This window comes from Phaeocystidibacter marisrubri, from assembly GCF_008933165.1.
In the GTDB taxonomy this organism is placed as follows: Bacteria; Bacteroidota; Bacteroidia; order Flavobacteriales; family Schleiferiaceae; genus Phaeocystidibacter; species Phaeocystidibacter marisrubri.
Genome location: NZ_WBVQ01000002.1, coordinates 748,536 through 805,930, shown reverse-complemented (window position 1 = coordinate 805,930; position 57,395 = coordinate 748,536). Strand labels below are relative to the sequence as shown.

The 57,395-nt window shown below is 44.9% G+C and carries 57 protein-coding genes and 1 tRNA gene (2 of these 58 cut by a window edge); 25 read left to right on the top strand and 33 right to left on the bottom strand.

Going from position 1 to position 57,395, the window contains the following annotated elements:
- The 4 genes from typA to polA form a co-directional block, all read right to left on the bottom strand.
- On the bottom strand, positions 1-141 hold the 5' portion of the coding sequence (gene typA, locus F8C82_RS11020) for a translational GTPase TypA (RefSeq protein ID WP_151693641.1). The gene continues 1,659 nt to the left of window position 1, outside the view; 141 of the gene's 1,800 nt are visible here — the first part of the coding sequence; it begins with the start codon at positions 139-141; its stop codon lies beyond the left edge, outside the window.
- A 212-nt stretch (positions 142-353) separates the two neighbouring features.
- Positions 354-1,190, bottom strand: coding sequence for a hypothetical protein (locus tag F8C82_RS11015; RefSeq protein ID WP_151693640.1), 837 nt, complete (start codon positions 1,188-1,190; stop codon positions 354-356).
- Between the two features lie 117 nt (positions 1,191-1,307).
- Positions 1,308-2,249 carry a T9SS type A sorting domain-containing protein gene (locus F8C82_RS11010; protein ID WP_151693639.1) on the bottom strand — a complete coding sequence of 314 codons (942 nt, stop codon included), beginning with the start codon at positions 2,247-2,249 and terminating at the stop codon, positions 1,308-1,310.
- Positions 2,250-2,316: 67 nt separating this feature from the next.
- Positions 2,317-5,115: a DNA polymerase I gene (gene polA, locus F8C82_RS11005; RefSeq protein ID WP_151693638.1), complete on the bottom strand. Its 2,799-nt coding sequence runs from the start codon at positions 5,113-5,115 to the stop codon at positions 2,317-2,319.
- Between the two features lie 119 nt (positions 5,116-5,234).
- On the opposite strand from polA, the gene F8C82_RS11000 reads away from it, so the two are divergent.
- The 3 genes from F8C82_RS11000 to F8C82_RS10990 are packed head-to-tail and all read left to right on the top strand — an operon-like array spanning position 5,235 to position 7,732.
- The gene (locus F8C82_RS11000) at positions 5,235-5,960 is read left to right on the top strand and encodes a polyprenol monophosphomannose synthase (protein WP_151693637.1); all 726 of its coding nucleotides are present in this window, start codon (positions 5,235-5,237) and stop codon (positions 5,958-5,960) included.
- Positions 5,961-6,011: 51 nt separating this feature from the next.
- Positions 6,012-7,358 (top strand): dihydroorotase, encoded by a 1,347-nt coding sequence (locus F8C82_RS10995; protein WP_151693636.1) that lies wholly within the window; start codon positions 6,012-6,014, stop codon positions 7,356-7,358.
- A complete protein-coding gene (locus F8C82_RS10990; RefSeq protein ID WP_151693635.1) occupies positions 7,355-7,732 on the top strand; it encodes a DUF4296 domain-containing protein in 378 nt (125 codons plus the stop codon). Before F8C82_RS10995 ends, F8C82_RS10990 begins: the two co-directional genes overlap by 4 nt.
- Positions 7,733-7,776: 44 nt before the next feature.
- Here the strand turns inward: F8C82_RS10990 and tyrS are convergent, their stop codons facing one another.
- Positions 7,777-9,054 carry a tyrosine--tRNA ligase gene (tyrS, locus tag F8C82_RS10985; RefSeq protein ID WP_151693634.1) on the bottom strand — a complete coding sequence of 426 codons (1,278 nt, stop codon included), beginning with the start codon at positions 9,052-9,054 and terminating at the stop codon, positions 7,777-7,779.
- A 112-nt stretch (positions 9,055-9,166) separates the two neighbouring features.
- On the opposite strand from tyrS, the gene F8C82_RS10980 reads away from it, so the two are divergent.
- On the top strand, positions 9,167-10,195 hold the full coding sequence (locus tag F8C82_RS10980; RefSeq protein WP_151693633.1) for an NAD-dependent epimerase/dehydratase family protein: 1,029 nt from the start codon (positions 9,167-9,169) through the stop codon (positions 10,193-10,195).
- A 52-nt stretch (positions 10,196-10,247) separates the two neighbouring features.
- On the opposite strand, the gene F8C82_RS10975 is transcribed toward F8C82_RS10980, so the two are convergent.
- The 3 genes from F8C82_RS10975 to F8C82_RS10965 are packed head-to-tail and all read right to left on the bottom strand — an operon-like array spanning position 10,248 to position 12,814.
- Positions 10,248-10,937 (bottom strand): PPC domain-containing protein, encoded by a 690-nt coding sequence (locus tag F8C82_RS10975; protein ID WP_151693632.1) that lies wholly within the window; start codon positions 10,935-10,937, stop codon positions 10,248-10,250.
- 37 nt (positions 10,938-10,974) lie between these two features.
- Complete coding sequence (locus F8C82_RS10970; protein ID WP_151693631.1) at positions 10,975-11,769, bottom strand: hypothetical protein; 795 nt, start codon at positions 11,767-11,769, stop codon at positions 10,975-10,977.
- Between the two features lie 52 nt (positions 11,770-11,821).
- Complete coding sequence (locus F8C82_RS10965; RefSeq protein WP_151693630.1) at positions 11,822-12,814, bottom strand: LuxE/PaaK family acyltransferase; 993 nt, start codon at positions 12,812-12,814, stop codon at positions 11,822-11,824.
- A 34-nt stretch (positions 12,815-12,848) separates the two neighbouring features.
- On the opposite strand from F8C82_RS10965, the gene F8C82_RS10960 reads away from it, so the two are divergent.
- A complete protein-coding gene (locus tag F8C82_RS10960; RefSeq protein ID WP_151693629.1) occupies positions 12,849-13,322 on the top strand; it encodes a hypothetical protein in 474 nt (157 codons plus the stop codon).
- A 653-nt stretch (positions 13,323-13,975) separates the two neighbouring features.
- On the opposite strand, the gene hppD is transcribed toward F8C82_RS10960, so the two are convergent.
- The 4 genes from hppD to trhO all read right to left on the bottom strand — a co-directional run bounded on the left by hppD (position 13,976) and on the right by trhO (position 19,662).
- Positions 13,976-15,115 carry a 4-hydroxyphenylpyruvate dioxygenase gene (hppD, locus tag F8C82_RS10955; RefSeq protein WP_151693628.1) on the bottom strand — a complete coding sequence of 380 codons (1,140 nt, stop codon included), beginning with the start codon at positions 15,113-15,115 and terminating at the stop codon, positions 13,976-13,978.
- Between the two features lie 68 nt (positions 15,116-15,183).
- Positions 15,184-16,338 (bottom strand): homogentisate 1,2-dioxygenase, encoded by a 1,155-nt coding sequence (locus tag F8C82_RS10950; protein ID WP_151693627.1) that lies wholly within the window; start codon positions 16,336-16,338, stop codon positions 15,184-15,186.
- Positions 16,339-16,709: 371 nt separating this feature from the next.
- Complete coding sequence (locus F8C82_RS10945; protein ID WP_151693626.1) at positions 16,710-18,371, bottom strand: hypothetical protein; 1,662 nt, start codon at positions 18,369-18,371, stop codon at positions 16,710-16,712.
- A gap of 232 nt (positions 18,372-18,603) precedes the next feature.
- Positions 18,604-19,662, bottom strand: coding sequence for an oxygen-dependent tRNA uridine(34) hydroxylase TrhO (gene trhO, locus F8C82_RS10940; protein WP_151693625.1), 1,059 nt, complete (start codon positions 19,660-19,662; stop codon positions 18,604-18,606).
- A gap of 384 nt (positions 19,663-20,046) precedes the next feature.
- On the opposite strand from trhO, the gene F8C82_RS10935 reads away from it, so the two are divergent.
- Together F8C82_RS10935 and F8C82_RS10930 are read left to right on the top strand one after the other, a co-directional pair.
- Positions 20,047-20,532, top strand: coding sequence for a nucleoside deaminase (locus F8C82_RS10935; RefSeq protein WP_170266235.1), 486 nt, complete (start codon positions 20,047-20,049; stop codon positions 20,530-20,532).
- Between the two features lie 56 nt (positions 20,533-20,588).
- On the top strand, positions 20,589-21,107 hold the full coding sequence (locus tag F8C82_RS10930; RefSeq protein ID WP_151693623.1) for a hypothetical protein: 519 nt from the start codon (positions 20,589-20,591) through the stop codon (positions 21,105-21,107).
- Here the strand turns inward: F8C82_RS10930 and F8C82_RS10925 are convergent, their stop codons facing one another.
- From F8C82_RS10925 to F8C82_RS10885, 9 genes are all read right to left on the bottom strand, one after another.
- Positions 21,108-21,605 carry a hypothetical protein gene (locus F8C82_RS10925; RefSeq protein ID WP_151693622.1) on the bottom strand — a complete coding sequence of 166 codons (498 nt, stop codon included), beginning with the start codon at positions 21,603-21,605 and terminating at the stop codon, positions 21,108-21,110.
- Positions 21,598-22,083, bottom strand: a complete 486-nt coding sequence (locus F8C82_RS10920; RefSeq protein WP_151693621.1) for a nuclear transport factor 2 family protein — start codon at positions 22,081-22,083, stop codon at positions 21,598-21,600. The genes F8C82_RS10925 and F8C82_RS10920 overlap by 8 nt, the downstream gene beginning before the upstream one ends.
- A gap of 76 nt (positions 22,084-22,159) precedes the next feature.
- Positions 22,160-23,482 (bottom strand): Fe-S cluster assembly protein SufD, encoded by a 1,323-nt coding sequence (gene sufD, locus F8C82_RS10915; RefSeq protein WP_223279538.1) that lies wholly within the window; start codon positions 23,480-23,482, stop codon positions 22,160-22,162.
- A gap of 22 nt (positions 23,483-23,504) precedes the next feature.
- A complete protein-coding gene (gene sufC / locus F8C82_RS10910; protein WP_151693620.1) occupies positions 23,505-24,260 on the bottom strand; it encodes a Fe-S cluster assembly ATPase SufC in 756 nt (251 codons plus the stop codon).
- Between the two features lie 43 nt (positions 24,261-24,303).
- Positions 24,304-25,746: a Fe-S cluster assembly protein SufB gene (gene sufB, locus F8C82_RS10905; RefSeq protein WP_151693619.1), complete on the bottom strand. Its 1,443-nt coding sequence runs from the start codon at positions 25,744-25,746 to the stop codon at positions 24,304-24,306.
- 21 nt (positions 25,747-25,767) lie between these two features.
- Positions 25,768-26,100 (bottom strand): HesB/IscA family protein, encoded by a 333-nt coding sequence (locus tag F8C82_RS10900; RefSeq protein ID WP_151693618.1) that lies wholly within the window; start codon positions 26,098-26,100, stop codon positions 25,768-25,770.
- A gap of 158 nt (positions 26,101-26,258) precedes the next feature.
- A complete protein-coding gene (locus F8C82_RS10895) occupies positions 26,259-26,945 on the bottom strand; it encodes an ABC transporter ATP-binding protein (protein WP_151693617.1) in 687 nt (228 codons plus the stop codon).
- A gap of 75 nt (positions 26,946-27,020) precedes the next feature.
- Positions 27,021-27,404: a hypothetical protein gene (locus F8C82_RS10890; RefSeq protein ID WP_151693616.1), complete on the bottom strand. Its 384-nt coding sequence runs from the start codon at positions 27,402-27,404 to the stop codon at positions 27,021-27,023.
- A gap of 471 nt (positions 27,405-27,875) precedes the next feature.
- Entirely contained in the window at positions 27,876-28,337 is a 462-nt protein-coding gene (locus F8C82_RS10885; RefSeq protein WP_151693615.1) for a VOC family protein, read from the bottom strand.
- 76 nt (positions 28,338-28,413) lie between these two features.
- Here F8C82_RS10885 and F8C82_RS10880 point away from each other — a divergent pair, with 76 nt between their 5' ends.
- The gene (locus F8C82_RS10880) at positions 28,414-28,902 is read left to right on the top strand and encodes a GyrI-like domain-containing protein (RefSeq protein ID WP_151693614.1); all 489 of its coding nucleotides are present in this window, start codon (positions 28,414-28,416) and stop codon (positions 28,900-28,902) included.
- Here F8C82_RS10880 and F8C82_RS10875 read toward each other — a convergent pair.
- Positions 28,889-30,763 carry an ABC-F family ATP-binding cassette domain-containing protein gene (locus F8C82_RS10875; protein ID WP_151693613.1) on the bottom strand — a complete coding sequence of 625 codons (1,875 nt, stop codon included), beginning with the start codon at positions 30,761-30,763 and terminating at the stop codon, positions 28,889-28,891. The genes F8C82_RS10880 and F8C82_RS10875 overlap by 14 nt on opposite strands.
- Positions 30,764-30,936: 173 nt before the next feature.
- Between F8C82_RS10875 and F8C82_RS10870 the strand changes: the two genes are divergently transcribed.
- The gene (locus F8C82_RS10870; RefSeq protein WP_151693612.1) at positions 30,937-31,623 is read left to right on the top strand and encodes an SCO family protein; all 687 of its coding nucleotides are present in this window, start codon (positions 30,937-30,939) and stop codon (positions 31,621-31,623) included.
- A 175-nt stretch (positions 31,624-31,798) separates the two neighbouring features.
- Here the strand turns inward: F8C82_RS10870 and F8C82_RS10865 are convergent, their stop codons facing one another.
- Entirely contained in the window at positions 31,799-32,854 is a 1,056-nt protein-coding gene (locus tag F8C82_RS10865) for a tetratricopeptide repeat protein (protein WP_151693611.1), read from the bottom strand.
- A gap of 47 nt (positions 32,855-32,901) precedes the next feature.
- On the opposite strand from F8C82_RS10865, the gene F8C82_RS10860 reads away from it, so the two are divergent.
- Entirely contained in the window at positions 32,902-33,675 is a 774-nt protein-coding gene (locus tag F8C82_RS10860; protein WP_151693610.1) for an amidohydrolase, read from the top strand.
- Here F8C82_RS10860 and F8C82_RS10855 read toward each other — a convergent pair.
- Positions 33,672-35,246 carry an Ig-like domain-containing domain gene (locus tag F8C82_RS10855; RefSeq protein WP_151693609.1) on the bottom strand — a complete coding sequence of 525 codons (1,575 nt, stop codon included), beginning with the start codon at positions 35,244-35,246 and terminating at the stop codon, positions 33,672-33,674. The genes F8C82_RS10860 and F8C82_RS10855 overlap by 4 nt on opposite strands.
- Positions 35,247-35,295: 49 nt before the next feature.
- Entirely contained in the window at positions 35,296-35,967 is a 672-nt protein-coding gene (locus F8C82_RS10850; protein WP_151693608.1) for a ComF family protein, read from the bottom strand.
- Between the two features lie 76 nt (positions 35,968-36,043).
- On the opposite strand from F8C82_RS10850, the gene F8C82_RS10845 reads away from it, so the two are divergent.
- Both F8C82_RS10845 and F8C82_RS10840 read left to right on the top strand, forming a co-directional pair.
- Positions 36,044-36,943, top strand: coding sequence for an ATP-binding protein (locus F8C82_RS10845; RefSeq protein WP_151693607.1), 900 nt, complete (start codon positions 36,044-36,046; stop codon positions 36,941-36,943).
- A 160-nt stretch (positions 36,944-37,103) separates the two neighbouring features.
- Positions 37,104-38,093: an OmpA/MotB family protein gene (locus F8C82_RS10840; RefSeq protein ID WP_151693606.1), complete on the top strand. Its 990-nt coding sequence runs from the start codon at positions 37,104-37,106 to the stop codon at positions 38,091-38,093.
- A gap of 278 nt (positions 38,094-38,371) precedes the next feature.
- Here the strand turns inward: F8C82_RS10840 and glmS are convergent, their stop codons facing one another.
- Genes glmS through F8C82_RS10825 form a run of 3 tightly spaced genes read right to left on the bottom strand, consistent with a single transcriptional unit; the run spans position 38,372 to position 42,373 of the window.
- Positions 38,372-40,216: a glutamine--fructose-6-phosphate transaminase (isomerizing) gene (gene glmS / locus F8C82_RS10835; protein ID WP_151693605.1), complete on the bottom strand. Its 1,845-nt coding sequence runs from the start codon at positions 40,214-40,216 to the stop codon at positions 38,372-38,374.
- A 10-nt stretch (positions 40,217-40,226) separates the two neighbouring features.
- Positions 40,227-41,546 (bottom strand): DUF4270 family protein, encoded by a 1,320-nt coding sequence (locus tag F8C82_RS10830; RefSeq protein ID WP_151693604.1) that lies wholly within the window; start codon positions 41,544-41,546, stop codon positions 40,227-40,229.
- A gap of 14 nt (positions 41,547-41,560) precedes the next feature.
- Positions 41,561-42,373: a glycogen/starch synthase gene (locus F8C82_RS10825; protein ID WP_151693603.1), complete on the bottom strand. Its 813-nt coding sequence runs from the start codon at positions 42,371-42,373 to the stop codon at positions 41,561-41,563.
- 103 nt (positions 42,374-42,476) lie between these two features.
- Between F8C82_RS10825 and panC the strand changes: the two genes are divergently transcribed.
- From panC to radA, 4 genes are read left to right on the top strand one after another with little or no spacing between them, the layout of a single operon-like run.
- The gene (gene panC / locus F8C82_RS10820) at positions 42,477-43,310 is read left to right on the top strand and encodes a pantoate--beta-alanine ligase (protein ID WP_170266234.1); all 834 of its coding nucleotides are present in this window, start codon (positions 42,477-42,479) and stop codon (positions 43,308-43,310) included.
- A 13-nt stretch (positions 43,311-43,323) separates the two neighbouring features.
- Positions 43,324-43,674: an aspartate 1-decarboxylase gene (gene panD / locus F8C82_RS10815; RefSeq protein WP_151693601.1), complete on the top strand. Its 351-nt coding sequence runs from the start codon at positions 43,324-43,326 to the stop codon at positions 43,672-43,674.
- Between the two features lie 9 nt (positions 43,675-43,683).
- Entirely contained in the window at positions 43,684-44,676 is a 993-nt protein-coding gene (locus F8C82_RS10810) for a lysylphosphatidylglycerol synthase transmembrane domain-containing protein (RefSeq protein WP_170266233.1), read from the top strand.
- Between the two features lie 27 nt (positions 44,677-44,703).
- Complete coding sequence (gene radA / locus F8C82_RS10805) at positions 44,704-46,065, top strand: DNA repair protein RadA (protein ID WP_151693599.1); 1,362 nt, start codon at positions 44,704-44,706, stop codon at positions 46,063-46,065.
- Between the two features lie 187 nt (positions 46,066-46,252).
- On the opposite strand, the gene pth is transcribed toward radA, so the two are convergent.
- The 3 genes from pth to F8C82_RS10790 are packed head-to-tail and all read right to left on the bottom strand — an operon-like array spanning position 46,253 to position 48,420.
- Complete coding sequence (gene pth / locus F8C82_RS10800; RefSeq protein WP_151693598.1) at positions 46,253-46,813, bottom strand: aminoacyl-tRNA hydrolase; 561 nt, start codon at positions 46,811-46,813, stop codon at positions 46,253-46,255.
- A 21-nt stretch (positions 46,814-46,834) separates the two neighbouring features.
- Positions 46,835-47,461: a 50S ribosomal protein L25/general stress protein Ctc gene (locus F8C82_RS10795; protein ID WP_151693597.1), complete on the bottom strand. Its 627-nt coding sequence runs from the start codon at positions 47,459-47,461 to the stop codon at positions 46,835-46,837.
- Between the two features lie 26 nt (positions 47,462-47,487).
- Positions 47,488-48,420 carry a ribose-phosphate pyrophosphokinase gene (locus F8C82_RS10790; protein ID WP_151693596.1) on the bottom strand — a complete coding sequence of 311 codons (933 nt, stop codon included), beginning with the start codon at positions 48,418-48,420 and terminating at the stop codon, positions 47,488-47,490.
- Between the two features lie 197 nt (positions 48,421-48,617).
- Here F8C82_RS10790 and F8C82_RS10785 point away from each other — a divergent pair.
- The 3 genes from F8C82_RS10785 (at position 48,618) to F8C82_RS10775 (ending at position 51,129) form a co-directional block, all read left to right on the top strand.
- Positions 48,618-48,698 (top strand) — tRNA-Leu (locus F8C82_RS10785).
- 392 nt (positions 48,699-49,090) lie between these two features.
- Positions 49,091-49,522: a deoxycytidylate deaminase gene (locus F8C82_RS10780; RefSeq protein ID WP_151693595.1), complete on the top strand. Its 432-nt coding sequence runs from the start codon at positions 49,091-49,093 to the stop codon at positions 49,520-49,522.
- Entirely contained in the window at positions 49,519-51,129 is a 1,611-nt protein-coding gene (locus tag F8C82_RS10775; protein WP_151693594.1) for a S41 family peptidase, read from the top strand. The genes F8C82_RS10780 and F8C82_RS10775 overlap by 4 nt, the downstream gene beginning before the upstream one ends.
- 75 nt (positions 51,130-51,204) lie before the next feature.
- Here F8C82_RS10775 and F8C82_RS10770 read toward each other — a convergent pair whose 3' ends face one another.
- Together F8C82_RS10770 and F8C82_RS10765 are read right to left on the bottom strand one after the other, a co-directional pair.
- The gene (locus F8C82_RS10770; RefSeq protein ID WP_151693593.1) at positions 51,205-51,453 is read right to left on the bottom strand and encodes a hypothetical protein; all 249 of its coding nucleotides are present in this window, start codon (positions 51,451-51,453) and stop codon (positions 51,205-51,207) included.
- Between the two features lie 107 nt (positions 51,454-51,560).
- Positions 51,561-53,105: a glycine--tRNA ligase gene (locus tag F8C82_RS10765; RefSeq protein WP_151693592.1), complete on the bottom strand. Its 1,545-nt coding sequence runs from the start codon at positions 53,103-53,105 to the stop codon at positions 51,561-51,563.
- A 140-nt stretch (positions 53,106-53,245) separates the two neighbouring features.
- Between F8C82_RS10765 and trmB the strand changes: the two genes are divergently transcribed.
- The 6 genes from trmB to F8C82_RS10735 all read left to right on the top strand — a co-directional run.
- On the top strand, positions 53,246-53,926 hold the full coding sequence (gene trmB / locus F8C82_RS10760; protein WP_151693591.1) for a tRNA (guanosine(46)-N7)-methyltransferase TrmB: 681 nt from the start codon (positions 53,246-53,248) through the stop codon (positions 53,924-53,926).
- Positions 53,927-54,027: 101 nt separating this feature from the next.
- A complete protein-coding gene (locus F8C82_RS10755; RefSeq protein WP_151693590.1) occupies positions 54,028-54,504 on the top strand; it encodes a hypothetical protein in 477 nt (158 codons plus the stop codon).
- Between the two features lie 24 nt (positions 54,505-54,528).
- Complete coding sequence (locus tag F8C82_RS10750) at positions 54,529-54,879, top strand: MGMT family protein (RefSeq protein ID WP_151693589.1); 351 nt, start codon at positions 54,529-54,531, stop codon at positions 54,877-54,879.
- Positions 54,876-55,232 (top strand): MmcQ/YjbR family DNA-binding protein, encoded by a 357-nt coding sequence (locus F8C82_RS10745; RefSeq protein ID WP_151693588.1) that lies wholly within the window; start codon positions 54,876-54,878, stop codon positions 55,230-55,232. The genes F8C82_RS10750 and F8C82_RS10745 overlap by 4 nt, the downstream gene beginning before the upstream one ends.
- On the top strand, positions 55,229-55,861 hold the full coding sequence (locus F8C82_RS10740) for a DUF502 domain-containing protein (RefSeq protein WP_151693587.1): 633 nt from the start codon (positions 55,229-55,231) through the stop codon (positions 55,859-55,861). The genes F8C82_RS10745 and F8C82_RS10740 overlap by 4 nt, the downstream gene beginning before the upstream one ends.
- A 93-nt stretch (positions 55,862-55,954) precedes the next feature.
- Positions 55,955-57,395, top strand: partial view of a T9SS type A sorting domain-containing protein gene (locus F8C82_RS10735; RefSeq protein WP_170266232.1) — the 5' portion only. 551 nt of this gene lie beyond the right edge of the window; the window shows 1,441 of its 1,992 coding nt (coding positions 1-1,441); its start codon is at positions 55,955-55,957; the stop codon falls past the right edge of the window.

Genomic DNA, 57,395 nt, shown 5'->3' with positions numbered 1-57,395 from the left:
GAGGTCGTTGTTGTCGAGAATAAGTTCTCCCGTCTGTTGGTTCTCACGGAACAATTGACAGAAGTGCAAGATTTTATCAACCAAGGTTGTCTTACCGTGGTCAACGTGTGCGATAATAGCTATGTTGCGAATTGCGGTCATACCCTATAATTAAGGCCGCAAAAGTAGTGGTTTTCAACGAGGTGGAAATGCGTTGCCAGATTAATTTATTTCGAGGTTGTAATCGGTTGTAGAGTTCTAAGTACTAGGCACTATGTAGCTGAAGCATGCGAGGTTAGTTCGGAAGGCTTTGCTAATAACAGTTCACGTCTCTAAATGTCGTCAAAGCTCAACAATCCATCTCCGCATTATCATCAATTTAGGATGAGTATTCTATCCAATGAGTCGTTGTACATGAAAATTACGCCGTAGTATGTGGAGTACACATGCAAAGAGATGTCGAGATTATAGACTGCTGTGTACTCTCTAAAAATGCAGATTTCAACCGGTGAAATGAGAGGACTGGTCTTGATATGAGAATGCATCAACGACTCAATCTCTTTTCCTTCTTGAGGTTCTATGGTTTGCGGTAATAATCTCGTGTGATATTTGATAAAGCGGGTAGGTAGGAGGTCTTCATTCAGCTCTATCATGTAGTCGTTGCCGATAGGGATTATATAATCGCCACTATAACCAGGCATTAGGTATAGTCGCCATCCTTCTTCTATTTCAAAGAAAACTGGATTGAATTGCACTCCTTCAGCAATGGTGATTTGATCTCCGTAAGCTTTAAAAGCTGCCTCAAGTAATTGGTTTTTAGCATCAATGAACTCCAACTCATCATCTGTAAGTTCTCGTTCTTCAATCTTGGTGTCTTTCGGAGTCGATACATCGCTTTTTCGGAAAACGAGTTCGCAAAGTGAATGTTGAACTTCTCTATCGTACCAAATGCAGGTGATATTCCTTCTCGATTCCATGATGACATATCCGCCTGCTTTAGAAGTGATTTCTCGGTCCAATGCCATGAAGATATCGCTGGAATGCCATGCAACTTGATCCAATTGATAGATATGGTTGGCCTCTTCCAGAATGGAATCTAGCTTGGGGCGTAAGAGTTCTTGAATAGAATCGGGAGCGAAAGGAGACTCATCTTCTTGTCCGTACAAAGGCGAAATGACAACAAGGAATAGAGAGAGTAGTAGAGAGCGCATGGATGAAGTTTTTTGGAAGATAGTAATTTATGGCCGGTAGGTCGACTATAAATCGATCACAAAAAAATCCCCACCATCTTGCGACAGTGGGGATTCCATATAAATCAGGGAAACTGATTAGTGACGAACAACAAATTTGCCGCTCATTACATCAGATCCGCTTTGTACACTGTAGAAGTAAGTACCTGCGCTCAATGCAGAAGTGTTCATTTCTACAAACTGACGTCCTTCAACTTGGTTCTCAGTTTGAGTCATGATCACACGACCTTGGATGTCCATAACGCTAATAACAACTTCGCTGTTACCATTGATGTGGTAAGTAATGTTAATGTTGTCGTTTGCTGGGTTAGGGAAGGCACGTGCTGATTGACGATCAAGAATGTTCTCTTCAGTAGAGATGTTGTTGTCAACATCAGCCATCATCCACATCCAAACATCAGCGCCACCCCAACGAGTTGCTGTGTTAGCCCATGAATCATCAGCCAATTTATCAAACATCTGACCACCGCCACAAGCAGCGGCTACGGAAGAAGTTACGATACCAATAGTGTCACCACCATTGTCCACTTGAATGGTCATGATAAAAGCACCTGAAACAATTGGTCCATTCGTGAAGTTGAATGCAGTCCATCCCAAGTTTGCAGTGTCAATAGATGTTACTGCAACTGGAGCTGAAGTACCAGCAACTGCACCAATGGTACCTGCAGCAGTATCAACAGGGTAAATGTAAGCGTGAATGTTACCAGAAACAACATGCTCTTTGGCAGCGATTAATGCATATACGTTCTCAATTTTGTATGCTTGAGAAGGGAAAATGAGCATACCTTTTTCTTTGTCGCCGTAACCGTTAGTACCTGAAAGGTAACCACCAGTAGTCGCTCCGTAAAGTGCCAAATCAGGGCTGGCACACTGAGGAGGTGCGATAAGAGTGTCCGTAATCGTTTCAGTTGCAGTAGGAACCGCAGGAGCTGATTCGTATGTGCGATACAAGTAGGCTTCTTGAGCCATTGCCGTACCAGAAATCGCAACTGCTGCGATAAGCGTGTAAAGCTTCTTCATGGTTGTTGTGTTTAAATTTTATGTGACGAATTTAGTAAGATTAAGTCAAAAATGGTTGCAAATGAATTTAATGTGCCTCAAGCCAATCGTTTCCCTCTCCGGTTTCTACAATTAATGGGACTTCCAGTTCAAAGGCATTCTGCATTTCATCAACAACTAATTCTTTTAGCTTATCCAATTCAGATTTTTCTGCATCAAACACCAATTCATCGTGTACTTGAAGAACCATGGCACTTTTAAATCCTTCTTCTTTCATGCGCTTGTGGATTTTAATCATGGCTAGCTTGATGATATCAGCAGCTGAACCTTGAATAGGAGCATTTACTGCATTTCGTTCTGAATGTCCACGAACTACCGCATTTCGGCTATTGATGTCTTTCAAGTAGCGCCTTCTACCGGTAATGGTTTCAACATAACCCTGTTTTCTAGCGAGTTCTACTTGAGTGTCGATGTAATCGCGAATACCCGGATAAGTTCTGAAATAAGCTTCAATCACTTCTTTTGCTTCGCTTCTACTCAAGTTGGTTTGCTGACTCAATCCAAAGGCAGAAACTCCATAGATAATTCCAAAGTTGACTGTTTTGGCGTGGCTTCGCTGTTCACGTGTAACTTCCTCTAGCGGAATGTCAAAAACCTTGGCTGCCGTTGCTGCGTGGATGTCTTCCCCGTTTATGAAGGCAGAGATCATGGATTGATCTTTGCTGAGCGCTGCTATGATGCGAAGTTCTATCTGACTGTAATCAGCGGCCATGAGAACATGGTTTTCATCTCTAGGGATGAACATGGCTCTGACTTTCTTTCCTCGTTCTGTTCGAATGGGGATGTTTTGCAAATTGGGATTAACACTGCTCAATCGTCCAGTCGCTGCAACGGTTTGATTGTATGTGGTGTGAATCTTCCCGGTAGATTTGCTTACAAGTTGTGGTAGGGCATCCACGTAAGTGCTCTTCAGTTTTCCAATTTGACGATAGTCGAGGATTTTGGAAACAATGGGATGCTTGTCTACAATGCCTTGTAGAATATCTTCTGAAGTGGCGAATTGACCACTCTTGGTTTTCTTCGGCTTTTCGAGCAATTGCATTTTGCCAAAGAGGATGTCGCCCAATTGGCGTGGACTACCGATGTTGAAAGGCTCCCCGGCATCTTCAATAATGCTCTTTTCAAGGTCTGCCAATTCGGTTTCTAGTTGCTTGGAATAGGTGTTTAGCGCTTCAACATCAACCTTAATTCCTTCGTATTCCATGCTGGCGAGAACGGGAACTAATGGAGCCTCAATGGTTTCAAAAACACTGCGAACCCCACCTTCATCAAGAGATGGATTGAATTTTTCATAAAGTTGATAGGTGATGTCGGCGTCTTCACCCGCATATTCCACCACCTTATCAATGTCAACATCGCGCATGTTCCCTTGATTCTTTCCTTTCTTTCCAATCAGTGATTCGATGGAAACCGGGCGATATCCGAGATAGGTTTCGGCCAATAGATCCATGTTGTGACGCATGTCAGGCTGCATCAGGTAATGCGCTAACATAGTGTCGAACATTTTTCCTTTGATCTCAACCCCGTATCCTTGAAGCACGGTCATGTCGTATTTCAAGTTTTGAGCGATTTTCATCACGTTTTCGTCCTCGAAGAACGGCTTGAGAAGATCGACAATGGCTTGAGCTTCTTCTCGGTTCTCCGGTACGGGGATATAATGAGCCTTTCCTCCAGCCCAACTGAAGGCAACGCCCACGAGTTCCGCTTCTAGTGCATTCAGAGATGTAGTTTCCGTATCGAAACAGACTGCCTCGTTTTTGCGCATCTTTTTCACGAGCATTTCAATACCCATCTCATCATCAACTTTTTGATAGTGATGATCGGTGTTTTCGATGGTTTTCATGCCTCCATTGGTGGGTTCAGCTTCTCCTGAATCACCCCCACCAAAGAGATCCATTTGGTCTCCCGTGTGTTTAATGACAGAGGCACCCGATTTTTGTTGGATTTCTACATCGAGTACTCGCTTTGCCAAAGTGCGGAACTCCAGTTCCTCAAATACAGCTTTGAGTTTCTCTTCATCAATAGGATCGCGGGTGATATCCGTTTCAGAAAGTTGGATGGGGGCATCCACTAGGATGGTGGCCAACTCCTTGCTCAGAATTCCCAATTCCTTGTTTGCGCGAACTTTTTCTCCCAGTTTTCCTTTGATTTCATCGGCATGCTCAAGTGTGTTCTCCATGGTGCCATACTGCTTGAGAAGCTTAACGGCGGTTTTTTCACCTACACCTGGAAGTCCTGGGATATTGTCAACTGCATCCCCCATCATTCCCAAGATGTCAATCACCTGACTCACATCTTCAATGTCCCATTTCTCGCAAACTTCTTTTGGCCCCAACACTTCGGCAGGAGCACCGCCTCTTGCTGGTTTGTACATGAAGATTTTGTCGCTTACCAACTGACCAAAGTCTTTGTCGGGCGTCATCATATAGGTTGTATACCCTTCCTTTTCTGCTTGTTTAGCCAAAGTACCAATCACGTCATCTGCTTCATAACCATCAACACCTACGTATGGAATACGGAAAGCGTCAAGGATTTTTTGAATGTAGGGGACGGAGATTTTAATGGCTTCGGGAGTTTCGTCCCTGTTCGCCTTGTAGGCTTCAAATTTCTCGTGTCGAACGGTTTTGGCTTTGGTGTCGAACACCACGGCAATATGAGTGGGATTTTCCTTTTCGAGCACTTCGAGCAAGGTGGTAGTAAAGCCAAAGATGGCTGAAGTGTCCAACCCTTCGCTGGTTACGCGCGGGTTTTTCGCAAAGGCGAAGTAGGCTCTGAAGATGAGCGCGTAGGCGTCAAGAAGGAAGAGTTTGTTGTCTGTCTCACTCATGGGAAATACTTTGCGGGCAAGATACCAATTGTGGAAGATTGGTCCTTCACATTCTTTTAGCTTTGTCACTCTTCGCGAAATGCTATTTTTGCCAAACATCATTTACCTCAAGAACTACTTTGGCTGAATCAGTTGTCATTATCCCCACCTACAACGAGCGCGAGAATATTGAGAATATTCTTCATGCCGTGTTGGACCAGCAGTACGATTTTCACGTGCTGATTGTTGATGATGCTTCGCCAGATGGTACCGCGGATATCGTGAAATCGATTCAAAAGTCCTATCCCGATCGCCTTCACATTGAAGAGCGCTCTGGTAAGCAAGGGTTGGGAACGGCTTATATTCACGGTTTTAGATGGGCACTAGAGAGAGAGTATGAATTCGTGTTCGAAATGGATGCGGATTTTTCTCATGATCCCAACGATTTGATCAACTTGAAAAATGCATGTACAGATGGGGCTGATCTCTCCATTGGTTCAAGATACGTTCGAGGTGTGAACGTGGTAAACTGGCCAATGAGCAGGGTGTTGCTATCCTTCTTCGCCTCCAAGTACGTTCGTTTTGTAACGGGAATTCCGGTGCATGATACCACGGCTGGGTTTATTTGCTACCGACGAAGCGTTTTGGAGAGAATCAAGTTGGACAAAATCAAATTCGTGGGTTACGCCTTCCAGATTGAAATGAAGTTCAAGGCTTGGAAACACGGATTTACCGTTCGAGAGGTACCTGTGATTTTTACAGATCGCACAGCCGGACAATCCAAAATGAGCAATGGTATCATTAAGGAAGCGATTTTTGGCGTTATTCGGTTAAAACTCGACAGCATCTTCAATAGAAACTACTAATTCTAAGTAGTTTTTCTGACCTTTGCATCCCCTAAAAATGGTGCATCTATCATGGCCGATACTATACTCATCAAAAATGCAAGAATCGTCAACGAGGGTATTACTCAAGAAGGCGACTTGCTAATTGAAAACGGGCGCATTGCGCACGTGGATCGTCATATTTCTCCGAAGAACGGTAATGTAAAGATCATCGATGCGCATGGAATGTATCTCATCCCAGGTGTTATCGATGATCAAGTTCACTTCCGCGAGCCTGGTCTCACTCATAAGGCTGATATTGCAACTGAATCTCGTGCTGCGGTAGCCGGAGGAATTACTTCTTTCATAGAGCAGCCCAATACTGTTCCTCAGGCCACAACGGTTGAACTGGTTGAGAAGAAGTACGAGCGAGCAGCAGAAGTAAGTGCTGCAAATTACGCTTTCAACATCGGTGCAACCAACGACAATGTTGAGGAGCTACTCAAAGTAGACAAGACGAGAATTCCAGGTGTAAAGATCTTTATGGGTTCAAGCACTGGTAACATGTTGGTAGACGATTTAAAATCGTTGGAACGCATTTTCTCTGAAGTGGATAATCAGTTGATTACGCACTGTGAGGACGAGGCGACCATCAAGGCTAATCTTGAAAAATACAAGGCGGAATTCGGGGATGATATTCCAATGAAGTATCACCCAATTATTCGTTCTGCAGAAGCGTGTTACTTGAGTTCTTCTACTGCTGTAGACCTCGCCAAGAAGCACGATTCTAGACTACATGTTTACCATATTTCTACTGGAATCGAAACTGAGTTGTTTGACAACAAGCTTCCGTTGGGGGAGAAGAAAATCACCGCAGAGGCCTGTGTCCATCACTTGTGGTTTAATGATGAAGATTACGATGCTAAAGGATCTCTGATCAAGTGGAATCCAGCGGTTAAAACAGAGGAAGATCGCAAGACTATTTGGACGGCACTCTTAGATGATAGGATTGATGTGATTGCCACAGATCACGCTCCTCATACACGCGAGGAAAAGGACAGTCTGTATACATCAGCACCTAGCGGCGGACCTTTGGTTCAACATGCATTGGTGGCCATGATGGAATTTGTGACCGACGAGACCATTACAATGGAAAAACTCGTGGAGAAAATGTGTCACAATCCGGCTATTCTATTTAACATCAAAGAGCGCGGATTTATTCGCGAAGGATACCACGCAGATTTAGTGTTGGTTGAAGCTTCTCGTCCGTGGACAGTAACCGATGAGAATGTTCTTTCCAAATGTGGATGGTCTCCATTTGAAGGAAGTACCTTTAAAGCGAGAGTGTCTCATACGTTTGTGAACGGTAAAGTCGTTTACAAGAACGGTCAGTTTGATGACTCCGTTCGCGGAGAACGTTTGTACTTTGATAGAGATTGAGAATCCTGAACACATATTACGCATTTGCTCTTGCTGGGATCTTTGCAGCGTGTAATCCGACAGATGCAAGTCACCGGCCCGATAAGCCTGACAACCTCATTTCTGAAAAGAAAATGACGAGTATGTTGCTTGATGTGCACCTTATCGAGGGTGCGCGCTCTGGCGTTCGAGTGTTGGGAGATAGTGCAAATGTGGACGTGTATTATCAAGGTCTATTCAAGAAATACGACGTGACTCAAGGACAATTTGATACCAGTTTTCAGTACTACAGCCATTACCCAAGAAAGATGATGGCGATGTACGATGTGGTCATCGATTCATTTAACTTAATGGAAATGAAGATTGCCGAAGAAGAGAAAAGACAACAGAGATAAGTTGGAGTATATAAAGTAAAGGGCCGTCATTGACGGCCCTTTTTTTATTCTACAACTACTAAGAAGTAGTTTTTCTTTCCTTTTTGAACTAGGATCAGAGAGTTGTTGAGAAGGTCGCTTGCTGTGATGGATTTCTCTACATCAACCTTTGATTTGTTGACAGAGAGTCCGTTAGCTTGTACCATCTTTCTTGCTTCGCCTCTCGATGGGAAGATTCCGGTCATGTCGGCGAGGAAGTCAACGATATCAATTCCAGCCTCTACGGCACTCTTCGAAATCACGTGCTGCGGTACTCCTTCAAATACTTGCATCAGTGTTTTGTGGTCGAGTGACTTGAGTTCATCTTCCGTTGCCTTTCCAAAGAGTATTTCGCTTGCACGGATGGCATTTTCCAAATCGGCCTTGCTGTGAACGCGTTCTGTTACTTCTTCAGCTAATGCTTTTTGAAGAGTACGCATGTGCGGAGCTTCGTTGTGCTTTGCTTCGAGAGCCTCTATTTCCTCTCTGCCTTTGGTACTAAAAATGCGTATGTAGTTGCTCACGTCGGCATCGGCAGAATTCAACCAGAATTGGTAGAAAGCGTACGGAGAGGTGCGTTCTGGGTCTAGCCAAATATTTCCGCCTTCCGATTTACCAAACTTAGTTCCATCTGCCTTTTTAATGAGTGGTGTAGTTAGCGCAAAGGCTTCACCACCACCCATACGGCGAATGAGTTCGGTACCCGTTGTGATATTTCCCCATTGGTCAGAACCGCCCATTTGAAGTTTCAAGCCTTCGTTTTTCCAAAGGTGGAAGAAGTCGTAGCCCTGAATCAATTGGTAACTGAATTCGGTGAACGAGATTCCTGTCTCCATTCTCGATTTTACGCTGTCTTTTGCCAGCATGTAGTTCACGGTGATGTGCTTACCTACATCGCGGATAAAATCTAGGAAAGTCCAATCCTTAAACCAGTCATAGTTGTTTACCATAACGGCAGGGTTGTCTTTGCGATCAAAATCTAGAAATTTCTCAAGCTGTTTCTTTTGAGATTCAAGGTTGTGTTGGAGTTGATCGCGATCGAGTAAATTTCTTTCGGCTGCCTTAAAACTTGGATCACCTACCATGCCCGTAGCGCCTCCAACCAATGCAACAGGTTGGTGACCGCATCTCTGAAAGTGCGTAAGCGTCATGACTTGAACGAGGTTACCCACACCTAATGAATCAGCCGTTGGATCAAAGCCAATATAACCACGAACCATTTCTGAATTCAACAGTTCTTCGGTGCCCGGCATGGCATCGTGTAACATGCGTCTCCAGCGGAGTTCTTCGATAAAATTGGTCATGACAGTGATTTGAGTTTCAATACGCGGGCAAAAATAAGTCAACTGATGGAGAACGGCTCGTTTTAATTGAAATCTATCCTAAACAGCCATTTCTATAGTGTATTTTCGTTTTATGATTCTAGTAACTGGAGGCACTGGATTGGTGGGAGCGCATTTGCTTCGTCATCTGGTTGAACATGAGAGTCGGCCGATTCGAGCTACGTATAGGTCGGAGGCGTCTCTTGAAATGACAAGGACGATTTTTGGATACACGTTAAACGACGTGGATGCGCACATGGCGAAAATCGAATGGGTCAAAGCGGATCTGTTTGACCTCTTTGATGTTGAAGCGGTGGTGAAAGGTGTGGACGTTGTGTTTCATTGCGCGGCTTTTGTGAGTTTTCAGCCTAGCGACAAGGATTTGTTGTTGAAGGGAAATCCTCTAATGACCGAGCTTCTAATCAATGCCTCTGTAGAATTTGGAGTTTCCACCTTTATGCATGTGAGTTCTGTAGCGGCATTGGGAAGAGCCGAGAAAGGAACCGATATTGATGAATCAACAGAATGGAAAGAATCTCCCAATAATTCGGTTTACGCCCGAAGTAAGTACACTTCCGAACTCCATGTTTGGCGGGGAATGGAAGAGGGCTTGCAGGTTGGGGTGGTGAACCCGACAATCATTTTAGGTCCTGGACCTTGGAAATCGGGTTCGAGTAAGTTCTTCCACACTTTCCATAAGGGGTTTAAATATTACACGACGGGAAAGACTGGCTTTGTTGATGTTCGAGATGTGGTGGAAATGCTGGTTCGAATTGAACGCAATGGGCACTTTGGGAAGCGATATCTTGCCGTTGGCGAAAACGTCATCTATCGCGATTTATTCCATGCCATCACATCTGCATACGGTGTGCCTGCTCCAAGTATTCAGCCCCCAAGTTGGTTAACTGGAATATTGTGGAGAGTGGAGTGGCTGCGCTCTGTCCTCACCAATGCTACGCCCTTGGTGACCAAAGAGACCACGCGATCGGCGATGAGTACCTATACTTATAGCAACCGCCGAGCAGTGGAAGAATTAGGAATGGAGTTCCACAATATGGATGAGATCATTCCTGAATACTGCGAGTTGTACGAGAGAGATTTGAAGTTGGGAAAGGTGGAATAAAAAAAGGCAGAACCCATAGGCCTGCCCTTTTTTATCTGCGGTGGTGTGAAGATTATTCTTCAGTGATGATTTCTAAATCATAGGCACCTACTTCACCTTCTTCTACAGTTGTTACTTGAATTTTCCATTCACCCGCTTCAGGAGATAGATCGCTTACCAAAGAAACGTGGTAGTCGTCACCTTCATCGTCATTTCTCCAGATCTGTCCAGATGGTGAGGTTACCACTAAGTATCCATCAAAACCATAGCATTTCAGACGAACACTGAACATCTTATCTACGTCGATTGTACGATTGTAAGTGTCCACATATTCTCCTTTCGGAAGTTGTTCGTCGCGAGGGTCAATTCGTCCTTCTGTGCGCTCGATTTCAATTGCACCACTTTTGTTGATGACCAATTCATAGCTTCCTTCAGCGCCTTCATTGTAGGTGCTTGCCCAGATGGTATACGTTCCCGGTTCTTCAGCAAAGATTTCTAGATAGCTATTACTTCCTTCAGAATCATCGTTGTCAAGTTGCGTTCCCGAAGGAGTTTTAACGATGAGGTAGGTGTCAAATTCGTCTGAATTCAGTGCCACCTTAATGATACGCGGCTTCTTTACTTCAATCGTATGAACATCGTAGTAATACGTGTTTTCTCTCTTTAGGTCATCGGATGAGAGTGATCCGTTTTCAGTAGTCACTTGTCCAAACGCCGTCGAAACGCTGAGGAGGGCTAGTGCAGATAAAATCGTGGACTTCATTATGCTAGATTTAGATTAGATATGTGCTTGCAGCCAATTACTGTGCCGAGATTCCAGGTTCATCAAAGTTGATGTAGTCGAAAGCGATGTTTTCGATCTCTTCCAACAACCGTGCATTTGGTCGCTGAAACCAAGTACAGTAAACGGATTCTTCTATGATTCGAGTTTGATCTTTCGACTTATTTCCGTCGATGTAATCTTTTTGGGAAAGTATTGCCATGATGTTCGAACCCCGCCAAATAATGATGATTCTAAATGGAACATTTCGAACGTAGTTGTTCTCATCATAATTTCTCAGGATAGAGGCAGTATACTGTCCATAGGTTTCTTCCTCCCAATCAAATTGGCTCATCACTTCACTGAGCAATTGGGCTTGTTGACCTCTTCCTTCGAGGGCATCTGAAATGGCGCTTTCAGGCAGACTGTTGGTGTAAGTGTCAAAAGTGGAGCAGAATCCCTTAACAATACCAATTCGATATTCATCTTTTCGGAATCCGTCATAAGGTGTAATCTGGATCACTTCTACTTCTGCTTGAACTTCACCAATGGGTTCGAGATCGTCGTTGTACAAAACCGTTCCTTTAGAAAGCGTACTGTCGGCAGTTAAACCAGCTACGTCAAACACAACGCGCTTGCTGATTTCATACCAGAGTGGTTCACTCACTTCAGCGTAGATAAAGGTTTTGTCTTCAAGAGTGAAAAGCGTCTTTCCATCCACAGCATCCTTGATTTCACCAGTGTTTTTAATGAACTGGGCCTGTGCAGTGAAACAGAATGTAGTAAGGAGGAAGAGGAGTGTGTATTTGGAGCTCAACTTGGTGTAGATTGACATTTATGGAAAAGTAATAAAACTCTTCGAGAAGCTTGATAAGACGGGGATAATCTTACTGCACCATAAGGTTACAGCCTCGGATATCACTATCGTCAAAACGACCCATTACATGGAATGTTGTTCCATTTTCCGTCTTGCCAAGGTCTTGCGTGGCGATGAATGCACAACTGTCTACATTGGCCAAGTCGATGACGTTGATTCCCCCAGTTTTACCCGGAGCAGATTTGCTGAGCGGGTCGGCCGGATCGCGTAAACTCACCCTCATCCATGGCGGAGTGGTGTATTCTCCGAGTCCTGTGCTGTATGCCTGACTCATCATCTCTGTCATTCCGTATTCACTATGGACGAATGCTACTCCCAATCGTTTCGACAACTCGTCATGAAGTTCGGAACGTATCATCTCAACTCGTCGCCCTTTCATTCCGCCTGTTTCCATAAGAATGACGCTCTTGGGAAGTTGAAAGCTGCGTTCTTCGGCAAAATCTAGCAATCCAAAACTGACACCTAGAAGTATGGTTGGAATCTCTTCAGCATCCTCTGAACTGAGAATAGTGCGAAGTTCATCATGGTTTCTAAGAAAAAAGTCACTGTCAGAAAACGGGCTTTCATCGATAAAAGTCTTCGCCATTTCAATGAGTGAAGATCCTTCTCTTTCCAAATAAGAAGGGAGTAGGCAAAGCCATCTAAAATCCTTAGCTGGGCCGTAGGTTAGGCGGAATGCCTCCTTAAAAACACGATGGTACCATTGCATCGACTTCACATAGTGTTTGCTCGTTTGCGAGCCCGTAGTTCCGCTGCTTGTAAAGATCACTTCTGGTTCAAAAGATCCCGATTTCACTTCGTGTTTCTTGAAGGCCTCGATTGGCAGGCAGGGGATATCCCTCCAATTTTGAATAGATTTTGGATCGATGTTTAGCGCAGAAAGGAAGGTCGCATAGGGTTCACAATACTTGGCCTGATACGTGAAGAGCTCGAGGGCAGTGCCGTTAAAATCTACGGTAGCCCTATTGAAAAGTGTATCTTTGAAAGTGTCGGGTTGAATCACAAACGATTTGGCCTAGTGATGCGTTATCTGAACTATGAAAGCAAAGATACTCGGAATATTGAGCATGGGGGTACTGTTGAGTACTACCGCATGTAAAGACGGAAAGAACTTTCCGGACGAGCCGTTTTTGCGCTATGAGTCTTACGAGCTTGTAGGTTCTGAAGTAGACCCCGATTTTCCTCTAGAGCATGCGGCTGTTCGCCTTTATTTCACCGATGGAGATGGAGATATAGGCTTAGATGATTTGGATCCAGGAGAATTCAATTTTCAAGTTTCAGTATTTGAGAAATACGATACGGGTTATGCGTATGCGTATGATTGGTCGGGTATCCTGAAAGACCTTGCCGATGAAGGTCAACAGAACAAAGTGCTTGAAGGATACATCACCTACAAAGTGGGTTTAGCTGATGCCACAACCGATACGGTCATGCTGGAATTTGAACTTATCGATGATGCGGGTCATCGTTCCGGTATTGTAGAAAGCGAAGAGATATTTGTTGATTTCTAGAAATCAGCTTTCACGCCGATCGGAATAGATAGTCCCATGTTATAAGCAAACGAATTCCTGTGGGGTGAAGACGCGAGGTGAAATATCCGAATTCAGTCCTTTCGTCAGCCTAAAGGTTGCGCCTACTCGCTCTGAAACCTTATCAGTAAATACGGGACGATTTACTCTTTGAAATCTAGTCTTGCACCCCTTGTGAAATCCATACAAAGTCTCCAATTCGGAATTCCGAGGGGGTGAATATGTTGATTACGGTTTTGCTGCATTGGATATTCTCTTGAGAAGTTGGGGAATTTTTGATAAACCGATTATCCGACAGAGTGATGGACATGTTTATGACCATTTACAGGAATTAGAAAATGGGCTCGTTGAACTTGGTCGAAAGCAGAGAGTCAGATGGACTGTGATCCCACTAATAATAAACGTAATATGGTCCTTGACGATACTATCGTTTATCTTCTTTGAATTAGTTTAAGTATTAGAAATTTATGGGGGAAATGACGTGATAGTTCTGAATTCATGAGGGTATATCTCCTTTGTCAATTTATCTCTACAAGTTCTTTGACTTCACGAACTCCACTGACTCCAAAGACTCACAAAAACAAAACCCCCAGACCTTTCGATCTGAGGGTTTCTATTCAATAGAAGCTTAAGGATTAAAGCGTTCCTCTGCTTTCTTGTTCTCTTTCGATAGATTCGAAAAGGGCTTTGAAGTTTCCTTTACCGAAGCTTTGTGCTCCTTTTCTTTGAATGATTTCGAAGAATAGAGTTGGACGGTCAGAAACTGGCTTAGTGAACAACTGTAGAAGGTAACCTTCATCGTCGCGGTCTACCAAGATGCCGTGCTCACGAAGGATGGCAACGTCTTCATCAATGTCACCTACGCGATCCAACAAATCATCATAATACGTGTCAGGTACATAAAGGAATTCAACACCGCGATCTTTCATAGCTGAAACCGTTTTCACGATGTCATCCGTAGCAACAGCAATGTGCTGAACACCTGCGCCACTGTAGAAGTCGATGTACTCCTCAATCTGACTTTTCTTTTTCCCTTCAGCTGGTTCGTTGATAGGGAATTTAATGCGACCATTACCGTTGGTCATTACCTTAGACATCAAGGCAGTGTACTCGGTAGAAATGTCTTTGTCGTCAAACGATACCAACTGAGCAAATCCCATTACTTTCGCGTAGAATTCAACCCACTTGTTCATCTCGCCCCAGTCTACATTGCCTACCATGTGGTCAACGTATTTCAAACCTACGTCGGTAGGCTGGTAGTGACTTTCCCACTTTTTGAATCCAGGAAGGAATGGACCGTCGTATTGACTGCGATCTACAAAAACGTGAACGGTTTCTCCGTATGTTTTGATAGCTGAAAGAGTAACCTTACCGTTAGCGTCTTCCATCACTTTTGGTTCAAAAGCAACTTCAGCACCTCGGCTAGTGGTTTCGTTAAAACTCTTCACTGCATCATCAACCCAAAGAGCAACGTTCTTAACACCGTCGCCATGCTTGTTGATGTGCGCATTGATTTCACCACCTTCACCCAAAGGAGAAGTAAGTACAAGGCGAATTTTTCCTTGTTGAAGAACGTAGCTAGTACGGTCTTTCACTCCAGTTTCAAGTCCGGCGTAAGCCACACCTTGAAAACCGAAAGCTGTTTTATAGAAGTGAGCCGCTTGCTTAGCGTTACCCACATAAAGTTCTACGTAATCCGTTCCGTTCAATGGAAGGAAATCTTCAGCATCTGTGAAGATTTTTTCCAACTGTAGACTTGTAGTATCTGTTGCCATATGTATAAAGTCTTGAGCCTTATTAATAAAGAAGATTCAAAGGTAAGAAGATGTGGTTGGACGGAAAATTATTCGATCCAAGACTTCCAGTAATCTTTCTCGCCAATGTTTAGAGCTTCCTGTGTAATCTTAAGCGGTTTGAAAGTGTCGATCATGACAGCGAGCTCTTCAGTGCCCTTCTGTCCAATACTTCTTTCGTAAGCTCCAGGATGAGGTCCGTGAGGAATTCCACCTGGGTGAAGGGAGATAAATCCTTTTTCTACGTGGTTTCTCGACATGAAGTCACCATCTACATAATACAACACTTCATCACTGTCAATGTTGCTGTGGTTGTACGGTGCAGGGATGGCTTGCGGATGGTAGTCGTACAAACGCGGTGCGAATGTGCAGATTACAAAGTTCCATCCTTCAAATGTTTGGTGAACCGGAGGTGGTTGATGAACGCGGCCTGTAATCGGTTCAAAGTCGAGAGCAGAGAAAATGTACGGGAAGTTGTAACCATCCCACCCCACTACGTCAAACGGATGCGAACCGTAAATCACAGTGTGCATGGTGTTTTCCTTGCGGATGTACATCTTGAATTCTCCAAGTTCGTCGTGGGTTTCCAACTCTTCTGGAAGTCGGAAATCGCGTTCGCAGAATGGGCTGTGCTCGAGCAATTGTCCAAAATTGTTGCGGTAACGCTTTGGTGTGACGATAGGAGAAAAGCTCTCGGTGATCAACAAGCGGTTATCTTCAGTTTCGAATTCGATTTGGTAGATCATTCCTCGTGGAATCACGATGTAATCTGCGTAACCGAACTCTAGATTACCTACCATGGTACGAAGTTTTCCCTTGCCTTTATGGACAAAAATCACCTCGTCGGCATCTGCATTTTTATAGAAGTAATCGCCAGTACCACTCTTCGGTGCAGCGAGTGTAATATTGAGGTCGTTGTTGAAGAGAACAACCTTTCTACTTTCTAGGTAGTCGTTTGCTGGAGCCACATCCCAACCGCGCAACATGTGCGAAGTGATGTTCTTCTCAACAGCTGCAGTAGGAGTGACGTCAACCGCTTCTCCAATTTGTTTGATCATCGTTGGACGATGAACGTGGTAGAGTAAGGAAGAAACCCCACTGAAGCCCTCCGTTCCGAAGAGTTGTTCGTAATACAATCCGCCGTTGGGTTTTTCAAAAACCGTATGACGTTTGTGAGGAATCTTTCCGAGTTTATGGTAAAGCATGGGATAGAGATTCAATTGTGGATGCAAAGTTAGCGAATTGCATAAGGCGGAAAATGACGAATGTCATGTGCAATTTCTCGTCCTATCAAATCCCATCACGTCAAAATCTACATCTCAGGGAAAGGTCTATGCTTCGAGATGTAATGTATCATCCTGCACGAATTGCATGCACAGGCTGTCCATAACTAGTTGATTATTTGGGGCTTTTCCAACTCTTTTTGTCGATGGAGCGTAATTTTAGCAGGGAATGCTTGAAGAAGCTGAAAAGTGTCTTCTCATTACTCTCCCCTCACAATGAGATCATCCTACACGTTCCACTACCTGCTGGACGTTGAGGAGGCTTTTCACACATGTAAAAGGCCTCCTTCTTTTTATCTAATCCATTTTTCCGTCCACTCTCCATCGCTAGTGCGAATGAGGTAAACGCCAATTGGTAAGTGAGCACAATTCAAGAATGCTTCGGAATGAGCACTGATATTGCTTCGCATCAAAATTTGACCTGAAACATTTAGGACTTGCAATTCATAGGCGAAATCACTTGGATTAAGAACAGTCAAATGTCCACTCGCCTGACGAAGTTCCATCTCTACAGGTTCTCGTTCAAATTCTGCACCTGAAAGTGGTTTTGAAACCAAGGAGTAAAGGATAGAGTCAATATCACTAGTCAATGAATCAATGATATTGATGTGTTGAACGGAATCTACATTTCCCCAGAAAGTAGCTGAAGTAATGTTGATGGTTTCACCCGCTTCCCAAGTGAAGGGTCCCATGGATGCAAGTACGCGTTTGTCTTCATGGTTGCTCGGAGATTCAAACCAGTTGATAGGTTGGTCGGGTGCCCAAATAGAAGATGGAGAATGGGAATTCCCCGGATACGCATAGCGAACTGCCTGACTACTTGGAGTGGGCTCGTAACCATCTCCATTGTTTACATTGAACAATCCGCTTGGAGTCTCTGCCCTTAGTGAATCTCCGGTTCTCCAAAGACTTCGCATGTAGTTGTAGATGTCGGTATTTCTTATGCTGGAATTACCGCTTACTGGATCACCTGTGTTATTGTAATACATGCTATTGGTCATTGTCAATCGTTCCAATAGTCCAGCGGAAGCGTTTTCAGGAATACAGTTCCCGCTTTGGTCAAAACCATCAATACAACCATCCCAGTTATTGTCAACTCCATCACCAGCATCTGCTGTTGGACCTTCTAGAAGCACTGTTCCGCAGTATGGAACTTTGGGAGCCGTCATCAAGTCGTGATCATCTGCGTTGTACGAATAAATAGCGTGTCTTTCAATGTCTGTCCCAGTGAGGTCGTCTTGAGGTCCACCTGCATCTGCATCATTAAAGATGCTCAAGTAAGCTTCGGAATAAGTGTGGTTGGAGCGGTTGGTCACTACAACGCTTCGGTAAAGTGTTCTACCAGAAATCCCAGGTTCGTCGTACATGTAGAACATAAAGTATCCATCGGCTCCAACAACGTCACCATTGCTGCTATCTATCACACTTTGATCATTAAAGAGTGTAAGTGTGGTGATGTCACCTTTGATAAATGGATAGTCTCCACCACCTGTGTTGTAGTATCCATTATTGTCCATGTCTACAAAAGGAGCGAGGTAGAAGGGTTCTCCATATTGTTGTCTCCCGTGTGCCGGCCAGTTGGCTATGGCTTCTGGAACTACGGTGTACAAACCTTGACGTAGGCTGTCAATCATGTTTTGAGTTACTGTCCATGTTCTTCCGTAGTGAAGCATGGATGTAGGGTCGCCGGAAATAGGGCCCGCAAAGAAATTGACGCGGTCTTGCTTATATGTTTGTGCAGAAACATGCAAATTTCCGCCTGCATCAATTCCACCTAAGTGAAGCGATTCTGTATAAACGTAAGTTGAGTTTTTTGAACCGAACAACAAAAGCGTTCCGTCGGGTTCAATGATGTAATAAGAGTCTCCAAAAGTGATGGTGTCTGGCACCCAGCCTTGACCAAATAGGAATGTGCTCACCAATGTGAGTAGCGCGAGTAGAGTAAGGTTCTTCATTTAAAAGAGCGTTGGTTTTAATGAAATAACGCAGTACAAGCAGTGCGAGTTGGTGCGGCATATCAATGCCAGATATCTGGAGAGACTAGACGATGTCCTAGAAAGGTGGTGAATTGAATATTCATATTGAGAGAGTTTGAGAGGAAGGGAAGTTAAAGAAAACTACGAGAAGTGGAATTAAAAAACCCCGACTCATGAGCCGGGGTTGTTGTAGGTGGTGTCGAAATCCGCGTTAGCAGTCCGACTTATGATAGCGCTTTTTGGTGCGACCTTCCGCAGCCCATTTTTTGCGAATCACTTCTTGATCTTCTTCTGGAAGGTGAATGATTTCCTGACATTCATCTCCACAAGTATGCTCGAACTTTTCTGCACACTCTTCACATTGAATGAAGAGCAGGTTACAAGCTTGATTGGCACAGTTTACGTGAGTGTCGCACGGGCGACCACATTGGTGGCAATTCGAAATGACTTCATGTGAGATGGATTCTCCCAAGCGATCGTCGAACACGAAGTTCTTGCCGTGGAATTTGTTTGGAAGTTCCTCTTCTTTCAACTGACGAGCGTAGTCGATGATGCCGCCGTGTAATTGGTTCACATTTTCAAATCCGTGGTGCTTCAAGTAAGCGCTGGTTTTTTCGCAGCGGATGCCGCCAGTGCAGTAAAGCAGGATTGGCTTGTCTTTAACTCCTTGAAGTTTATCGAGTACTTCTGGAAGCTCGTCGCGGAAGGTTTCCGCATCTGGCAAAATGGCATTTTCAAAATGGCCAATTTCAGTTTCGTAGTGATTGCGCATGTCTACCACAATAGCTTCACCAGAATCCATCAATTCATTCCATTCGCGAGCAGTGAGGTGTCTGCCAACATTGGTAACGTCGTATTCATCCTCAGCAAGACCGTCGGCTACAATTTGATTGCGGACTTTAACGGTTAACTTCAAGAATGATTTTCCGTCGTCTTCAACAGCAATCTTAAAGGGTACATTGGCGAATTCATCCATCGCATATAGCTGCTGAACGAATTGATCCCAATTGTGCTCTGGGACGTTCATTTGCGCATTGATGCCTTCTCTAGCAATGTAAATTCTACCTAAACAACCTAGGTCGTCCCACATTGCATATAGACGATGACGCATCGCCTCTGGATCTTCAATAATCACATAGCGATAAAACGATACCGTTCGACGATTAAATTCTTCGGCGTCCAGACGCTTTTGCAAATCTTCTCTACTGTACCGATTGTACAAAAAGCGTTTAGCCTTTTTTGGAGTGCCTTCTGTATTTTCTTCCTGCATGACCTTCTGAATTTCAGGGTGCAAAGGTACGCCTATTTAGGAGGAAAACACTGATGAAAGTCATGATTGGAGAAGGGGGGAGGGGTGAGAAATGATTATGAAGCAACTTTCAATAACCTCTCAACTACTCAGATCTACTCTGGGTCCGAACGTTCAAAGGATAGTTTTTAAAACTAGCCGATAGTAAACGTTTATCATACGACTATATGCATGGAAAGTTGCGAACTTGATTGTGGGGCAAGCGGGAGCGGCCCCTGGGGTTAGGCGCGACGCTAGACGTCAAGCTCGAATCAGTGGCCAGCAGCTTGTCGCATGTCGCTTGCAGCCAATAGCCACCAACTACCTACCACCTCCATTCCTTACCTTTGCGATAAACTCAAATCCATGGAACACCATAAGCCATTTGTTCAACGATGCATCGACTTATCTCAAGAGAGTATTGATAGAGGTGATGCGCCATTTGGATCTATCATTGTGAAGGATGGCCAAATCATAGCGGAGTCGCTCAATTTTGCGGCCAACAGAGTTTCTGATCACGCGGAAGTAGTGGCTTTGCACATGGCACATGAGAAATTAGGTACTTCTGATTTGTCAGGAGCAATTTTATATTCCAATTGTGAACCTTGTCCCATGTGTTCTTTCATGGCTAGGGAGTACAAAGTGAGCGAAGTGGTGTATGCTCTTCCTTCTCCTTACATGGGCGGACATTCCAAGTGGAATATTATGGAGGATGAAGAGTTGGAGAAATTCCCTCCCTTTTTTGGAGCCGTTCCCAATGTAATTGGGGGTGTTTTGGAGGCAGAGGCCAAGGCGGTTTTCAATAAAACGCCTTTGTGGATGTTTGGGAGTAATGCCAGAAAGGACTCATAATTCGAGTTTTTATTCGAACTTGTTAAGGCAGAAAAGAAAAATCCAAACTACCTAACATGAGTCAAGTTGAGTTTCTAATGGTGTTTCACGGTGTCATCTTCAGCATGGCTATCGTGGATTTGGTAAGTCATACACACGATATCTTTACAAAGTCGTATTGGGAATACATCATTTGGGCAATTGCACTCTTTGAAATTGGAGCTCAAAGCTGGTATAGCACGTTTGACAAGATGGACGCTATTGCCTACAACTACGCTCACTTTTTGGTGATGATGTTACCCGTGATCTTCTATTTTCTAACCATACGGATTTTCACACCGCCAGATGGACAAGGTTACAAGGAGTACTTTTTGAGCAAGCGAAAATCGTTCATCGGTATGCTGTTCCTGTTCAGCCTTTCGGGATTCTTTTCCGATTATATTCTAGGAGTGGAACCGCATTTCACATGGATGAGAGTAGGGGTTACGGCTCTGTTGATCCCGGCATATTTTATCAACCATGCGGCCGTTCGACTCTTTCCTGTTTTTGTTCGTCTTCTGGTTATCTCGTACTGGATGGCGACGGGCGCATTGTAGTTAATGGATGGGTTCAGGATGTCCCATGATATCGGTGTAAATATGGTGGATTTCGAACGTTTGTTCGGCTCCTATCTTTTGTCCAAATTGTGCAATGAGGTATAGAACTGTCGCAATGAGTAGGCATGCTCCCATAGCCCAAAACGCCCAGTATTGGCCTTGTACCATGGCTTGAGATATCCCTATTATGCACAAGAAGGTGGAAAGTACACCCATTGAAGCATAACCGTAAAAGAAAATAGACCACACATTGGGATGAGGACCATACAGTCCTCGAACTAGCACTCCTTCCTCATTTTCTTCTAAGCTCAATTGAAGTTGAGGTGACCAATAGTGGCGGAGGTCAGGGTTGTATTCTACGACGAGATAGTGGGGGAGAAAAATCATGTGAATCTCATCTTCATGCTTTTTAAACCCCTCTACCAATTTGGTATTGATGTCTTTGGCGGTTCCTTCTACTTGATGCCGAAACCGTGGACGTACGCGGATACTAGTCATCTTGTCCGTCTTCACTATTAGCGATCATCTCTACAAAATCTCCCAAGAGATCATTCGGAATGGGAACCGAGAGGTTGTAATGAGCAATCTTCCATTCTCCATCGGTTAGTATTAGTACACCTGTGCCCCGGCATTCACCCATGTGAGAAGATGAAAGCACTTCATCAAACCAAGCAATTGTATTGTTTTCATTGAAATAAACCGATCTATTTTCCGGGATGAAGGTCCAAGCAGATCCTCTGTCAAAGTAGGGTTTTGCCCATGGTTTGAATTCAGAGATGGTCCATTTTTCCGTGGCATCGGTTCCCATGAAGATTGCATCATCTCCAGTGAAATAACTGAAGTAAGATTGGAAATCGGCTTCGGATGCCGCAACGTGCCATTTGTTCAGCATACGATTCACACTTTGTTCTGGTGTTTCACTCGTTGAGAAGGCGGCAATGAGCGGGAATAGGAGGAGGAAATAGATGGATTTCATGCTGTAATTTACACTTTTGGACCAAATAAAAAGCCCCGCTATGTGCGGGGCTTTTTCTATATCAAGTGCAATGCTGTTACAGCTCGAAATCTAGATTGACACCTAGCTTTTTCGCAATGAGCATGTTTACTTTCTCTTTCAATTGACGAATGCCAACTTCGCTCAATGCATCACTGGCAAAAGCATACATCAATAGAGCTTTGGCCTCTTTGTCGCCAATTCCTCTACTCTTCAAGTAGAATAGAGCTTCCTCATCTAGCTGGCCAATGGTACAGCCGTGACTACATTTCACATCGTCTGCATAGATTTCTAGTTGTGGCTTGGTATCCACATTCGCTCTATCGCTGACCAAAATGTTGTCGTTTTGCTGAAAGGCATTGGTTTTCTGAGCATCCTTGTGAACTACAATTTTGCCATTGAAGACACCGTGAGCATTGCCGCCGTATATGCCTTTATACAATTCGTGGCTCTCACAATGAGGAACGAGGTGATCCGCAAGAGTGTGATGATCTACATGCTGACCTTCTTCAATAATCGTTACACCGTTCATGTAAGCAAAGCTACCTGACTCTTTCAGTGCAAAGTGAAGGTTGTTTCGAGTGAGTCGGCCACCAAAACTAAACGTGCTAAAGCGCGCAATGCTGTCTCTGTGTTGATTCACCCAAGTGTTGTCAATGAGGGAAGCGGCATGGTGATCGTTTTGAAGCTTGTAGTATTGCAATTGGGCGTTGGCTCCAACAGAAACTTCGGTTACCACATTTGTGAGGATAGGAAGTTCTACTAAGCTCTGGTGCCTTTCAATGATTTCTGCTTTAGCTCCTTCTTCTAGGATCACCAAGTTTCGTGGTTGAACCATCATCTCACGATCGTTGGTCGTGTTGAAGAAGATGATTTGAATAGGCTTATCAACAGCAGTGTTCTTTGGAACGCGAATAAAAGCACCTTCTTTGGCGAAGGCTGTGTTCAAGCTTACCATGGCTTGATTCTCCCCTTTGGCGATTTTGTTGAAGTATCCTTCAATCGCGTCTGGGTATTTATTCAGTGCATTTCCAAACGTACAAATGTCGTATCCGCGATGCGTAGTTTCACTTAACCAGCTTGAATATACGCCGTTGATGAATACTACTTTGTAACTATCGATTTCGTTGAGGAAGTACTTCTTTACATCCTTAAACTCGATATCCTCTTCAGTTTTGGGAAAGAGTTTGTAATCCCCTTTGAGAATAGGCTTGAGGTTGGTGTACTTCCACTCTTCGTTTCGCTTGGTAGGGAAACCAAGTTTTTCAAAATTTTGGAAGGCCTCGCGACGCATGCTGTGTACGGCAGAGTTCGCTTCACCATTCAGTTCGTTCTCAAAAACGATGTAGCTCGATTCCAATTTATCTTTCAATTCCTCCACGGAGTTTCTTCTTTGGGGGTGATTAAAGAGCGGCCACTTCTTTCTTGATCCAGTCGTATCCTTTCTCTTCCAATTCTAGGGCAAGAGACTTGTCGCCTGTCTTCACAATTTTACCGTCCATCAATACATGTACTACGTCAGGAATGATGTAGTCTAATAGACGCTGGTAGTGCGTGATAACGACTACTGCGTTGTCCTTGCTGCGAAACTTGTTTACACCGTTGGCTACAATGCGCAATGCGTCGATATCCAAGCCAGAATCGGTTTCGTCCAAGATGGCCAGTTTTGGTTCAAGCATAGCCATTTGGAAAATCTCGTTTCTCTTCTTTTCACCACCAGAGAATCCTTCGTTCAATGAACGACTGAGGAAAGATTTGTCCATTTCTAGAACGCCCAACTTCTCTCTCATCTTCTTGAGGAGTTCAGCAGCGCCCATTGGTTCTTCACCACGAGCTTTACGAATTTCGTTTATGGCGGTTTTCAAGAAATTGGAAACGCTCACACCAGGGATTTCAATGGGATATTGGAAAGACAAGAAGATGCCAAGTTGAGCGCGTTCTTCTGGACTGAGATCCAACACGTTTTCACCTAGAAACTCAATGGTACCTTCGGTAACGTCGTAGTCTTCACGGCCAGCGATAACGCTGGATAATGTGCTCTTTCCAGCGCCGTTGGGTCCCATAATAGCGTGAACTTCTCCAGGCTTAACTTCTAGGTTAAGTCCCTTGAGAATCGCGTTATCTTCAATCTGTGCTTTGAGATTTTTTATCTGTAGCATTCCTGTGCTATCGTTTTTGCCGTTGTGGCGATTGTTCTATTGATTATCCTACTGAGCCTTCTAGAGAAATAGCCAAAAGCTTCTGAGCTTCTACGGCAAATTCCATTGGAAGTTGATTCAAAACGTCTTTACAGTAACCGTTAACAATGAGGGCAATGGCCTCTTCTGTGGCAATGCCCCTCTGGTTACAGTAGAAGATTTGATCTTCACCAATTTTTGAGGTCGTTGCTTCGTGCTCAACCTTAGCCGTCTTGTTTCCTACTTCGATGTAAGGGAAAGTATGACTACCACATCCGTCACCCATCAAGAGTGAATCACATTGAGAGAAGTTTCTAGCATTGTGAGCACGTGGTCCAATTTTCACCAATCCACGGTAGCTACCGTCTGATGAACCCGCACATATACCTTTCGAGATGATGGTGCTCTTCGTGTTCTTCCCCAAGTGAATCATCTTGGTGCCTGTGTCGGCTTGCTGGAAGTTGTTCGTTACTGCAACGGAGTAAAACTCACCAATGGAGTTGTCTCCTTTCAAGATACAGCTCGGATACTTCCAAGTAACGGCAGAACCGGTTTCTACTTGCGTCCAGCTGATCTTAGCATTGCGTTCGCAAATGCCTCGCTTTGTCACGAAGTTGTATACTCCACCCTTGCCTTTGGAATCACCGGGATACCAGTTTTGCACGGTGCTGTATTTGATCTCAGCATCGTCTAAAGCAACGAGTTCTACAACTGCAGCATGGAGTTGGTTCTCATCCCGCTGAGGTGCTGTACAGCCTTCGAGGTAGCTCACATAACTGCTCTCATCGGCAATAACCAAAGTTCTCTCGAACTGTCCAGTACCTGCTTCGTTGATGCGGAAATAGGTGGAAAGTTCCATAGGACAACGAACGCCCTTGGGGATATAACAGAAAGAACCGTCGGTGAATACCGCAGAATTCAATGCAGCGTAGAAATTGTCCGTTTTGGGAACCACGGTACCGAGGTATTTCTTCACCAGTTCTGGATGCTCTTGAATGGCATCACTCATGGAGCAGAAAATGATTCCCAATTCTCCCAACGTTTTCTTGAAGGTAGTGGCCACCGATACGGAGTCTACCACAACGTCCATTGCCACACCAGTTAGACGCTTTTGCTCATCGATGGAAATACCGAGTTTCTCAAATGTTTTGAGAAGCTCTGGGTCTACTTCCTCTAGGCTGTCTGGACCTTTTTTCTTCTTGGGTGCAGAGAAGTACGTGATGTCCTGAAAGTTGGGTTTGGTGTATTTCACCTTGGCCCAATTTGGCTCTTTCATTTCTAGCCATTTGCGGTAGGCGTCTAATCGCCATTCCGTCATCCATTCTGGCTCGTTCTTCTTTGCTGAAATAAATCGAATGATGTCCTCATTTAGGCCAATTGGAGCCTTGTCGGATTCTACGTTGGTGTAAAAACCGTACTTGTACTCACTCCGAGTTACATCATCTAAAATTTGATCGCTATTGCTCATGAAATCCTGCGCTATCTGTCGTTATACGGCAAAACTTTCGCCGCAGCCACAAGTGCGTGAAGCGTTCGGGTTGTTGAACGCAAATCCTTTTCCATTCAAACCTCCGCTGTACTCAAGGGTGGTACCCAAGAGGTAGAGTAGGCTCTTCTTATCGACTAATATTCTAACACCCTTATCTTCAAAGAGTTTATCTCCTTCTGCCTGTTCCTCGCCGACGATTTCCATCTTGTAAGAAAGGCCAGAGCATCCGCCGCTAGTGACACCAACGCGGATGTAGGCAGTCTCGAGCGTCTTGCCCTCTTCTGCCATCAAGCCGATGAGCTTGTTTACTGCTGTGTCGGATACGTTTATCATACCTTGTTTGGAATCAGTCTAATTCTGACTGCAAAAGTATGAAATAAAAGGGGAACCCCTAGGATTTGGGCGTATACCCTAAATGCTAGTGTTTATAAGGGATGAGCCGTGAATTGAGACTAGTGTAGACGGAGATATAGAGACGGTCTATTAATGGGTTATTTTCTCTCGTCACTTTCAATCTGACCGTCACGGAGGCGTATGATTCGGTTGGCGTGCTGGGCAATCTCCTCCTCGTGTGTGACCAGTACAATGGTGTTGCCCTTTTTGTGGATCTCATCAAACAATTGCATGATTTCCACAGAAGTCTTGGAGTCGAGGTTACCAGTTGGTTCATCGGCCAAAATGAGTGCGGGTTTGTTTACTAAAGCACGGGCAATCGCTACGCGTTGGCGTTGTCCTCCAGAGAGCTGGTTGGGCTGATGGTCCATTCGGTCGCCTAGTCCAACCTGATGGAGTACGCTAGCTGCTTCTGCCCTTCGAGCTGTTTTTCCAACCCCGGAATAGACAAGGGGAAGAGCGGTGTTGTCCAATGCCGTTTGGCGAGGCAGAAGGTTGAAGGTTTGGAATACGAAACCGATATTTCTGTTTCTGATATCGGCTAATTCGTTGTCGCTCAATCCACTCACATCCGTTCCATTCAACAGGTATTTGCCCGAAGTGGGGGTATCTAAACAACCCAACAAGTTCATCAATGTGGATTTGCCACTACCCGACGGTCCCATCAAAGCGACGTATTCGTTTTCTTCAATGACGAGATCAATGCCCATCAGAACTTTTACGGTCACCTTGCCCAATTCAAAATTCCGCTTGATTCCTTCGAGTTGTATGATGGGCTTGGACATAGGTGTATTCGATTCTTGTTGGTCGACTAATGTACTAAAGAGCACTGGAAACTGATATTCCTCTAAAGGTAGAATTTATTCGTCCCATTCACATCCGGGAATTACCTTGACGACTACGAGCTTCTTTTGGAATTTCCATGCTCGATAATGAGCACCTTCTGTCGTGAAATCCCATTCCCCATTTTCTGTATTCGGTTCGCCTAAGTGATCATGCGCGTAGTTATCTCTCGCTTCTTCTGAGGTGAAATCTACAATGACTTCATAAAGCGGACGATCACCCCTGCCTTCAATCACGGCAAAATAGAAGATGATGTTATCTACGCCAAAGGATGATAGTTTGTGATTGCTCTCTTGGTATACTTCTCGGAAGTCTCGGGAATGAATCAATCTAAGTCGATGGGTTTCTTCCAATTCCCAAGAGGCCATTTCCCATTTTACATCGGGTAGAAACGTGGGCATGGGATCGGTTATGGGCGACTTAAAAAGGGCGCAGGAAGTAAAAACAAGGGTCAAAAGAATTCCGTAATGCTTCATGGTTGGAGGGAATGAGTATCAATTCAGTGAAAGACTGACAAAAGAATAGAGATTTCGTGATGGACATTTAAGTAAAATACTGACAAATAGAAGATTTGGAAGGGGTTTCTTTGACATGATCTTGAAGAACGGAAGTACAGTCTCTGTGCTTATGCGAGAAATAGAGTTAATATCCCTTCAAGTGTCGTAGTAAGGTTAGTAGTTGGGAAGCGGAGAGAAGGAATCCCTCTCGCATGATTCACCCTCCGTTTTCTTGATTGGGACTATCTCAGTCCCGTCAATCCCTGGATGGAAAATAGGTCTCTCCATCCTCCATCCGAGTATTACTTGATGCAGGTTACTCGGAAGATTACATTTCCTCCCATCGTTCACATTCTTGTTCGTTGGGAGGATTTGTTATTTCTGACCTTTCTCGTACGCTTCGTGATCGCTTGTTTCACAATTCACCATCCAATTGATTCCAAATTTGTCTGTGAACAACCCATAGTACGCATGCCAGAAGGTGAGCTCAAACGGCATTTTCACTTTTCCTCCTGCAGATAGCTGGTCAAAATACCTCTTGGCTTCATCAGGATCTTTTGTGTTGATAGATAGAGTGATATTGTCTCCAATAGTCGCCTTCTCTGCCCATGCACCTCCCGCATCACTTCCCATGATACTCGTTTCCGCACTGATGGGAAGACTGATGTGCATGATCTTGTTTTTAAGGTGTTCTGGCAGTGGAGGCTGACCTTCAAGAATGGGCATGTCGCCATATCGGCCAACGTAGGGAAACTCACCCCCAAACACCGATCGGTAGAATTCAAATGCTTCTTCACAATTGCCGTTGAACGTCAGATAGGCATTAACTGTTGTCATGTACATGTTTGTTTGAGCAGTATAAGTTAAGGGATAGGATTTTTATTACGAAGTCACTTCTGCTTATCTTGACTCCATGTATTTACGAATGGAAGAGTGTGCCCAGCGCGAATGGGTTGGAATGAAGATGCACATGTCCTTTGCTACGAATCAAACGCGCGAACTCTGGCAGAGATTTATGCCGAAGAAAGGTGAGTTACAGCCTAAGAATGACTTGCTTTTCTCCATAGAGCGGTATCCCAATGACTTCTTTCAATCCTTCGATCCTACTCGCGAATTTGAAAAGTGGGCAGCAGTGGAGGTTGTGGAGTCTACATCTATTCCGAATGGGATGGCGAAGCTCACGTCCCCAGCCGGCATGTATGCGGTGTTTTTGCACAAGGGTACGCCTGAAGAAGGGCCTAAGACTTATGGCTATATTTTTGAAACCTGGTTGCCTGCTTCAGGATATCAACTCGATCATCGCCCTCATTTTGCAGTAATGGGAGAGAGGTATTCGAACCATGATCCAAACTCGGAAGAAGAAATCTGGATTCCCGTAAAAAATAGAGCTACTCCTCTGTGAATTCACTGAGTTCCAGCCATCTCATTTCAGCTTCGTCAAGGCGTTCTGTCAATTGATTCATCTCAATAGACAGCTGTTCAATTTCTCCAGCTTCTACATCGGGTGATTCAAAGATTTTCGCAATCTCTACTTTTCGAGCTTCGAGCTTTTCTATTTCTGCAGTAAGCTCTTCGAACTCACGCTCTTCCTTGTAGCTGAGCTTGGTCTTTTCGCGTTTCGGCCTGCTTACCTCTTTCTTAGGAGCGGTATAGAGTTTCTGAGCTTCTCGCTTCTTTTCTTGTTCAATCGCAAGCTCTTCGCGATACTCTAAATAACTCCCATTGAAATCTTTAACCTCGCCATTCCCCTTAAAAATGAAGAGGTGATTGGTGAGTTTATCCAGGAAGTACCTATCGTGACTCACAATGACCAAACAGCCTTCAAAATCCAACAGAAAGTCTTCAAGGACATTGAGGGTTAATATGTCGAGATCATTGGTCGGCTCATCCAGAATGAGGAAGTTGGGATTAGCCATCAATAGGGTGAGGAGGTACAATCGTCTTTTTTCACCACCGCTTAGTTTGCTCACAAAGGTGTATTGCTGATCTCCCTCGAATAGGAAGCGCTCTAGTAGCTGACTAGCCGTCATACTCCTCCCCTTGGCAAGTGGAATGACTTCGGCTATTTCTTTAATGACCTCAATGACGCGCTTGTCATTGTTCAATTGCATTCCATCCTGGCGATAGAACCCAAAACGAACGGTTTCACCTGTGATGATTTTTCCGCCATCTGCTTCTTCAGAATCGGTGATAAGTCGAAGGAAGGTGGATTTACCAACTCCATTTTTTCCAACCATACCAATGCAATCTCCTCTTTTAAAGGTGTAGGAGAAGCCGTTGAGAATAGGCAAGTTGCCGTAGGCCTTTTTTACCTTGTGAAGCTCTAAGATTTTACTGCCTAGACGCTCCATTTTTACATCGATTTCCACCTGCTTGTTTTGAACTTGCTTGTGGGCATCTTGCTTTACTTTCTTGAAGCTGTCGATTCGGCTTTTGCTCTTTCCGGTTCGGGCTTGAGGGGTGGAACGAATCCATTCGAGCTCCCTTCTGTAGATGTTTTTCGCCTTCTCGATATTGGATTGCTGGGTTTGGGCGCGCTCTTCCTTTTTCTCGAGGTAGTAGCTGTAGTTACCATCGTACTTGTAAAGTTCTCCATCTTCAAGCTCGTAGATGGTAGTACAAATAGCCTCTAAAAAATAACGGTCGTGCGTAACCATCAACAAGGCAAAAGGAGCATCAGACAGCCAACCTTCTAACCACTCAATCATATCAAGGTCGAGGTGGTTGGTCGGCTCGTCGAGAATGAGGAAATCCGGCTCGGTCAAAAGCAATCCAGCTAAGGCGAGTCGCTTCTTCTGTCCACCACTTAGCAAGTCTACCTTGGCGTGAATGTCCTTTAAGTTCAGCTTGTCGAGAATGGCCGTTAGTCGAGATTCGGTATCCCAAGCATTGAGACGCTCCATTTCACTTAAACTATCGGTCATGTCACCTGCTTTGGCAGGATTCTCTAGAGACTCCTTGTATCGGATGACGGCTTTCAACAATGGGTGTTCAAGCGTGAGAAGCCACTGCATGATTTCAATTCCCGCAGGAAATTCGGGCTCTTGCTTGAGGTAGCCTACACGTAGATCTTTTCGAGTTACTACTCGTCCATCATCGGGCATCTCTTCATTGGCCAAAATGCGAAGGAGGGACGTCTTACCTGTGCCATTTCTAGCGACAAGCGCGACTTTTTCGCGTTCAGCCATTCCGAATGTGAGGTTCTCAAACAAGACACGCTCGCCAAAACTCTTCTTGAGTTGCTCTACCGATAGGATATTCATACCGCGAAGATAGAGGGAAAGTAGAGTTCTTGAGTGGTCTGTATGCAATCAATCATTCGATATCCAAAGATTTGATGTTGAGTGGATTAGTTTGTGATAGGGGTGTTGCTTCTACAAAAGTCGTGGGCACTTTTGTAGGCCATTCAGTCGAGAATGTGGAATTTTGCCGAATCATGGCAGGAAAATTCATCGCGAAGGCAGACTACTGGAAGATAGGAGTCCTTCTATTCATCTTTGTGGTAGGCGTTATTACGGCCTATCAAATTCAAAAACCGGAAGAGCGTTTGGGGATAATTAACCCAGCGGATATTAATCCGGCATTGGTGGCAGATAGCCTTGAAGGAAAGGGCATGAATCACGTCATTGCTGATTTTAAGTTGATTGATCAGCGAGGACATGAAAGAACCCGCGCCGATATCAAAGGCAAGATTGTGATCGCCGATTTCTTCTTTACTACTTGTCCGAGTATCTGCATCGACATGACTCGCAATTTGAGACGAGTACAAGAGCGATTTATGGACGATGATCAAGTGATGATTTTATCTCACACGGTAAATCCCGAGTATGATACGGTTCCCGTTCTGCAATCTTATGGTCAGGCCAATGGGGTGAGTTACGACAAATGGTGGTTGCTTACGGGCGAAAGATTGGAAATCAATAAACTGGCAAGAGCGAGCTATTTTGCTGTGGTTGAACAGGGTGAGTCGTTTGATGAGCACAGTTTTATTCACACCGAGAACATTGTGCTCGTGGATCCATTGGGTAGAATTCGCGGGATTTATGACGGAACCAATGATGAGGAAATCGATTTGATGATGTACGGAATCGAGTTGTTGCTGAAAGAATATCCGCAGCAATAGACCGTCTGCTGAGGTGTTTGGTTTTTTGAGAATATTTGGAAAAAAGAAAGCCGCTCGAGGGTACGAGCGGCCACCTTCAAAATAATCAACAAAAACTAAAACACAAAAATGAAAAAACTACAAAAGCTCTTCCTGAACGAATATAAACGCAATTGTTGAAATCTGCAAGGGTGCGTTACAATTTCCGTTCTATACTCCTCATAAAGATGCTGAATTCCATTAAGTTAAGTTCAGTTTCAATTGTAAATTCTTCTGCACCTCTTCCTTCACCAACTATTTTCTGCTCACCGTTTTCTACAATATAGCTCCATTTTCCAACGGGTCTGGCGTGCAGAGGTGTAATTAAAAAGGCTTCGTAAATGGCATTGTCTTTTAGATCAGGACGAATGATTTCATAGATCTCAATCCTGAAGTTTACGCCCATCAAGCTCAGTATAGGAAGTGCGTTTTTACGGGTGTAAATGGAGGGGAGCTGGTCTGAGTCGCGAAGCTGGTGAATGGCTTCCTGCTGCTGTGCAACCATGTCCCATTCTCCCATTTCTGCCGTTAGTTGCAAGAGGTTTAAGCGGTAATTGACTTTGTTGGGATTATTGTCTATCAATTCTCGGTAGATGGCAGCCGCTCTTGCAGAATCCTCGCCTTCATGCCAGTATAAACTCGCCAATATCTCACTTGCCTCCACTCGGTATTCTTTGGCAACCATGTCTCTAATGTTTCCTTCAAAGCACTCTATAGCCGCTTGCATATATCCTTGTTCTTCCAAGATTTTACAGCTCATAAAAGTGGCGACATCCTTATTGGGGTAGAGCAAGTGTATGCGATTGAACACCGCCAAGGCAGAATCCGGCTTCTGTCCCCGATAGTAGGCATCCGCCTTTGCAAGCATGTAAGGCAATCGATGTTGGTTTAATGCCAAAGCTTGATGGAATGATTCCGCGGCAGAGATGAAATGTCGCTGCTTGGCGAAACTGAGTCCCCTCACATAATACGTTTGATCATCCTCATACCCTTTTTCGATGGCGGTATTCAGAATGTAAATGGCGATAGAGTCTTCATCAAAATGCTGAGCTGCTTGTGCTACGCGGAGCATGTCTGGACCACTCATCCGATGGATTCTATCGCGTTGCTCGTAAATAGCTTCGTAGTTCTTCTGGTTCCATAATCGTTGGATACTTTGGGCAGATGCCGCCGTATGAAGTAGAGCCAAAAAAGTGAGAATGAGTATTCGCATACGCAAATATATGGGCATTGGTGTGATGAAGTAGTACCTTCGGAGTTATGAACGAATTACATGTGTCTTTGGTACAAACATCACTCCATTGGGAGGATGCTAAATTGAATCGTCAGATGTTCGATGAACACTTGTCAGAGATTCAAAAGACCGATGTCATCTTTCTACCCGAGATGTTCTCTACTGGGTTTTCTATGCGTCCATCCGAAGTAGCCGAACCGATGTCGGGCGAGACGGTAACATGGATGAAAGAAAAGGCCAAAGCCCTGAATGCGGTTGTGACCGGAAGTGTGGTCATTACAGAGAATGGGAAATTCTACAACCGCTTGATTTGGGCGGAACCTTCAGGAGAAATCAAACACTACGACAAGCGTCATCGGTTTTCTTACGCTGGCGAACACGAAGAGTATTCGGCAGGCCAGACTCGATCTACTTGGGAATACAAGGGCTGGAGAATCCGACCACAGATTTGCTATGATTTGAGATTCCCTGTTTGGGCCAGAAATGACGACGATTACGATTTGCTGTTCTATGTGGCCAACTGGCCCGCTCGTCGCAGTTACCCTTGGAAGTCACTTTTAGTAGCTCGAGCCATTGAGAACATGTCGTATGTGGTTGGTTTGAATAGAGTGGGCGAGGATGGCAACGGGATTGATCACTCTGGGGATAGCGTAGTATTGAATCCCTTGGGAGAAACGGTTTCAGCCGCACAGCCCAACACTACAGAAGTGGTAAAGGCAACCTTGTCCAAGTCAGATTTGAGTGCTACACGTGAGCGATTTCGCTTCTTAAACGACAGGGATACCTTTACTTTGGATTAACGGATGTTCCAAACTTCTTCAATCTCCCAATTGGCCCTTAATTCAACGGTCTTGGTGAGGTAGATGACTTTTTCAGGCTGACGATTTTCGAAGTAGTTACCAGTGTCCCATCTACCATTTTCATTGACATCGTAGATCACACGTGCCTTGAGTTCCTGTGGATGAATGTCGTACAGACTGATATTAATGTCGTCTGTAAACGTATTTCGGTACAAGATTGCCTCATCATTGTTGAAGATCTCAATGACTTTGGGAAAGGTTGAATCGGAACGAACACTCATGTGAAAAATGGAGAGTTCATTGTCGTTTAAGACCTTAAATCCCTGAGCAAAACTATCGTTTACCCGACCAAACATATCGGTTACAGCGCCGGAGTCTACAATCCATTTTAATGTTTGACCATATTCCAAACGTGTGGAGAGAGCAAGACTTCTCACGCCCGAATAATCTATTGAAAAAGGAGTGTGGAGGGTGTCGAGAATCAAGTGAATCTTGGAAGGATCGAATTGAACAATGGGTGTTTTGGCCGAAAAACAAATGGAGTCGGTGGGTGAAAACGGCGGTTTGGTTCCCCAGTCCAATCGGAATTTAGTCGTGTCTTTATCTGTGAAACGAACCGACATGGTATCTTGTGTTCCCGTTTCTAAATGGGTAATGAGCCATTCTCCTGTGCTTCCACTTTTCCAGATGTTGGTCCAAAAGATGAGGGTGTCGCCGTTTTCAGGTCTCTCAATCACGTACTCTGAAGTAACGGTGTCTAAGCGCTCAATTTGAAGGGCTCCGGGAGGTTTGGAGAAGTACATCTCTATCTTTCCGAAATCAGCATACTTGGCGCGGTAAAATTTATATGGAGTTTCCGCTTTGAAAAGAGGGATGGTAACAACTGGGTTGTAGCTAGATTGAAGTAAAGTGTCAATATACCCCAAAGCCTCCGCAGCCCCTGTCCATTGGTAGTTAAAATCAAGATCCTTCATTGCCATCAGGCGGTACGCTCCTGGCGCTACGTTTTCAATAGAGAAATGTCCGTGTTCATCGGTAAGGCCGTAGTACAATGGCGGCGCTTTCATGAATACAGAATCTTCGGCATCGCCTTCGTAAAGTGCCACCATTACTCCTTTTTGATCTAAAGTGGAGTAGGCGTCAATGACTTGTCCAGCTACAATTTGCGAATCGAGAATAGCGCCTGTAGAAAAGACGTATTTGAATTCCGTTTGCGCATTGTTCTCCGTAATGTCTTTGATGGCGTTACCGAACGAGAAGGTATACGTGGTGTTTTCTCGGAGAGTGTCGGTAATAGTGAGAGTAAGTGTCTTCTTTCTCAGCTTGTGTTCCACCTTGTATTTCAGTGGAGGCGAAGAGATGAATTGAGAGGAGAATCCGTCCACTTTGACATATTCATCAAACTCAATTTCGATGGTATTGCCTGTAAAGTTGGTACTTCGGTTTGCCGGATAAGAACCTACAATTGCTGGAGGGGTTTCATCTTTGGCACCTCCATCTGGGGTCGACTGTACCGCGCAGCCGGTAACGAATAGAAAAATGGCGATTAGTCGAATGAGTCCTCGAATCATTGTTCGTGTTTATGGCCGCAAATTACGGGAATATTGAGGAAGTTTCGGATTATGAAGCATAGGCAATGGCAGTAGCATAAACCTTCGATACTCCGGCCTTCAACAAGGTGTGGGCACAGCTCTCCAACGTCGCACCCGTAGTCAAAGTATCATCCACCAACAAAACCGTACTTCCAACAAGGTTTACTCCATCTGCGATTTCAAAAATACCCTCCATATTCTTCCATCGTTCTTCTCTAGACAGCGCGGTTTGAGAAGGGGTGTGAACAGTTCGACGAAGGAGTATTTCGCAGTTGAGGTGAGTTGAATTCCCTATTCCACGAGCAATGTGCCAACTTTGATTGTACCCTCTGTTTTTCATTTTGAAAGGATGAAGTGGTACTGGGGTGATGATCGTTTCGCTGGGTAGTAGACCCGTCCATCGTCGTCCTAAACGGACGCCCAGCTCTTTTGCCAATGTTGTGTTTCCATCGTACTTCACCGCGTGTAACAAGTGCTGAATGGCAGAGGGAGAATGAAAGGGATAGTGAACCTGTAGACCTTCAATTTTCACCCTACCTCCAAAGAGTTGATTGGCAAATTCTTCAGGATCTTGTTCGCTAGGCCAAAGAGGAAGGGCATCTAAACAGGTATGGCAACATGCGTTTTCCGCAGGGCTCAGTACGGAAAAGCAGACCAAACATCGCTTAGGGAATATGGCGTCCATCCAAATTGTCAGCACATTCTGATAGATTGATTTGTACGCTGTTATAGAAAAAGCATTTACTTTGTTCTGACTCCAATTTAAAACAGTCATTATGAGCGAACCGACATCTCAAAAGAAAAAAAGCAACAAAGGTTTAATCGCCATTATCATTATTCTCCTTCTCGCCGTTGGTGGTTTGGGTTACATGTTGATGGAAAAGGATAAAGAAGTAAAGGATGCTTCTGCAGAACTTGAGCTTATTCAATCTAACCTCGAGCAGTCTTTGGCTGATATTCGCGGTTTGGAATCCAACAACGACAGTATGGATGCCTACATTGTTGAGAGAGAGGCTCGATTGCTTAGCATGATCGATAGTGTGTCGAATGCCAAAGAAGTGTCTGATCGCCAGTTGAGCCGTTGGAGAAATGAAGCGGTAAGCAAGCGTAAAGAAGTGGATCGCCTCACTGCTGTTGTTGATAGCGTGAATAAAGCCTATGCCAAGCTTGAAGATGTGAAGGACTCCTTGGTAGTGAATCTTGATGCAGAGCGCATTCGTTCAGAAGAGTTGACTAACCAAGCTCGTGAGCTTCAAAACGAAGTGGAAGTAGGTTCTCAATTGCAACTCACTTCCATCAATGCTGGTGCTTACAAAGTATACAGTAGTGGTGAAGAAGATGAAACAGAGCGTGCCCGCAGAGCAGAGCGCGTGAAAGCGTGTTTCACTATCGGAGCAAATGCGATTGCCGAAAAGGGTGAGCGTCAAGTGTACATGCGCGTTCTTACTCCAGAATTGAAGGTAGTTGTAAACCAAAACGACAGTCTTGCAACCAACAAGTTCATGGTTCAAGGCAATGAATTGTTCTTTACCGCTAGCAAGAGTGTATGGTATGAAAACACCGATCAGAATGTTTGTTTGTCGTACGACAAAGAAGACTGGGTGAAAGGAACATACACCGTAGAGATTTACATTGGTGATGCGAAAGTGCAAGAAGCACGCTTTGTATTGGACTAAGAAATCCCAGTAGAGATATATAGAACCCCAGCCCATGGTTGGGGTTTTTTTATGCCCGCAGGTATTAACAATGGACGGTTAAGAGAAAATTAGACCGAGGCACGAGGTCAGTCATGCGAGATACTAACTTCGTTCGTTGGTAGATAAACACCATAACAACATGAGAATTACAAAGAGTCTATTGGCCGTAGCGGCTGGCTCATTAATCTTGAGTAGTTGTGTTTCTTCAAAGGTTCATCAAGAACTTCAAGATAAATACGACGCGCTGGCTGCCGCCAATGAGAATTTATTACAGGAGAATGAAGAGTGCAGTGCGGATTTGACCGAGGCACGCGCCCTTTTAGACCGTTGTGTGGACGCTCGCGATGAGTTGATCCAAGACACGGTAAATCAGAATATGGCCATTCGCAAATTGCGCAGGAGCTATGAAGATTTGAATAAGAATTACGAGTTTTTGCTAGACAACAACAACACGATGTTGGCGAATAATGCTCGTGAGAACCGCGCGCTATTGGATCGATTGGAAGCGCTTCAAGATCAATTGGAAGATAAGGAAGACAGCTTGCGTATTGAACAAGAGAGTTTGTCTACGCTTCGATCTATGCTAGAAGCGAGAGAGGCACGAGTGAATGAACTGGAGGGCGTGATTGCTCGTCAGGATTCTATAGTGAATTACGTTCAACAACGCGTGTCGGATGCTCTTCTCGGTTTTGAAGGCAAAGGATTAACCGTGGAGATGAAGAATGGTCAAGTGTACGTTTCCTTGGAGAACCGATTGTTGTTCGCTTCGGGTTCTTGGACGGTACAGCAAGAAGGACAGAATGCATTGAATCAATTGGCCTCTGTACTTGCCGACAATCCAGATATCAAGATTATGGTAGAAGGTCATACAGATGATGACGCTTACCGTGGCAATGGTCAGGTGCGAGACAACTGGGATCTTTCTGTAATGCGTTCAACAAGTGTGGTAAAGATTCTATTGAACAATGAGGGAATTGCTCCACAGCGGATTACGGCTGCTGGTAGAGGCGAATACTTGCCACTTGCAAGTAATGAAACCGCTGAGGGCAAGGCGAAGAACCGCCGCATTGAAGTGATTCTTACTCCAGACCTCTCCGAACTGATGGAGTTGGTTGGATCGATGAAATAATAGATTTCCTGATTACGTGAAAAGGGGAGGGTGCATTAGCATCTTCCCCTTTTTTTAGTTGAGAATCGGTAGGAGATGCTTCCAAATATTCCCTGTTTGGCGATTGCTCCGTTTTCTACTCCTATTCCAGATGATCTGTAGCTCAGTAGCGCAAACTGGCTTGTGCCTCAAAAGAGGTCATATCTTGAGAATAAGTACTTCCCTTAGGGAGTATTGGAACTTAGAGCAAACAAAAAACCCCGACCATTGGCCGGGGTTTGTATAGAACAAAAGTCGGGTTATTCTACGGTAACTGACTTTGCTAGGTTTCTAGGCTGATCCACATTACAGCCTCTCATTACCGCAATGTGGTAAGAAAGGAGTTGAAGAGGAACCGTTGTTAGAAGGGGAGAGAAGGCCTCGCTGCTGTCTGGGATTTCAAGGGTGAAGTCCGACATTTTTGCGATTTCTGTATCTCCTTCGCTAACAATTGCAACGATTTTACCATTGCGAGCCTTTACTTCTTGGATGTTGCTCACAATCTTATCGTACTGTCCATTTCTTGGAGCAATAACGAATACCGGCATGTTTTCGTCAATCAATGCGATGGGACCGTGCTTCATTTCTGCAGCAGGGTAACCTTCAGCGTGGATGTAGCTAATTTCTTTGAGTTTCAAGGCGCCCTCTAGTGCCACTGGGAAGTTGTAGCCTCTGCCCAAGTACAAACAGTTAGTAGCGTCTTTGAATCGTTCAGAAATCTCACGCACTTTTGAATCAGACTGCAACATGGCTTCCATTTTCTTTGGAATTCCGTTGAGTTCTTCCAGTAGTTCGTGATAGCGCGTTTCCGACAACGTGCCTTTCATCTTGGCAATCTCAATAGCCAAAAGAGAAAGAACGGTAACCTGAGCTGTGAATGCCTTGGTAGAAGCCACGCCAATTTCTGGTCCTGCGTGCGTGTAAGCGCCTGCATGTGTTTCACGTGCAATCGAACTACCTACTACGTTACAAATACCAAAAATGGTCGCTCCGTGTTCTTTGGCCAACTTGATAGCGGCAAGTGTATCAGCTGTTTCTCCAGATTGAGAAATGGCAATCACCACATCTTGATCGGTGATAACAGGATTTCTATAACGGAATTCAGAAGCGTATTCTACTTCTACCGGGATTCGAGCTAAATCTTCAAAGAGATACTCACCTACCAATCCAGCATGCCAAGAAGTTCCACAACCTACAATGATAATGCGGTTGGCGTTGAGGAATTTCTCTTTGTATTCAAACAAACCACCCATTTTGATCATGTTCTGATCTGGAAGAAGACGACCGCGGAAAGTGTCGTAAATCGCCTTTGGTTGTTCGTAAATCTCCTTCAACATAAAATGTTCGTAGCCTCCTTTTTCGATAGAAGCCAAGTCCATTTGAAGCTGTTGAACGTATGGGTCAATGGTGCGATTGTCCTTAATAGAACGTACACGCAAGCCGTGATCTAGATTGATGGTGGCCATTTCTCCATCTTCCAAGTAAACCGCTTTTTTGGTGTACTCTAGGAATGGAGTAGCATCAGAAGCCACAAAGAACTCATCGTTTCCAATGCCAATAACAAGAGGGCTTCCCATCTTGGCCGTAACAATGGTTCTGTCGTTTTCTAGTGAGAATACACAAATGGCATAAGCGCCAATCACTTGGTTAAGGGCAACGCGAACAGCATTCTCTAAGTCGAGGTCTTCACTGTTCATTACATCTTCGATCAAGTTCACAAGAACCTCGGTATCTGTGTCGCTGTGGAACACGAAACCTCTAGAGATCAATGCTTCCTTGAGGGATGAGTAGTTTTCGATAATACCGTTGTGGATAAGGGCAATCTTGCCATTATTCGAAACGTGTGGATGAGAGTTGTTGTCGTTCGGTGGTCCGTGTGTAGCCCAACGCGTATGACCAATTCCCAAGTGGCCACTTTGGTTCTTTCCCGCAGCTTCAGCTTCTAGGTCAGAAACCTTTCCTTTTTTCTTGTATAGGTGAAGGGTAGAGTGGTCTAGCAAGGCAACGCCAGCACTGTCGTAACCGCGGTATTCCAAGCGTTGCAATCCTTTAATGAGGATGGGATAGGCATCTCTTTCCCCAAGATATCCTACGATTCCGCACATAGGTTAAGGTTTAGTTAGTTCGAGAATAATAGAGCTTCAATTCTGCTGGTTCTAAGGTACTACCATTTCCGTTCAGAACTGCTCTGGATTGATCGGATGATGAATTATTTGGAACAATGATAAATTCCCCAAGGAAATCCTTATCGTCCAAGAAGCGCTGCATTTGTCGGGTGATGACAAATTTATAGCTGTGATCACGCAATTCTCCCGTAACCAAAGTTCCGCCAACTGCCGAAGCTCCTTCGGAAATGTAATCGGAAACAACGGTTCTACCAGCAGTGTCGTTTACAACGATTTGCATTTGATCCGGTAAACGATGCCTAACAGCAGATCCCTCTTTTACGGGAATATTCAACTCTGCTCGAGTCAATATCCAAGCAGAATCTTGGTAGTGACGCAGATTTGGAATTTTAACCATGGTAACGACACCTGCCATGGCTTGAGAATAACAAGCTACCTCCCCATTCGTAGAGTCTTGATTGTCAATATCGAATGCAGCCGTACTGTAGTCATGGGTAAAAGTGCTCACAAACTCCGTAGATGTGCTCATGCGCAAATCGTAGTGTGAGGTGTCCATTTCGTCGTTTCGGAAGTAGAAGCGCACTTTCGAATCTGTGGAAGGTACAAGCAATCCGAGAATCGCTTGAGTAGAGGCATCACCGCTCAATTCAATTCCGTAAATGGTTGAAATGAAATTGTCGGTATTGTCAAATGCATTGGAGCCTTCCAGTGGGAAAATCACATTCTGACCAAAGGAAGTGTTCAATGGAACTCGAAGCACCGGGCGACTAGCGCTGAGGTGGTCCCAATCTCGTGGTGTTCTTGGGCGAACAGCGATGGTTGCATTACCGATCTCAACATCGGTTGCAAAACTTCGGTTGCTGTAATAACTGCTGTCGGGGTCGAGGTAATTCTTCAACGTTTTAACCGACATGTTAAAAGGTACTGTGGTGTCACCATAGTAACCAGCGTCGGATACGGTATATGGAATAAAGAGAACAACACTGTCGCAAATAGGGTTCGTTCCAAAAGTAGGAACCCCACTAGGCACCAAATGGGTGACCAGTTTGGCATCGGTTCTACCAAAGACATTGTCGTCATATCCACCCACTAAGCCAATGCCAGAAGTGGGGGAATTAGAGCGTACAGAGTCGAACGGTGCCGTGTATGTAATGATGGGCGTTCGCTCCATTTGACCGAAGTTCAGTTGGTCTCCATCCACGTAAGGGAGTCCCAATTCTGCTTCGCCTCGTTCGCAGCCTACAAAAACAACTAAAGCCATTGAAACAATGGCCTTAGTAGTGAGTGAGTAAAGTGTATTTCGTTTCATTCAGAAAGCCTGATTTAGGCGGTGACGTCTTCTAAAACAACGTTTTCGTAAAACGATTTTAATGCTGGTTTGTCTACCTCGCCAATGCATTCGAAGATCGGAAGATCTTTTTCCTTGGCAAATTCCAAGAGAGATTCCGGTACTTCGTCGTGGGCTTTAACCACTGCATCACAGTATTCAAGTGCGCCCTTGTGCAAGTTTTCGAAAGTCGGCTCATTGAAGAATCCAGGATATTCTACACCGTCAAACTTCATTCCCGCGGCAAGGTTTGGCCCTAGCTGACCGTCAAACGACTCGTTGTATAGCGAGTAAACGATCTTGGCATCAGAAAAGTGTGGGTCGTCTGCATTGAATTTTTTCAAATACATTGGAACCGCAGAACAGAACCATCCGTTTACGTGGATGATGTCTGGTTTCCATCCGAGTTTGCGAACGGTTTCGATCACGCTCTTCGCGAAGAACAAAGCGCGTTCGTCGTTATCTGGATGAAGTTCTTTCTTGTCGTTGATAAGGGTTGACTTGCGCTTGAAGTACTCTTCGTTATCAATAAAGTAAACTTGTAGTCGGGCTTGTGGTACAGAAGCAACCTTGATGATCAAGGGTTGGTCCATATCGTTGATAACGATGTTCATACCACTGAGGCGAATCACTTCGTGCAATTGGTGCCGTCTCTCATTGATCACTCCATAACGAGGCATGAACACACGAACTTCGTGTCCTGCTTCATTCATTTTCTTAGGGAGTTCCAAGCTCGGTTTAGAAATTGGAGATTCCGGTAAGTATGGACGAATTTCCTGAGAGATATAAAGTATACGCTTCGATTCCATCTGCAAAAGGCCTTTTCAACAATAATGTAGCGTGCAAAGGTACGTCTTTTCTAGCGATGTTTCAAGCTAACCGTTAGCTTTGCAGCACGATAGCACGTATCAAATGCACATTTTTAGAACGAGAGAAGAGCTCTCAAATTACATTGAGTCGCAGGACGGACGCGTTGGTTTTGTACCAACCATGGGGGCTTTGCACGATGGCCATCTTCAGCTTGTAGCGCAGGCTAAGGCGATATCGGACATCGTTGTCGTGAGTGTGTTTGTCAACCCAACACAGTTCAATAATCCCAGAGATTTAGAGCGATATCCACGCGATGAAGAAGGGGATTCTAAGAAGTTGGAATCGGCGGGATGTGACGTGGTTTGGTTTCCAAAAGTAGACGAACTCTATCCCGATGAGGTGGAAAGCGATTTCTACGATTTGGGACATTTGGAAGATGTCATGGAAGGTGAATTCCGACCGGGGCACTTTCAAGGTGTGGCAACCATTGTGGACAGATTGTTTCAATCGGTGAATCCAGACGTGGCCATTTTTGGCGAGAAGGATTACCAACAGGTAGCTGTCATCAAACGAATGACGTCTCTTAAAAACCACCCGGTTGAGATTGTAGTTTCTCCTACCAAAAGAGAGTCTTCAGGCCTTGCAATGTCTTCCCGAAACATGCTCTTAGAGCCTGTGTTTAAAGAAGCAGCCGTTGCCATTTATCAGGCAATGAATGCCATTCGTGCCACTAAGGATGAACGATCTGTCTCTGATTCTGTTACCATGGCTAATGAAGCTATATCGGCTGCAGGTTTGCGTCCAGAATACATCGTAATTGCGGATGAAGATTCCCTTGAACCCCTTGAGAAATGGGAGAATTCGGAAAGGCCACGCGTTTTCGTGGCAGCCTATGCTGGTGAGGTCAGATTAATCGACAATTTGTCTTTGAATTAACTACTTTTGCGCCATGTTTATTGAAGTTGTCAAGAGCAAAATCCACCGTGTAAAAGTCACGGGGGCCGACCTGAACTACGTGGGTAGTATCACGGTTGATCGCGACCTTATGGATGCTAGTGGCATCATGGAAGGGGAGAAGGTGTCTATCGTAAACGTGAACAATGGTGAGCGTTTGGATACGTATGTAATCACCGGACAACGCGGTTCAGGTGAGATTACGTTGAATGGTCCTGCAGCACGAAGAGTTCAAGCAGGGGATATTATCATCATCATTTCATACGCCACAATGACTCCAGAAGAGGCGAAGACCTTTAAACCATCTATTGTTTTCCCAAATGAGGAGAACAATTCTCTCTCTTAAATCGAGCCTTTGAATCCTCTAACCAAAAATATCCTGAAGTACACCCTTTTCGCAGTAATTGCCGCGGCATTGCTCGGATTGGCGTTCAAGAATGTAGATCCGCAAGAGCTTTGGACAGATTTAAAGCAGGCGCACTACGGATATGTTTTGGCTTCTATGATTATTGGCTATGCGGCCATTGTTTCTCGCGGCTTGCGTTGGAAACTCCTTTTGGAACCTCTAGGGTATCATCCAAAATCATGGAATAGTATTCACTCTGTTTCTACCCTTTACTTTGTGAACTTAGCCCTGCCAAGAGCAGGAGAGTTAGCCCGTTGTACCTCGCTAAATCAAGTGGAGGACATTCCGGTCAATAAGCTCTTTGGAACCGTTTTGCTAGAGAGAACAATCGATATGGTTTTTCTCATCCTTGTGTTTGGCGGCGCAGTAGTGGTCAATTTTGATTACATCGAGCAACTGTTTAACATAACAGCTTCTGGCTCAGGTGAAGAGGGTGGAAGTTCCTATATTCTCTATATCCTTCTGGGGTTAGTCGCCGCGGCGGTGTTGCTTTTCTTTGCCTTCCGCGAACGCATTCAAGCTTCTCCGCTCTTTGTTAAGGTGCGCGATTTCTATGAAGGACTGAAGGAAGGTTTTAAGGCGGTTTTCAAGATGAAGCGTCAAGCAGCCTTCTGGTTTCACAGCGTTTTCATTTGGTTGTGTTATTTCTTTATGGTGTATATCTGTTTCTTCGCTATTGATGAAACCGCACACCTGACCATTGCAGATGGACTGTTCATCATGGTAGCGGCAAGTTTGGGTATCGTTATTCCCGTACCTGGTGGAATTGGCGCTTACCATTACTTGGTAATGTCTGCTATGGTGGTTCTAGGGTTTACTTCTGAAGTAGGGCTAACTTTTGCCACTATCGTTCACAGCGGACAAACACTAATGTTGCTTGGAACAGGTGCTTTAGCAATGTTCATTTTGTACCTTGAACGACGCCTCAAGAAGAAGGCTTAATTCACTTCTAAACACTCACCTTTCGGCATGGCCAAAGTTAAAAAGGCGTGGTTCTGTCAGAACTGCGGCGCTCAGCATAGTCAGTGGATGGGACAATGTTCTCGTTGCCACGAATGGAATACGCTTGTTGAAGAGGTTCTCTCTAAGCCTGATTCAAAAGCTGTACAAAGTGGTCGCTCTGCTCTGCCAGAGAGAAAGAGTCCAACGCCCATCCGAAGCATTGCCTACGATCAAACGGTGAGGAGTGGTACAAACGACAATGAACTTGATCGGGTATTAGGAGGCGGAATTGTTCCGGGGTCGCTCATCCTTTTGGGAGGTGAGCCTGGTATTGGAAAATCGACTTTGATGCTCCAAATGGCATTGCGCTACAACTCCAGTGTTTTGTATGTTTCAGGTGAGGAGTCGGATCATCAGGTTCGTATGCGAGCGGAGAGAATCGGCATTCAGAATGACGAATGTTTCATTCTAACAGAGACTCGCACACAACACATCTTTCAGCACGCTGATAATATGCAGCCGACCTTGGTTGTGGTAGATTCCATTCAAACCTTGCACTCGGAAGCCTTGGATGCAAGTCCGGGTAGTGTTTCTCAAATTCGTGAGTGTGCAGCTGAGTTTTTGCACTTTGCTAAAACCACGGGAATTCCTGTGGTATTGATAGGGCACATCACAAAAGAGGGTAGTCTTGCCGGGCCAAAAGTGCTCGAACACATGGTAGATGTAGTCCTTCAGTTTGAAGGAGATCGTCATCATATTTATCGCCTCTTGCGCGGACAAAAGAACCGTTTTGGTTCTACTTCTGAGTTGGGTATTTATGAGATGAGAGGAGAGGGGCTTCGCGAGGTTCCGAATCCATCTGAAGTTCTTTTGTCCAACGGCAATGAACATCTGAGCGGAACGGCTATCGCCGTCATGGTGGAAGGTGTTCGACCCATGCTCGTAGAAATTCAAGCGCTTGTTTCAACCGCTGTCTATGGAACTCCACAACGTTCTTCTACTGGATTTGACGTTAAGCGCTTAAACATGCTCTTAGCGGTTTTAGAGAAGCGATGTGGCTTCCGCTTGGGAGCCAAAGATGTCTTCCTCAACGTTACTGGAGGTATTAAGGTAGATGATCCTGCTATCGATCTTGCTGTAGTTGCGGCTATCCTCTCTTCCGATCAAGACATGCCCATTCATCATTCCATTTGCTTTGCCGGAGAGGTTGGCTTAGCAGGAGAAATCCGTCCATCTAGCCGAATAGATCACCGGGTTAACGAAGCGGCAAAATTGGGCTTCGAACGCATGCTTATCTCCAAATCGGCCCAACTCGAAAAAGTTCCAAACGGAATCGCCGTTGCCAAAGTGGGTAAGGTTGAGGATGTGGTGAGGGATTTGTTTGGTTGATCGTCCTAAGTTCGGTGTTCCGTGTTAGGAGTACTGGATGGAAGCGGATGACCGTCTGTATGGAGCAAGGCTGTTTCTTAGAGATAGGGAGTTGTGGGGAAAGAAAACACCTTCTGAGGAACAACAAGCCTGGATAATAATGTGTTGTTTCGTACAGGTCAACTAGGGATCCTGTACAAAATACTCACTACCCATTAAACTGATTCATCGTAATCTGTGGCCCGGCCAATGCAAAGCTTTGAATGGCTTCTGTGGCTTTTTTGATGCGGGGTTGGAGGTTTTTCCATTCCTCTTCGGTCCATTTACCCAGGACGAAATCTACTTGTTGACCTTTGGAAAATTCGTTTCCAATGCCAAAGCGAAGTCGAGGATAGTCGGATCTGCCCAAGAGTTGTTGGATGCTTTTGAGGCCGTTGTGACCTCCGTCTGAACCTTTGAGTTTCATTCGGATGGCGCCCAAGGGTAGGGCGAGTTCGTCCACCACAACGAGGATATTCTCGAGTGGGACCTTTTCTGTTTCCATCCAATAGCGGACTGCTTTGCCGCTAAGGTTCATGTAGGTATTGGGTTTCACCAGAATAAGCTCACGTCCTTTCACACGAACTCGCGCCACATCTGCGTAGCGTTCTGAAGAAAAAGAAGAGGTGTCGGACGCCAAAGCATCCAACACCTCAAATCCAATGTTGTGTCGGGTGCGGTTGTATTCCGCTCCCGGATTCCCTAGTCCGAAGATCAAGAACTTCTTCAAGCCGACCTTCTTTGTAGATTATTATTCTGCAGTTGCTTCAGCAGCTGGAGCTTCAGCGCCTTCAGCAGCATCGTCACCTTCTTCTTCGTCTGTATCTTCAACAGCGTTACGAGCTGTTTTGATAGTTACGATGACAGCTGACTCAGCGTTCAATACAGCGTATTTGTCAGTCTTAACTGCGCCTACGCGGATTGCTTGGCCGATGCGAAGGTCTGTGATATCAAGCTCAATAGAAGCTGGGATATCTTGTGGAAGAGCCTTCACTTTAAGGTAGCGCAAGAAGTGCTTCAACTTACCACCATTACGTACACCACGGGCATTACCGTTCAAACGTACTGGGGCTTGTACTGTTACTTCTTTACCTTCTACAAGTTCAACTAGGTCCATGTGAACGAGCTCGTCGGTCAATGGATCAAATTGCATGTCTTGAACTACGGCTTCAACCTTCTTTCCGTCAAGCTCGATTTCTGCTTTGTGTACCATAGAGGTGTACACAAGGTCGCGGAAAGCGAGGATTGGAGCTGAGAAGTGGATGGTTTCTTCACCACCGTAAACAACGCATGGAACTTGACCTTCTTTGCGAAGGTTTTTTGCGTATTTAGTTCCGAGATCGGTGCGAACCGTACCCTTGATAGCGATTGAATTCATTACTACTATCGATTAAGATTCCCTGATTACATTACAAAGTGTCCGCTAATAGACTCATGGTGGTGAACTTTCTTCATTACTGAAGCAAAGATTTCAGCCACGCTGAGAACGCGGATTTTATCGCTCTCTCGACTGCCTGGTAGGGTATCGGTAATTACCAATTCTTCCAAAGCCGAGTTTTCAATTCTTTCAATGGCGTTTCCAGAAAGAACTCCGTGCGTACAATATGCACGAACGCTCTTCGCGCCTTTTTCCAACAACATATCGGCAGCCTTCGTCAATGTTCCGGCTGTGTCTACCATATCGTCGAGCAATACGATGTTGCGATCTTTAACATCACCAATTACGGTCATCTTATCAATCACATTCGCTTTCTTACGCTGCTTGTAGCAAATCACTACTTCTGCACCCAACTGATTGCCGTAAGCGTTTGCACGCTTCGAACCTCCCATATCTGGAGATGCAATCGTCAAGTTGTCCAATTTCAAGGCCTCGATATCTGGAAGGAAAAGGCTGCTTGAGAACAAGTGATCTACTGGTACTTCGAAGAAACCTTGAATCTGATCTGCGTGTAGATCCATGGTCATGATTCGAGTGGCACCTGCTGCGGTCAAAAGATTAGCCACCAATTTCGCCCCAATCGGTACACGTGGCTTGTCCTTGCGGTCCTGACGTGCAAGTCCGAAATAAGGAATAACCGCGGTGATGTGTTTTGCAGATGCACGTTTTGCTGCATCAATCATCTGAAGAAGCTCCAACAAGTTCTCTGCTGGTGGGTTGGTAGATTGAACGAGAAATACTCGTCCGCCTCTTACCGTTTCTTCAAACGACGGCTGGAACTCTCCATCACTGAATTCCGTAATCGCAACCTCACCTAAGGGTTGTCCATACGCTTCAGCAATGCGCTCTGCTAATGCCTTTGTTCCGCGTCCTGCAAAAATCTTCGCCGATGGTATCATATTCGATTTTTCGTGGCTGGATCTTTAATGATCTTTAAACCTTTGAAACTGTTATGCTTTCACATTCATCCAAAAGGGCTGCAAATGTAATAAACTTTAGCAGAAAGATGGGTGCCTGGTAAACTATTCGATAAATTTTTTCGTCAGACACTTGCATAACCACATTTCTATGTTGTAGTTTTGCCCGCTCATCAGGAGCCCAGGTGGCGGAATTGGTAGACGCGCACGACTCAAACTCGTGTACCACTGGTGTGCGGGTTCGACTCCCGCCCTGGGCACAAAAGCCTCTCGAATCTTTCGGGAGGCTTTTTTATTTCTACCTCATCCCCTCTCTTTCGTAGGTGCTAAAATACAATATGTCAGCGGTTTGTAAATGGTCTTTGGCCTTTTCTTCTGATGGAATGTCACGGGGTTCCATGCGTATTTTGACGTGAGCTCACCTCTACAATCAACACTTGTCTACACATATTCGCACTTTTCTCTAATCTTCGAAATGCGCTGTTCTTTCAGATCTTCGTGGCGTACTTTTCATAGAGAAAGAACTTTTTCCCTCAGATTTTGTCTCTTTGAGAATGACATTTTCCTCTATTTAACAGGAGGTGTTTCAAAATGCTACCTTTGAAGTCTTATCTCTATTTGAGCTGACAACAATTACATCCTCTTTCGTTTCATGGTGAGCCAAAAACAACGCAAGTACGATTTCGCCTATCTCAGAATGGCGCAGGAATGGGCCAAACTTTCTTACTGTAACCGTCGCCAAGTGGGTTCACTCTTGGTGAGGGATCGCATGATTATCAGCGATGGGTACAATGGAACACCTTCGGGTTTTGAGAACATCTGTGAAGATGAAGAAGGGTACACGAAGTGGTATGTGCTTCATGCGGAGGCTAATGCAATTACCAAGGTTGCATCGTCTAATCACTCCTGCGATGGCGCTACACTATATCTCACCATGTCCCCATGCAAGGATTGTAGCAAGTTGATTCACCAAGCGGGTATAAAACGATTGGTGTACATCGAACGTTACAAGGATACTTCCGGATTAGAGTTTCTAGAAAAGGCGGGAGTAGAGGTGTGTCAGCTCAACCCAGATGACGAATGAAAGCAAGACAGATTTACTTACCTATGATTATTGCCGCAGCTGTTGTTGTGGGAATGTTCGTGGGGTCTAGATATAATTATCCAGCTCGACCCAACGAGGAGTCGAAGCAGCAGAAGATCCGTCAGATTATTGATTATATCGACTACAAGTATGTGGTGGATGTGAATACAGATAGTCTCTTGGATCTCACCATTCGCGATATGCTTCACAAGTTGGACCCTCATAGCTCTTATATCTCTCAAAGAGATGTTCAAGCACAAGAGGAATCTATCCAAGGGAGTTTTGATGGGGTTGGAATTGAATTCCGCGTTCGTAAAGACACCGTAACTGTGATTCGCGTCATTCCCGAAGGACCAGCAATGCGGGCTGGCTTGAAAGCGGGAGATCGAATTATCGCCATTGATGATCTAAGTGTGATTGGCGATTATGAAACGACGGCTCCTTTGGTGGAAACGCTGCGCGGACCTTCTGGAGAAGAGGTTTATGTGGAAGTGATGGGAAGAGGTGAGACGCTTTCGCGCTCCATCGCGATTACCCGAGGACCAATTCCGATTCACTCTGTAGATGTGAGCTACATGTTAAACGACTCCGTGGGGCTGGTTAAGGTGAATCGATTTGCGGATAACACCATGGATGAATTCAACTTCGCCATTCGAAGTTTGGAACGCCAGGGGATGAATACCCTCATTTTGGATTTGAGAGATAATCCTGGAGGCTTGTTGGAAAGTGCAAAAGACATGGCCGATGCATTCCTTTCTGAAGGTAAAACCATAGTGTATACGGTGGACAGAGATGGAGAGAAGCACACGTCAACTGCTACCAATAGAGGAATCTTTGAATACGGTGAAGTGGTGGTGTTGGTGAACGAATCTTCTGCGAGTGCATCTGAAGTGGTAGCGGGAGCGCTGCAAGACAATGATAGAGCGATCATTGTTGGTCGACGCACTTTTGGCAAAGGGCTGGTTCAGCAAGAAATGTCCTTGAACGATGGATCTCGCATGCGCCTAACCACATCCAAATACTATACTCCAACGGGAAGAAGTATTCAGAAACCGTATGACAATGGATACGATGCCTATCAAATGGACAATATTCAGAGAATTGAAGATGGAGAGCTCTTCCGTCCAGATAGCTCTAAGTTTGATCACGATGAGCGCTTTGTAACCGAAGGTGGAAAGGTAGTATATGGGGGAGGCGGAATTATGCCAGATATCTTTGTGCCAATAGACAGCTCCATATTTACCTATGGCATGCTCTACCATCAGTTCGGGTATTCGCGTCTTTCGGATTTCGCCTTTGATTACGTGGATTCACGAAGAGCCGAATTCGGAGGTGTCAATCGCCGTGACTTTATCGATTCGTGGAATGTGCCGCAAGATTTGTACTTGGAGTTGTTGGAGAAGCTCGATGTGCTGAAGTACGAAGAGCGAATTGACGACGAAATGCGCGCCTTTATTGAACTTCGATTAAAAGCGGTGATTGCCGAAACAGTGTGGGGTAAGGATGGTTACTATCCAGTGGTATTCCAAACAGACCCAGTGATCAAATCGGCTTTGCTGTCGGTAGGTGCTTACAGCGATACGATTCCGAGACCAGAGCTTCCTTAAAAGGGAAAGAGCATCAATAAAAAACCCCGACATGCATCGGCATTGTCGGGGTTCATTTTTTCTTCTGGAGAAGAATTACATGTGGTCGTGACCTTCATGATCGTCAACAGCCTCATCAGTAGCTTCTTCTACTGAATCCATAGCTGCTTCAGCTTCGTCAGCTACTTCTTCAACTGCTTCTTCAGTTGCTTCAGCAGCATTCTCAGCTCCTTCTTCTACATTCTCGATAGCAGTATCAACTGCTTCACCTGTAGATTCTCCATTGTTACAAGCTACCATTGCAGTCATAGCAAGAGCGGCAGCGAAAAGACTTACTTTTTTCATGTCTCGTTGAATTAGTGAGTTAAGCTCAGGAAACGGGCGCAAAAGTAAAATTATTTATGACCTACGCAAGTCTCGACAGTAGATTCTTACAGGGATTAAAGCCTTTTTTACAACTTTTTCAAGAGTGTTTCCATGCTTACTAGCTCTCTTAGTCTTTGGTTAAGAGAGTCTATACTCACCCTTTCTTGCTCCATAGAATCACGGTGACGGATCGTTACCGTTTTATCCTCAAGGCTGTCGTGGTCTACAGTTATACACAATGGTGTACCCACTGCATCTTGTCGGCGGTATCGTTTTCCAATCGCATCTTTCTCGTCATATTGGACTTGGAAATCAAACTTGAGATCGTTGAAAATCTCACGAGCCAATTCAGGCAAGCCATCTTTTCTCAACAAAGGCAGAATTGCAGCTTTGATTGGTGCAAGGGGAAGAGGTAGGCGAAGTACCGTACGTGTGCTTCCATCTTCTAAGGTTTCTTCCGTGTAGGCCGTGGCTAGGGTCCCTAAGAAGAGACGGTCTAGACCTACCGAAGTTTCCACCACATAAGGCACGTAGTTCTTGTTGATTTCTGGATCGAAGTACTGTAACTTCTTACCGCTCATTTCTTGGTGACGGCCCAAGTCGAAGTCGGTGCGTGAGTGAATTCCCTCTAGCTCTTTGAAGCCAAATGGGAAGTTGAATTCGATATCAGCCGCCGCATTGGCGTAATGCGCTAGTTTGTCATGGTCGTGGAAGCGGTAGTTGTCTTCGCCCAAGCCCAACAATTTATGCCACTTCATGCGGTGCTCCTTCCAGTACTCGTACCACTTCATTTCTTCACCCGGACGAACGAAGAATTGCATCTCCATTTGTTCGAATTCGCGCATGCGGAAAATAAACTGGCGAGCCACGATTTCGTTTCTGAATGCCTTACCGATTTGGGCAATTCCAAATGGAATCTTCATTCGGCCTGTTTTCTGAACGTTCAAGAAGTTCACGAAGATACCTTGTGCGGTTTCCGGACGGAGGTAAAGGTCGCTGGCATCTTCAGCAACAGAACCCAATTTAGTTCCGAACATCAAGTTGAACTGACGAACTTCAGTCCAGTTTTTTGAACCTGAAATAGGGCAAGTAATCCCTTCGTCTTCAATTAATTGCTTGAGGTCTGCCAAGTCGTTCTCTTCCAATGCCTTCACAAAGCGAGTGCGGATAGCATCTACTTGATCCACATACTTCAATACGCGAGGATTGGTCTTGCGGAACATGGCTTCATCAAAAGACTCTCCAAAGCGCTTTGCTGCTTTTGCAACCTCTTTGTCGGCTTTTTGATTGATCTTCTCCATGTGATCTTCAATCAAGACATCTGCGCGGTAACGCTTCTTGCTGTCTTTGTTGTCAATCATCGGATCGTTAAATGCATCTACGTGACCTGATGCTTTCCACACAGAAGGGTGCATGAAAATAGCCGAGTCGATTCCCACGATGTTTTCGTGAAGCTGAACCATGCTTCTCCACCAATACTCTTTGAGATTGTTCTTGAGGAGAGCACCATTTTGACCGTAGTCGTATACAGCACTAAGGCCGTCATAGATCTCACTACTTTGGAATACAAAGCCGTATTCTTTGGCGTGACTAATTACATTCTTAAACTGGTCTTCCGGTTGTGCAGCCATGAATGACGTGTATAATTGGATGGATTCGTACTAAAATCAGCGGCAAAGGTAAATATTTAGGAGGGATGGAAGAGGGCCGTTAACAATTCGCTCTGCAGGTGCTTTGCGCATGTTGTCCTCTGGCAGTGTATCTTTGCGCCATGGCAAAGAACAAGCTCAAAAAATTCGCGGAGAACGCTGAAATGCGTCACGTAATTGAGCCCAATTGGGCGGATGTAAATGCGGGAAATTTTCCGCTAAAGGGGAACTGGAAGAGGGACTTTTTTCAGAATGATAATCCCATTGTTGTGGAGCTCGGCTGTGGTAGAGGGGAGTATACCTTCGGATTGGCAAAGCGAAACCCCAACGTGAATTATATCGGTGTAGATATTAAGGGAAACCGAATGTGGAATGGAGCGAAGTGGGCACAGGAGGAAGGCCTTACCAACATCGCCTTTTTACGCACCAAAATTGAGCTCATCACCAATGCCTTTGCCGAAGGAGAACTCGACGAGATTTGGATCACTTTCCCAGACCCTCAAATCAAGTACAAGCGAATGAAACACCGAATGACCAATCCGGAGTTTCTTGAGAAATACAAAACGGTCCTTTCCGATAGCGGCGTGGTTCACTTGAAGTGCGACAGTGAATTCTTGCACGGATATACCCATGGTATCGTTCAAGCCTACGGTTATGTGGTAGAGGAGGCGTATCACGATATCGATTTTCAATTGAGAGAACAAGAACCCGATCACATCTTGTTTGCCATTCAAACGTATTACGAGCAAATGTGGCGCGAACAAGGGAAGGCCATTAATTACCTGCGATTCCGGTTTCAATAAGTCGGGGCCGAATAGCCTGGTCACCTGTCAATTCTGTGCCAGAAGAGTTGTAAATTGAGAAAGCAAACATTCTCAATCCTTACCTCCGAATTTACCATCCCATGAACCGCTTCTCTCTTTTCATCGCCTTCTGCGTGCTCATTTCATGGGGAGCTTCCAGTCAAGTTGTAACGGATGGCGGCGATGAGTCGATGTTCCAAATGAGACGAAATACTGTACTCGCTGAAGGGATACTAGTGTGGCCAGCGGTGTATTATGAGCGTGCATTTCCAGTAGGAGATCAAGTGGCCTTTAACGTGGGAGGAGGAGTGGTTCCTGCGGTAGATGTAAATCGACTTTGGCCCGCCGTCCGATTGGGTATTTTAGCAGGAACAAATCGTCATATGGTAGAAGTTTCACTTTTGCGGATTTTCGACTTTACACGCGAATCGGATTTGCCGGAAGTATTGCCATTCTTCGGGTATCGATATACGAGCAGAGGAGGTCTTCACCTTAAATTGGGGATGATGCTCTACACAAAGAACAATGATTTCATCCCCCCTATTTTGCCGACATACTCAATAGGGTATTCATTCTGAAACACTGTAATACAGCGTAATCCCATGTCTGATTTCTTCGAAAGAGTATATGCCGTGGTGGTCCAAATTCCCGAGGGAAGAGTCACCAGCTACGGTGCTATTGCCCGCGCTATTGGTGCGCCTGGGAGTGCGCGGACCGTTGGATATGCCATGAATGCCTCACATAATAATCCAGAGATTCCGGCGCACCGAGTGGTTAACCGCAATGGCTTATTAACGGGCAAACACCACTTTGAAGGTACGCGACTTATGCAGCAACTATTAGAAAATGAAGGGGTGAAGGTGGTGGATGATCAGATTCAAAATTTTTCGCAGCATTTTTGGGATCCTATTTCGGAACTTGGTCTCGATGAAACGCTAAACACGAAGGAATGAATGTAGAAGAATTGCGTTCGTATTGCATACAGTTAAAGGGAGCAACGGAGTCGTTTCCATTTGATGAAGAGACTTTGGTTCTCAAAGTGATGGAGCAAAAAATGTTTGCAATCATTCCACTGGAAAGCCCTCATGCCTCTATTTCACTTAAATGCAATCCAGAGAGAGCTATTGAACTCAGAGAGGAATACGAGGGAATCCAACCCGGCTGGCATTTGAACAAGGTTCATTGGAATAGTGTGAATGCCGAACAGGTGCCGGCAGATTTGGTGCGTGAACTCATCGACCACAGTTACGACTTGATCGTATCCAGCTTGACGAAGAAACTTCAGCGCGAACTCAGTGAATTATGAAAAAGATATTTAAGTACTTCCTACAAGGCTTGCTGTACACGGCACCCGTAGCCATTACCTTCTACTTCTTTTACGAGATTTTCTACTATTTAGACCACTTGATTCCAACAGAGGAGTTGGAATCAGAGGATTCGGTATTTGGTCCTCTTGCTACCTTCTTCCAAGCCGTTAAAGGCATTCCAGGAATTGGTATCCTGATTATTTTTATGGGGATAACGCTCGCCGGATTTTTGGGGAATTATCTCTTGCGCTTTCCGCTGTTCAATTGGTTTGAGAGTCGATTTGAACGCGTACCACTTTTCAATTTGGTGTACTCGTCTATCAAAGACGTGATCAAGAATTTTACCGGGCAAAAACAGGGATTTAAGAAGCCGGTTGTCATCAAGCTCTATGAGAATTCCGAAATCCGCAGATTGGGTTTTGTCACTGATGAATCATTGGACTTGATGAAGGATGATGAGAACGCTTTGATTACTGTTTACGTTCCACACTCTTTCGCTATTTCAGGCCAATTGTTCTTGGTGCCACCTCGCTATGTCACTCCAATTAGTGAGAATTCAGCAGATGTGATGAAGTATATTCTCGCTGGGGGGATTACAGACGTCGGAAATGAAAAGGGTGAGGAGTAATACGTTACTTGGATAACTGCTTTTCTTGGGTTAAGGTCTTACAAGGGTATTGGATTTTCTGTGCTACCTTGCATGGGCACAAAAATTAAACCCATGAAGATATCTACACTCATGTCAGGAGCACTGCTACTTAGCTCCTATCTGTCTTTTGCGGGGCCGGGTGATTCCACGGTGGTTCGCGCAATGGATCATATGGATCTCACCTGGTACGGTTCGTATTCAGATACGGCCACCCTTCCTAGCCAAGCAACTTCCTATAACAAGATACTTATGGTTTATACCATGGGCTGTGCTTCTGGTGGTTGTAGCGATTGGGATTATACCACCCAAATCAACCTGTATGAACCAACTGGAATGATGGACTCATCAGTTGCATCGTTAGATACCATCTCCACCAACCCACTAGTTATTGATACCACTTGGAATGTTTTCGAGGTGAATAGGACGTGGGAATTGGGTAGAGTAATTACTCCGTACGGTGGTTACATGCGTCAGGGATCGGCGGGTTACAACAATTCGTGGGAGCATCCATTTGTGTTTGATGTCACCGATTTTGCACACCTGCTTCACGATACCGTAGCGATTGCAGCTGCCTACAAAGGATGGAGTTCGGGCTTTAGTGCTACCGTTGATTTCATTTTTATTGAAGGAACTCCAGCCCGACCTGTCGTTCAAATGAATCAGGTCTATTCTCGCTATGGGCAGTATATCCAAACAGCAACATTTGAAAGCAATGTATTGCCTCCAGTAACAGTTCCAGTAAATCCGAATGCCGTTGATGGTGTTTTCCGCTTTACGCCAACTGGTCACGGTTTTGTGAATGCATTGAACTGTGCGGAATTCTGTAATAAACACTTCACCCTCTACAAAGACGGTGCTCAAGTGGCTCGTCACGATATGTGGAGAGACGATTGTGGTATGAACCCTATCTACCCACAAGGAGGAACATGGTTGTACGATCGTGCCAACTGGTGTCCGGGCGATGATGCCATCATTTTCCAAGATGAGATTGGAAGCCTTTCGGGGCTTTCTCAAGTAGAAATGAACGTAGACGTGGAAGCATACTCGTATACTGTGCCTTCAGGTGAAACTCCTGCAGGATACGAACTGGAGGGTGTTTTGGTTCAATACGACGATTTCCAGATTGATGTAGATGGGGAGATAACAGATATCATCGCTCCAAACAACAATGTGGAATTCCGCAGATACAATCCCGCCTGTCGCCAAGCCATGGTTCGCATTACAAACCGTGGAGGCGATACACTCACAAGCGCTGTGATTCGTTACGGCATTCCAGGTTCATGGATTCAGCATTATACTTGGTCGGGTTCATTGGCTTATGGCGAATCTGAAGTGGTTACCATGCCAATGGTTGGACCTTGGCCTTGGGCTAATGCTCAGAGCGGTGAGTTTGAAGCACACATCGATGTAGCGGGAGATCAGGTGGCCTACAACAATGACAAGTTCAGTCAGTTTGATATCCCTACAGTTCACCCTAGCAACATGGTGATTGTGACGCGCACCAATGCGGCTG

Bases quoted from the DNA above. Each gene is read 5' to 3' on its own strand.
- panC (WP_170266234.1), top strand. From the start codon at position 42,477: ATGCACATTTTTAGAACGAGAGAAGAGCTCTCAAATTACATTGAGTCG.
- F8C82_RS10960 (WP_151693629.1), top strand. From the start codon at position 12,849: ATGAAAGCAAAGATACTCGGAATATTGAGCATGGGGGTACTGTTGAGT.
- F8C82_RS10935 (WP_170266235.1), top strand. From the start codon at position 20,047: ATGGAACACCATAAGCCATTTGTTCAACGATGCATCGACTTATCTCAA.
- tyrS (WP_151693634.1), bottom strand. From the start codon at position 9,054: ATGACCAATTTTATCGAAGAACTCCGCTGGAGACGCATGTTACACGAT.
- F8C82_RS10995 (WP_151693636.1), top strand. From the start codon at position 6,012: ATGGCCGATACTATACTCATCAAAAATGCAAGAATCGTCAACGAGGGT.
- F8C82_RS10765 (WP_151693592.1), bottom strand. From the start codon at position 53,105: ATGGCTGCACAACCGGAAGACCAGTTTAAGAATGTAATTAGTCACGCC.
- F8C82_RS10900 (WP_151693618.1), bottom strand. From the start codon at position 26,100: ATGATAAACGTATCCGACACAGCAGTAAACAAGCTCATCGGCTTGATG.
- F8C82_RS10970 (WP_151693631.1), bottom strand. From the start codon at position 11,769: ATGTCAATCTACACCAAGTTGAGCTCCAAATACACACTCCTCTTCCTC.
- F8C82_RS10740 (WP_151693587.1), top strand. From the start codon at position 55,229: ATGAAAAAGATATTTAAGTACTTCCTACAAGGCTTGCTGTACACGGCA.
- F8C82_RS10875 (WP_151693613.1), bottom strand. From the start codon at position 30,763: ATGAATATCCTATCGGTAGAGCAACTCAAGAAGAGTTTTGGCGAGCGT.
- F8C82_RS10925 (WP_151693622.1), bottom strand. From the start codon at position 21,605: ATGACTAGTATCCGCGTACGTCCACGGTTTCGGCATCAAGTAGAAGGA.
- F8C82_RS10860 (WP_151693610.1), top strand. From the start codon at position 32,902: ATGAACGAATTACATGTGTCTTTGGTACAAACATCACTCCATTGGGAG.
- F8C82_RS10980 (WP_151693633.1), top strand. From the start codon at position 9,167: ATGATTCTAGTAACTGGAGGCACTGGATTGGTGGGAGCGCATTTGCTT.
- trmB (WP_151693591.1), top strand. From the start codon at position 53,246: ATGGCAAAGAACAAGCTCAAAAAATTCGCGGAGAACGCTGAAATGCGT.
- F8C82_RS10745 (WP_151693588.1), top strand. From the start codon at position 54,876: ATGAATGTAGAAGAATTGCGTTCGTATTGCATACAGTTAAAGGGAGCA.
- F8C82_RS10780 (WP_151693595.1), top strand. From the start codon at position 49,091: ATGGTGAGCCAAAAACAACGCAAGTACGATTTCGCCTATCTCAGAATG.
- F8C82_RS10880 (WP_151693614.1), top strand. From the start codon at position 28,414: ATGTATTTACGAATGGAAGAGTGTGCCCAGCGCGAATGGGTTGGAATG.
- F8C82_RS10770 (WP_151693593.1), bottom strand. From the start codon at position 51,453: ATGAAAAAAGTAAGTCTTTTCGCTGCCGCTCTTGCTATGACTGCAATG.
- trhO (WP_151693625.1), bottom strand. From the start codon at position 19,662: ATGCAGGAAGAAAATACAGAAGGCACTCCAAAAAAGGCTAAACGCTTT.
- F8C82_RS10885 (WP_151693615.1), bottom strand. From the start codon at position 28,337: ATGACAACAGTTAATGCCTATCTGACGTTCAACGGCAATTGTGAAGAA.
- polA (WP_151693638.1), bottom strand. From the start codon at position 5,115: ATGAGTGAGACAGACAACAAACTCTTCCTTCTTGACGCCTACGCGCTC.
- F8C82_RS10825 (WP_151693603.1), bottom strand. From the start codon at position 42,373: ATGGAATCGAAGCGTATACTTTATATCTCTCAGGAAATTCGTCCATAC.
- panD (WP_151693601.1), top strand. From the start codon at position 43,324: ATGTTTATTGAAGTTGTCAAGAGCAAAATCCACCGTGTAAAAGTCACG.
- F8C82_RS10750 (WP_151693589.1), top strand. From the start codon at position 54,529: ATGTCTGATTTCTTCGAAAGAGTATATGCCGTGGTGGTCCAAATTCCC.
- F8C82_RS10950 (WP_151693627.1), bottom strand. From the start codon at position 16,338: ATGCTTTACCATAAACTCGGAAAGATTCCTCACAAACGTCATACGGTT.
- F8C82_RS10870 (WP_151693612.1), top strand. From the start codon at position 30,937: ATGGCAGGAAAATTCATCGCGAAGGCAGACTACTGGAAGATAGGAGTC.
- F8C82_RS10830 (WP_151693604.1), bottom strand. From the start codon at position 41,546: ATGAAACGAAATACACTTTACTCACTCACTACTAAGGCCATTGTTTCA.
- sufC (WP_151693620.1), bottom strand. From the start codon at position 24,260: ATGCTACAGATAAAAAATCTCAAAGCACAGATTGAAGATAACGCGATT.
- sufB (WP_151693619.1), bottom strand. From the start codon at position 25,746: ATGAGCAATAGCGATCAAATTTTAGATGATGTAACTCGGAGTGAGTAC.
- F8C82_RS10890 (WP_151693616.1), bottom strand. From the start codon at position 27,404: ATGCCCACGTTTCTACCCGATGTAAAATGGGAAATGGCCTCTTGGGAA.
- F8C82_RS10845 (WP_151693607.1), top strand. From the start codon at position 36,044: ATGAGCGAACCGACATCTCAAAAGAAAAAAAGCAACAAAGGTTTAATC.
- hppD (WP_151693628.1), bottom strand. From the start codon at position 15,115: ATGGCAACAGATACTACAAGTCTACAGTTGGAAAAAATCTTCACAGAT.
- F8C82_RS10945 (WP_151693626.1), bottom strand. From the start codon at position 18,371: ATGAAGAACCTTACTCTACTCGCGCTACTCACATTGGTGAGCACATTC.
- F8C82_RS10895 (WP_151693617.1), bottom strand. From the start codon at position 26,945: ATGTCCAAGCCCATCATACAACTCGAAGGAATCAAGCGGAATTTTGAA.
- radA (WP_151693599.1), top strand. From the start codon at position 44,704: ATGGCCAAAGTTAAAAAGGCGTGGTTCTGTCAGAACTGCGGCGCTCAG.
- F8C82_RS10840 (WP_151693606.1), top strand. From the start codon at position 37,104: ATGAGAATTACAAAGAGTCTATTGGCCGTAGCGGCTGGCTCATTAATC.
- F8C82_RS11010 (WP_151693639.1), bottom strand. From the start codon at position 2,249: ATGAAGAAGCTTTACACGCTTATCGCAGCAGTTGCGATTTCTGGTACG.
- F8C82_RS10975 (WP_151693632.1), bottom strand. From the start codon at position 10,937: ATGAAGTCCACGATTTTATCTGCACTAGCCCTCCTCAGCGTTTCGACG.
- F8C82_RS10795 (WP_151693597.1), bottom strand. From the start codon at position 47,461: ATGAATTCAATCGCTATCAAGGGTACGGTTCGCACCGATCTCGGAACT.
- F8C82_RS10920 (WP_151693621.1), bottom strand. From the start codon at position 22,083: ATGAAATCCATCTATTTCCTCCTCCTATTCCCGCTCATTGCCGCCTTC.
- F8C82_RS10855 (WP_151693609.1), bottom strand. From the start codon at position 35,246: ATGATTCGAGGACTCATTCGACTAATCGCCATTTTTCTATTCGTTACC.
- F8C82_RS10865 (WP_151693611.1), bottom strand. From the start codon at position 32,854: ATGCGAATACTCATTCTCACTTTTTTGGCTCTACTTCATACGGCGGCA.
- F8C82_RS10775 (WP_151693594.1), top strand. From the start codon at position 49,519: ATGAAAGCAAGACAGATTTACTTACCTATGATTATTGCCGCAGCTGTT.
- glmS (WP_151693605.1), bottom strand. From the start codon at position 40,216: ATGTGCGGAATCGTAGGATATCTTGGGGAAAGAGATGCCTATCCCATC.
- F8C82_RS10790 (WP_151693596.1), bottom strand. From the start codon at position 48,420: ATGATACCATCGGCGAAGATTTTTGCAGGACGCGGAACAAAGGCATTA.
- F8C82_RS11015 (WP_151693640.1), bottom strand. From the start codon at position 1,190: ATGCGCTCTCTACTACTCTCTCTATTCCTTGTTGTCATTTCGCCTTTG.
- F8C82_RS10930 (WP_151693623.1), top strand. From the start codon at position 20,589: ATGAGTCAAGTTGAGTTTCTAATGGTGTTTCACGGTGTCATCTTCAGC.
- F8C82_RS10755 (WP_151693590.1), top strand. From the start codon at position 54,028: ATGAACCGCTTCTCTCTTTTCATCGCCTTCTGCGTGCTCATTTCATGG.